This window comes from Streptomyces sp. NPDC001157, from assembly GCF_053598255.1.
Map to the genome: position 1 here is coordinate 115,344 of NZ_JBSFJW010000013.1, position 56,575 is coordinate 171,918.

Sequence of the window (56,575 nt, forward strand, 5' to 3'; positions counted from 1 at the left end):
GCCGCGGAAGAAGGTGATGTAGAGCTGGGCCAGCCCGGAGACGGGCCGCTGCTGCGACATGCGCATCACCGCAAGCACCAGCCCCAGCAGCGTGCCCAGACCCATGCTCGCCGCGGTCAGGAGCAGCGTGACCAGCAGGCCGTTGAGGATGGTCTGTGTGGTGAAGTAGCTGAACACCACGGGCCAGCGATAGTTCTCGTTCGTCACCGCGGTCCACACCAGACCGGCGACGATCGCGATGGCGACGGCCCAGGCGACATAGTCGCGCGGACGTTTCGGCGTGATCCGCTTCTTCTCTTCGGCCCGTAGCTGTGGCACCGGTCCGCTCCTGGTCGTCGTGGTCTCGATCACGTCCATCGGCGTCTCAGTCCTGCGGGACGGCCGTGGCCGCGGTCTTGATCCCCAGATCCTGGAGCCCCCAGCGGCCCAGCGCCTGGGCGTACTTGGGGCTGTCGATGATCGCCTGGAGGGCGGCCTGCACCGCGGGGGTCAGCGGGGAGTCCTTCTTCAGGGCGACGGTCACGGGCTTGGTGGTCACCAGGGGCTTGAGGACGTCGAACGTCTTGGGCTGCTGCGTGGCCGCCCACTCGAGCGCGACGAAGTCGTACATCACCGCGTCGATCCGCTTGGAGACCAGCTGGGTGAGAGCGTCGTTCACGCTGGGCAGGGTCACGGCCTTGATGGCCGGCTTGCCCTTGCTCGTACAGTCCTGCTTCGACAGCTGGGGCAGCCATTGCAGCTCCTGGGTGCTGCCGGACGTGACACCGACGTGATGCCCGCACAGCGTGTGGGTGCCCAGTTTCTGCGGGTTGCCGTAGGGGACGGACACTCCGGTCCCGGCCTTGAAGTAGTCGACCATGTCGAGCGCCTTCAGCCGGTCCGTCGTGGCGCCCATGGTGGAGGCGGTGAAGTCGTACCGGTTGGCCTGGAGTCCGGTGATGATGGTGTCGAACTTGACGTTGTTGATCTGGAGCTTCAGGCCGAGCTCGGCGGCGATCAGCCGGGCCATGTCCGGGTTGAATCCGATCGGGGTCTTGTTGTCCGACGCCATGAACGTGGTGGGCGGGTACGACAGGTCCATGGGCACCGAGAGCGTGCCCTTGGCCTTCACCGCCGCGGGCAGCAGCTTCACCGCGTTCTGGTCGGGTTTCACACCGACCGAGATGTCGTCGGTGTGCTCGGCGGACGGGCCGGATCCTCCGCCCTGTGCCGTGCTCTTCGCCCCCACGTTCTGCCCGGTGGCGCCCGCCCCGCACGCGGCGAGCGCGAGGGCCAGGGCGGTCGTGACGATCGGGATGCTCAACTGCCTGTTGACCTGCATGGCGGCAGCCACGGCGCCTGCGGTGCGGCGTACGTTTCTGCGGCCTGTCCGGTTGTTTTCCATGGCGGTGCCTCCTGGGGAACGCGGGGATACGGGGAGCCGATGATGCGAGGGACACGGGGGCTGTGATGCGGGGGATACGGGGAGCCCGTGACGCGGGGGGACGATGTGTGGGTCGGTGGGGGGTGGGACGGCGTCGTGGCGCGTCAGATGCCCAGCATCTGGTTGAGCTCGTCGAGGGACTTGACGGTCACGTAGTCGTAGCCGTGGGTGACCGGGTCGTAGCCGCGGTCCAGGAGGACGAGGTTGCGGAAACCCATGTCGTGCATCGGCAGCAGGTCGTAGCGGGTGTGCGAGGAGACGTGCACGAAGTCCTCGGGGGACGCGTCGAGCTGGTCGAGCATGTACTCGAACGCCGCGTAGCGTGGCTTGTAGTAGCCGGCCTGCTCCGCGGTGAAGACCGCGTGGAAGTCCGCGCCGAGCCGGGGCACGCTCTCCGCGAGGAAGGAGTCCTCGGCGTTGGAGAGGATCACCAGCTTGTAGTGCTCGCCCATCTTCTTCAGCGGTTCCGGCACGTCCGCGTGCGGGCCCCAGCTGCGCACGCCGTCGGCCAACCGCTTGCCGGCGTCCGGGGCGGCCTTCACGCCCCACTTGCGGCAGACCCGCTCGAACGCGTCCTGCAGCGTCTGCTCGTAGGGGCGGAACGCGTCGAGGATCGAGTCGTAGCGGTAGCCGCGGAACTCCTTGACGAACTGGTCCCAGTGCTCGGCCGGGATCTGGTCACCGACGAGTTCACGGGTGATGGGGGTCATCGGCCACTCGATCAACGTGCCGTAGCAGTCGAACGAGACGTACTTCGGGCGGAATTGGAACGAGGGGATGGGACGCATGGAAGTACTCCAGTCTCTTGTGCGTGGGTAACCGGTCATGGCCGACACGGATGGCTTGACATGCTCGCGACAGGCCTGTCGCTGTGCGGGGCGATGCGGTGGACGATCGCCGGCGATCAGGCGGCGCCGACACCCGCCGGAGCGAGGAAGCCGACCGGGTGCCGGGTGGTGCCGTCGAGCGCCAGGTCCGCGGCGATCTCTCCCATCGCGGGCGAGATCTTGAAGCCGCTGCCGGAGAACCCGGCCATGACGATGATGTCGTCCTCGCCGGGAAGATGACCGACGAGCGGGTTTCCGGACTGCGTGTAGCCCTCCATGTAGGCCGACATCCTGATGGGGTCGGGGTTCAGGTCGGGCATGAGTTCATCGATGAGCTCGCGGAAGGTGCCCAGTTCCTCGGGGCGGACCGTGCGGTCGAGCCGTTCGGGCTCGGGCACCGGCGCGTGGTACTTGAAGGAGAGACCGAGCTTGACGGAGATACCGTCGGGCGACGGGATTCCGAAGCAGTCGTGCGGTACGGCGCGCACGAACGGAGGAGCACCGCCCGCGAACCAGTCGTGACGGGTGGGCAGGTGCCAGGAGCAGACCACCCGCCGTACGTCGACGGCTTGGGGAAGGTCTGGGAGCAAGGTGTTGATCCAGGGGCCCACGGTCACCACGGCGACGTCCACGTGGTCCGTGCCCTGGTCGGTGACGACCCGCACCCCGCCGCCCGCCACGGGGACCAGCTCGCGCACCGTGGTGTAGCGGTGCAGCCGGGCGCCCAGGTACTCGGCACGGCCGGCGGCGGCCTGGATGGACGCCTCCGGCCTGATGACGGCGCCCAACCGGTCCAGGACGGCGATGTGTCCGTCCGGGAGCCGGTGCTGCGGGTAGCGGCGGGCAAGTTCCTCCCTCTCCAGGACCTCGTGATCCAGTCCCTGGGCGGTGCTGGTGGAGAGGAGGAGGCTCATGGACGGCGAGGAGGCCTCCCCCATCACCAGGCTGCCGCTGCGGCGTCGCAGCGACCGGCCGGTCTCCGCCTGGAGCTGCTCCCACATCCGGTCCGCCAGCCGCAGCAGAGGAATGTACGCGGGCTCCCCGAGGTGGACGGCCCGGTAGATGCGGCTCTCGCCCCCGGCCGCGCCGCGGTCGTGACCCGGTGCGTACCGGTCGTAGCCGATGACCTCGGCTCCGCGGGCGGCCAGCCGCCACATGGCCTGGCTGCCCATGCTGCCGGCACCGATCACGGCGACGCGCTTCGGGATGCGCATGAGGTCGCTCCTCTCGATGGTGTGGTCTGGGTGGCAGTCGGGCCCCAGCACGCTGCGGATACCGTGCGGACCTTTGCAGTTCGGATCCTGCCGGGGATGGCGTTCACTTTCCGCCCGGCGGAACCTGCAGGTCAACCCACACTGTGTTCCGGCCTGGGGCCTTCTCAAGACGGTCTGTCACGCCGGACGACCGGACTGCCCGAATGACGGGCCGCCTCTTGTCACGATGAGTGGCCGGTGCCATGGTGAGCCGGATTCCTTCAGAAGAAAGACCCCCTATGCCGCCCAGACACACCGCAACCGGGCACTTCCCCACTCTGAGGGAGGTACTGCTCCTGCCCGTGCTCGCCGAAGGGATGCCGCGCGTGCTGGCCGGGGAGTCACGGCTGGACATCGCGGTGCGCTGGGTGCACGTCACCGAGCTCCTCAACCCCGCGGACTTCCTGGAGGGCGGCGAGCTGATACTGACGACCGGCATGCCGCATCCCGAGGACGCCTCCAAGCTGCGCGGCTACGTCGACCAGCTCGCGGACGTCGGCGCGGCCGGTCTGATCGTGGAACTCGGTTACCGGTACCAGAAGGTGCCCCACGAGCTGGTGGCGGCCTGCCGCGCTCGCGACGTGCCGCTGGTCGAGCTGGCCCGTGGCGTCCGGTTCATCGACGTCACGCAGACGGTGCACGCGCTCATCCTCGACGCCCAGGGGGCCCTGCTGCGGCGCGGCAGGGACATCCAGAATATCTTCACCGCCCTGACATTGCGGGGCGCGGACCCCGAGGAACTGGTGCACACCACGGCGGAGCTCACCGGAGCCCCCGTGGTACTGGAGGACCTCACCCACCGGGTCCTCATGTGCGAGCTGCTCGGTCGGCCGTACGAACCGGTGGTCTCGGCCTGGTCGCGGCGCTCACGGGCCGCACCGACACCGGAGAGAATCACGCCGAGCGGCCCGGAGGGGTGGCTGATCGCACCGGTGCAGGACCACCACGGGCCCTGGGGGCGGCTTGTCCTGCTGGAGGGCCGGCTCAACGCCGAGCCCGACCCCGAACACATCCTCGTGCTGGAAAGCGCGGCGGTCGCGCTGACAATGGCGCGCCTGGCGGGGCATGCCTGGTGGGAGCGCCGGGCCCACCGCACCGTACTGCGAGACCTGTACGAACGGCGTTTCCGCTCCCCCGCCGACGCGCGTGCCCGCACCGAGGCACTGGGACTGCCCACCTCCGGACACCGGCTCTTCGCGCTGGTCATCCGCCACCCGTGCACCAGCGCCGAGGATGAGCACCTCGACGAACGGATCGCGAAGGCGCTGACGCACACGGGCGTGCGCGCCCTGGTCGGCGAGACGGCCCCGGGCCGGATCGGCGTCCTCATGGCACTGGCACAGGCGAGCGCCTGGCAGCCGGTCGCCGAGCGGATCGGCCGGCTGACCCGGGAAGAGCTCGGACCGCGGGCGGTCGTCGCAGTCGGCCCCGGGGTGACCGACCTCGGCGGGATCGCCCGGTCGTGGCAGGAGGCGGAGCAGACCGCCGAAGCCATCACCGCGGCCTCCCCGGAGCGGTGGTTCTACGTACCCGCCGACGTCCAGTTGCCTGACCTGCTGGGCGTCCTGCGGGCGGACACGCGTCTTCAGCGGTACGCGGAACGGCAACTGACCCGCCTCATAGAGCACGACGACCGCAACAACGGCGATCTGCTCCCGGCACTGCGCGCGTATCTCGCGGCGGCCGGAAACAAGTCGGTCGCGGCGAAACACGCGGGCATGTCCCGGCAGGCGTACTACCAGCGCCTGCACACCATCGAACGTCTCCTCGGCTGCGACCTGGAATCCGGCCTGCAGCGCACGTCCCTGCATGTCGCGGTACTGGTCCTGGACGCGGGCCAGGCGCCTGCTCCTGGCGCATGACCCCCGGCCGATGAGTTCACGCCGTCGGCGAGGATCGGCGCGCACACCCGGCGTCGCTCTGAAGAACGTCGATGAAGATCAGGCCCCCCGACCCCGCCTGGAAGCAGGCGGGGACCCCACCACGAGGCCGGGCAGTCGACATTGCCGATACCACAGAGCGCCCTGCACCGTTCGAACGACCCCTGCTACGGGTGCCGGTAGGGCGCGGATCGGAAAGAGGCGCAGCCGCCGGAGTGCCCGGCGAGCGGCGGGCGGAGTCGTCTCCGCCGCTCGCCGCGGAAGCGGACTGACTCAGAGGAGCTCGACCAGCTTGTCGGTGAACTCGGCGGTGGTCGCGGTTCCGCCCAGGTCACGGGTACGGGTATCGCTCTTGGCCAGGATCGACGCGATCGCATCCGTGATGTCCTTGGTCGCGGCGGCATGGCCGAGGTGGTCGAGCATCAGGGCCGCGGACCAAATCGCGCCCAGCGGGTTGGCGATGCCCTGGCCCGCGATGTCGGGCGCGGAACCGTGCACCGGCTCGAACATCGAGGGAAAGTCCCGCTCGGGGTTGAGGTTGGCCGATGGGGCGATGCCGATGGATCCGGCGACCGCGGCCGCGAGGTCGCTCAGGATGTCGCCGAAGAGGTTGGAGGCGACGACGACGTCGAAGCGGGCGGGGTCGAGGACGAACTTGGCCGCCAGCGCGTCGATGTGTTCCTGGCCCCAGGTGACGTCGGGGTGCCCGGCGGCCCGTTCGGCGATCAGCTCGTCCCAGAACGGCATGGTGTGGATGATGCCGTTGGACTTGGTGGCGGAGGTGAGCCTTCCTCGGCGGCGGGCGGCGAGCGAGAACGCGTAGTCGGCGATCCGGGTGACCCCGGCGCGGGTGAACACCGCTTCCTGGACGGCCAGTTCCTCGGACGTGCCCTGGTTCAGTCGTCCGCCGATCTCGCTGTACTCGCCCTCGGCGTTCTCCCGGACGATGACGATGTCGACCTCGCCCGGACGTGCACCGCGCACCGGACTGTCGATGCCTTCGAAGACACGGACGGGCCGGAGGTTGACGTACTGGCGGAAGCTGCGCCGAATCGGGATCAGCAGTCCCCACAGCGAGACGTGGTCGGGCACTCCCGGGTATCCCACGGCGCCCAGCAGAATCGCGTCCTTGTCGCGCAGCTGGTCGAGCCCGTCGGTGGGCATCATGGCGCCCTCCCGCAGGTACCGCTCGCACGACCAGTCGTACGACGTGTAGGACAGGCTGAAGCCGTGGCGGTGGCCGAGAACGTCAAGGACCTGCTGTGCTGGGGGCAGTACCTCGGCGCCTATGCCGTCGCCGGGGATCAGGGCAATGCGGTGGTTTGTCGTCATGCCGTCGATTGCAGCAAGGCGGTCCGTGGGGCGTCCAAGACGCAAAGCGGATATCCCATATAGGCGACGCCTATCAGCTCCAGTGGTGCCTGTCAGCTGCCGGTGGCTGTGGTGGCGGCCGTGACGAACGCGGCGGCTGCCGGCGACAGGCTGCCGCGGCGGCTGACGAGAGCGATGTCCAGGCTGGTCTCCGGCTCGATGTCCAGAACGCGGGCGCCCAGCCGCCGGGCGAGGTCCCGCCAGGAATCCATGATCACCGCGAGCCCCACCCCGGCCAACACCAGCGGCATGAGCGACACCCGGTGCTCCGTCTCGGCGGCGATGGTGAACTCGATGCCCTGTTCCCGCAGCGCGTCGACGTAGGCGCGCATCCCGGTACCCGGCTGTCCGACGATCAGCCTCTGTCCGGCAAGCTCGCGGCATTCCACCGCGGTCCGACCAGCGAACGGGCCGTCGGCCGGCACCATCAGCACGAAGCGCTGCCGCTCCAGCGCGTAGGCGACGACCCCCTTGTCGGAGAACGGCCCGGTGGACGCCAAGAGCCCCAGTTCCACGGCACCCGTGCGCACCATGTTGATGACATCACGTGCGGTGAACGCCGCTTTGATGGCCACGGAGACGCCGGGGTACCGGTGGCTGAAGGTACTCACCAGACTCGTCAGTGGTTCCACCGCCTGCGACGGCACGGATGCCACGTCCAGGCGTCCCTCACGTAGCTCGTGCACCGCCGCGACGCTCGCCCGTGCCGTCTGCAGACTCCGTACCGCCTCCCGGGCAGGTTCGATCAGGGCTCTTCCGGCCTCCGTCAGCACCGCCCTGCGTCCGATGCGATGGAAAAGCTCGGAACCGAGGTCACGCTCCAGTGCCCGCACCGCCTGCGACAGCGACGGCTGCGACACGTACAGGGCCGAGGCCGCACGGTTGAATCCACCGCGGTCGACAATCGCCAGGAAGTACTCCAGCTGTCGAACGTCCATACGTGCCCTCCGCCCTCAGGGAATCATCCGGCGACTCGATTGGCCGCGACCATGCTCGCGTGAAGGACCGCCTGGACGAAGCACGGACCACCGATGCATTGGCCGTAATCATCACGTGTCGGCGATGATCGGCGGCAACGGCAAATCTGCTGAGATTGTGGGAGGCGAGACATCTGCCGGAGAATCCGGCGGCGCTGGCCGACGAGCGGTACGACTCGTAACACACACCACACCCGTGACCTGCGAATTCACGATGCACACCACTCACTGGGCGACGTCGAGTTATCCAGCGTGTCGACCAGCTCAGGCGGGTGAACGAGGCGGCTTCCGGACGGCGCATCACGTTCGTCACGGAGGTCGACGAGCGGCTGGCCTCCGGCACCGTCATCGACATTGTGGAGATCAACGCAGAGATCACCGGTGTCGGTCTGGGAGTGACCGTACCGGCGGGGGGGGTGCCCCTATGTGTTTGGTCAAGGTGGTGGGTCAGGATGGCGGCATGACGATCTGGTTCCGCACCTACTACGAGGACGAAGATCTGTGGCTGTATTTCGAGGCCGATGACGAGGGCTGGGCGGCGCGACAGGTTGAGGTCCGGGGGAGGGACTCGCGGGCGGTGACGGCGGCCTCTTTGGAAGAGGTGCTGCACTTGCGTGATCACGCCGACCTCGCGGCGATGGGCCGCTATGAACGGCAGTACGGCGTCCTCGCCGAAGGTCTCTTGGACGGCTGGCAGGACCAGCCCGAGGCAGTCGAGATCTCCGCAGAGGAGTTCGAGCGACTGTGGACTGAAACAAGGCGGGTTCTCGGCGACTCAGCCTGACCTAAGCCGGGTGAGGATGGTCGGCATGACGGATCGGGATCGGTTGGGGCGGGCCGCGGTGCACTATGCGGCTGGTGGCGGGGACGTGGACGGCCTGAGGGCACTGTTGGCTGAGGGCGCCGACCCTGGGGCTGTCGATGCCGAGGGTTGGACTCCGCTGCATCTTGCTGCTCAGGCGCAGGCGCCCGCTGCCGTCGAAGTCTTGCTGGCCGCGGGTGCGGCGGTCGATGTCGTGGACCGTCATGGCAATACGCCGTTGTGGAGGGCGGTGTTCTGTTCGCGGGGCGAAGGCGGGACGATTCGGCTCCTTCTGGGAGCCGGTGCTGACCCTGACCGGGACAACGTTCATGGCGTCAGCCCGAGGGCGCTGGCGGGGCGGATCGCCAACTATGACGTGGCTGTTCACCTTCCGGCCGGGGACGACACTTCCTCCTAGACGCCTTCTGGCGTGGCTGGCTGGGGTTCGTAGAAGGTGCAGGCGCTTGTCGAACGCTTTCTTTCCGGCCGGGGTGACGGCGGTGGCGTGGTGTTCGCCTTTACCGACGTCCAGGCCGAGGAAGACGTCGATGTCGCCGGTGTCGATCACGTGCAGGCCCCTCCATCACGCTCTCGTCCGGCCTTGCCAGGGCACCGAGCTGCCACATCCACGTTACGGAGAGCTCTTCCGGCCTGTGAAGCCGGTGCTCAAGCCCCTCATCAGCGGTCCGTCGATGCCTCCGGATCCGGTGACACCACCCCCCGGATCATCAACAAGCAGGAGGGGGAAGTCATGCCGGACCCGAAGGCCGGAGGCCCCGTTGCGGAGCCACGAAGACGGTAACGGGGGGGGGATACGCCCAGGGCCCACATCGGGCGACCGTGTCGGCGGCCGGGTGCGGGCGTTGAGGCGGCGCATCGGTGTCACTATCTGTGATGTCTCGCAGGGGCAGTTGGATCGGCGGACCCTGGCGAACAGGGAGGATGGGGGGTTCGTTGCGCCGGGTGGAAGGTGGGAATGCCATGCGATTCTCCCCAGATTCTCCCCAGCGTTGAAAAATACTAAAACTGCCAGGTCAGAGGCTCGGTTACGGCAGGACGAGGAGATCACCCGCATCAATTCTCCCCAGGAGCTCCCCAGGGCCCGTCACGGCTCTTTCTCTGGAAGGTGCAAGAGCAATCAGTGCACACTGCTGGGGCGGCATCGGCCGCCCTACAGCCAGCCCCGACGCTTGAAAATAAGGTACAAACTCACGCAGATAACGCCCATCAAGCCGATCGCGAAGGGGTATCCGAGGCCCCAGTGCAGCTCGGGCATGTGGGAGAAGTTCATGCCGTAAATGGTTCCAACGAGCGTCGGAGCAAAGAGAATGGCCGCCCACGACGAGATCCGCTTGATCTCCTCGTTCTGCTCGAACCCCGCCTCCGCCAGGGCCCGCATCTCCGCGTTCTGCTGCTGGGTCACCAGCGTCGCGTTCACCGTGAGGATGTCGGTGAGGGCCTGGCGGAAGCCGTCGACGCGTTCGCTGGTGTGGGTGACATGGTCGGCGACATCCCGGAGATAGCGCTGGAGTTCGTCGTCCGTGCCGTATTTGGAGAACCCGGCGATCAGGCCGTGCAGCATGCCGACCAGGGGGCGGGTGGCGCGTTGGAACTCGACCATTTCGCGGGAGAGTTCGTAGATGCGGCGGGAGACCTCCGGGTCGCCGCGGAAGACCTCGGTCTCGATCTCGTCGATGTCGTTCTGGACGCCCGCCACCACCGGGGCGTAACCGTCGACGACCGCGTCGAGTATGGCGTAGAGGACAGCCTCCGGGCCCAGCTTCAGCAGCTCCGGCGACTCCTCCATACGGCGGCGGACCGCGGAGAGGTCGGGGGCGGCGCCGTGGCGGACCGTGATGACGAAGTCGGGTCCGACGAACACGTGCAACTCGCCGAAGTCGACCTCCTCCGGGGCGTCGAGATACCGGGCCGCCCGAAGGACGACGAACAGCGTGTCACCGTAGCGCTCCAGTTTTGGACGCTGATGCGCCTCCATCGCGTCCTCGACCGACAGCGGGTGCAGGTCGAACTCGGCGGCCAGGGAGAGGAGTTCGCCCTCGGTGGGGCGGGCGAGACCGATCCAGGCCATGCCGGACGGCTGGTCGCGCAGTTCGCGGAAGGTCTCGGCGAGGGTGGCCGGGGCGGACACGCGGACGCCGTCCCGGTACAGCGCCGCCTGGACGACGCTGGCCACCTCCGCCGGCTCCGGGGGCGCCGGATCGGCCGGCGCCGGTGTGTCGTCCGACGCCGGCGGCTGCGGTGGGGTCAGCGCGCGGCGCCAGACGGATTTCCTCGCGTCCTTGGAAACCGGACGGGCGCGTCGCTCGGACATGCGGCTGCCTCCCGGGTCGAAACCTGCGGCTGCGTGATCCCGGGCAGGATATACGGGGCAAATGGCGCCGGGGTGGCCTGGGCGTCCGGGATCGGGTGAGAATCGCGGACAGCAGGTGTCCGCAAGCGCGGCTAGCGTGCGGGGCATGACGAAGACGACAGCGACGGCTCCTGTGCTCGGTACCCGCGCGCTCAACCGCGCGACTCTCGAACGGCAGCTGCTCCTGCGCCGGTCCCCGCTCTCCGCCAAGGCCGCCGTCGAGCATCTCCTCGGGCTCCAGGCCCAGAACGTCAAGCCGCCGTACTACGCGCTCGCCGCCCGCCTCGACGGCTTCACACCCGAGGAGCTGTCGGGACTGATGGCGGACCGCGAGGTCGTCCGTATCGTCACGATGCGCTCAACCATCCACACCCACACCGCCGCCGACGCCCTCATCCTGCGTCCGCTCGTCCAGCCGGCCCGTGACCGTGAACTCACCAACTTCCGCAAGGGGCTTGCGGGCGTGGACCTCGACCGGCTGGCCGCTCTCGCCCGCGGTCTCGTCGAGGCCGAGCCGCGCACCATGAAACAGCTGCGCGAGGCCCTACAGACCGAGTGGCCCGACGCCGACCCACAAGCCCTCGCCATCGCAGCCCGCTGCAAGCTCCCCCTCGTCCAGGTCACCCCACGCGGCCTGTGGGGGAGAAGCGGCCAGGTCGCCCTGACCACCGCGGAGCACTGGCTGGGCCGCGGCCCAGCCGACCGCTCGATGGCATGGGCCGCGACTTCGCCGGGCGCGAATCCGTCGAGTGCGAGTGCGAGTGCGAGTGCGAGTGCGCAGGGCGCGGCTTTGCCTGTCGCGCTGGCTCAGGGCTCGACTCCGACGTCTGCGGCTGCGTCGGGTGCGGCTTTGCCTGCCACGCCGGCTCAGAGCTCCTCTTCGCCGTCTGCGACCGCGCCGGGCGCGGCTTCGCCCGCGGCCCATGCCCAGGGCTCGACCCCATCGAGCGCAACCGCACCTGCCGCCACTCCGCCGTCCGCCACCGCGCCGCTCGCATCCCCCGCCGCAACCGTCCCGTCCGCCGATGCCACCGTCCTGCGCTACCTCGCCGCCTTCGGTCCCGCCTCCGTCAAGGACATGCAGACCTGGGCCGGTCTGACGCGGCTGCGGGAGGTCTTCGAGCGGCTTCGGCCGCAGCTCGTGACCTTTCGGGACGAGGGTGGTGTCGAGCTCTTCGATCTGCCGGAGGCGCCGCGGCCCGACGCGGAGACGCCGGCCCCGCCGCGTTTCCTCCCGGAGTTCGACAACCTGCTCCTCTCCCACGCCGACCGCACCCGGGTCGTCCCGGCCGAGTACTGGGGCCGCAGCTGGGTCGGCAACCAGGCCTACTGCACGTTCCTCGTCGACGGCTTTCTGGCCGGGGTGTGGAGGCTGGCGGAGGGCGCGCTCGTCATCGAGCCGTTCGGCAAACTGACCAAGGCTCAGCGCGCGGAACTCGCGGAAGAAGGGGTGCGGATGCTCGACACCATGCACCCTGGCACGTCGTACGACATCCGGTTCGGGACCGTGATCCCGTAATCCTCAGTCCGCTCGGCCCGTCACCGCCACCGTCAGGCCCAGCCCGATCATCGCGAAGCCGCCCGCGCCGCCGATCAGCGACAGACGGCGGTCGGAGCGGGCGAACCAAGTTCGGGCGGCCGACGCGGTCAGGCCCCACAGGGTGTCCGTGACCAGGCCGATCGAGATCGGGATCAGGCCCAGCAGCAGCATCTGCAGCGGGACGTGGCCCGCCGCGTGGTCCACGAACTGGGGGAGTACGGCGGCGAAGAAGACCACGCCCTTCGGGTTGGTCACCCCGACGAGCACACCGTCGAGCACCGTGCGCAGATCGCCGCGCGCCGGCCCCGTCGGCTGCGTCCGGATCGCCGAAGCCCTCAGCTGCCTGCGGTGCCGGAAGGCCTGCACACCCAGGTAGACCAGGTAGGCCGCGCCTGCGAACTTCACCGCCAGATAGATCGCCACCGAACGCTCCACCAGCGAGCCGATCCCGATCGCAACCGCCACCACCAGCAGATACGAGCCGAACACATTGCCGACCGCCGTCGCCACCGCCGTACGGCGGCCGTGGGCGAGCGCGCGGCCGATGACGAACAGGACGCTGGGGCCCGGAATCACGATCACCAGCAGGGACATCGCGGCGAAGGCGAGGAAACGGTCCGTGGACACCATGTGCATCGCTCTCCTCCGGTCGCGTCCCTCGGGCGCTCATTCAAACAGCCGCCCGCCCGGCCCCTCTAGAGTCGGGCCCATGGAACTGCGGCAGCTCACCTATTTCGTGACCGTCGCCGAGGAGCTGCACTTCGGGCGGGCGGCCGAGCGGCTGCACATCGTGCAGTCCGCGGTGAGCATGCAGATACAGCGCCTGGAGCGGGAGCTGGGCGCCGAGCTGTTCGACCGGACGCCGCGCCGGGTGCGGCTCACGGCGGCGGGGGAGCGGCTGCTGCCCGAGGCTCGGGAGGTGCTGGCGGCGGCCGACCGGGCGCGTGCCGCCGTCGCCCCGCCGCCCGGCCTGAGGATCGGCACCAGTACGGGCCTGGGCGCGCATCTCGACCGTGTGCTCGCCGCGTTCGCGCGCCGTGCGCCGGAGGTGCCCGTCGAGCTGTTCTCGCTGCCGGTCGCCGAACGTCTGGCCCGGGTCGCGGGCGGCCAGTTGGACGCCGCCTTCGTACGGGCCGTCGAGCCGGTGCCGGGTGTACGGGTGCTGCCCCTGTGGCCCGATCCCCTGGTGGCCGCTCTCCCCGCCACACACCCCCTTGCCGACCGTGCGGAGATCGGCATCGAGGAGCTGGCCGAGCTGCCCCTCACCCTCACCCAGCGACGCAACAACCCCGCCCTGGTCGACCTGGTCGTCGGCGCCTGCCACGAGGCCGGGTTCGAGCCGCTGCCCGGACCGGCGGGCGGCTCCCTCCAGGACGCCCTCGCCACCATCGGCAGCCGCCCCCTGTGGACCGTCGTGTACGCGTCCCACGCGCGCGTCCTGCACAGCCCCCGCGTCGCCTTCGTGCCGTTCCGCGCGCCGGGACTCGCCCTGTCCACGGGCCTCGCCGTGCCCCTCAGTGCCCCGCCCCCGCACCTGGACACCCTGCTGCTGGCCTGCGGCGATCACGAGAACTGATCGCTGCGGTCGCGGTCTGCTCCTTGGTCGCGGGCGCCGATCGCGATGGACTGGTCCCACCGAAGAGGAACCGCTCACGGCGGGTCCGAACAGGCAACGCATTCAAGGGAGTTCAGCCATGCCGATCGTCACCGTCCAGCAGGGGCCCCGCGACACCGAGCTCAAGCGGGACCTCGTCAAGCGCATCACCGACGCCTTCGTCGACGCGTACCGGATCCCCGCTGAGACCGTTCAGGTGTGGATCCACGAGGTGCCGACGGACAGCTGGGGCGCGGCGGGGAAGCTCACCGCCGACAAGTAGTGCCACCTGCACGGCAAGTAGTGCATGGAAAGGGGGCGCTGCGAGCTGCTCGTGGTAGCCCGCAACGCCCCCTTGTCTCTCACCTGAGGGATGTGCTCAGGAGATCTTCTGGGGTACCCGTCCTACGAGTTGACCTGTGCGGTCACCAGGCTGGAGAAGGTGGTCAGCCGGGTGTAGACACCCGGGTACCCGGCCTCCGCACAGCCGTTGCCCCAAGAAGTGATCCCTGCCAGGACGCCCCCGATGAGCAGGGGACCGCCGCTGTCGCCCTGGCAGGTGTCTACGCCACCGGATGTGTATCCGGCGCAAACCATGTCGGTCTGGACGAACTCAGACCCGTACGAGCTCTTGCAGCTGGAGTCGGCCACGATCGGCACGGTCGCCGTCCGCAGCTGGTTGGAGGAGCTGCCGTTCTCCGAGGTGGTGCCCCACCCGAGGATGCGGGCGGTGGTGCCTGCCGCGTACACCGAGGTGTCCGAGGACTTCACGTACGACGCCGTCGTGTACGGCATCGACGTCGACAGCGTCAGCACGGCCACGTCGTCGCCGTTGGTGGCGTCCGTGTAGTCCGGGTTGATCCAGATCTTGCTGACCTTGCTGACCGTGCCGTTGGTGCCGTTCAGATAGGTGCGGCCGCCGACGACTCTGACGCTGCTGGTGGTCTCCCCGGCCATACAGTGAGCAGCGGTGATCACCTTGGTGGCCGAGACGAGGGTGCCGCCGCAGAACTGGTTCTGCGAGGCGTCCGTGATCTGCATGACGAACGGGTAGGCCGTGGTCGTGGTCGTGGTGCCGCCCACGATGGGCTGGGGCGCGGCTGCCGCGGAAGGTGCGCCGAGCAGTGCGGTGGCGGCCGCGGCTGCGGTCGCCGTGAGTACCGCGGCGGTCTTCCTGGCACGGTTGGACCCGAACATGAGTCTCCTCAGTGGGGGTTGCCGGTGGGGGGTCGCGCGGGTGTGGGGGGTTGTGCACGGGGGTCGCGGGACCGACCCCCGTATGCCCGGGCGAGCGGCACGTCCTCAAGCTAGGACGCGGAACCCCCGGCTCCCAATGAGGGAACCCCCTAGGGGGTTGTGTAAGGGAAAACCCTCGGTCGGCTTCAGTTAACCTGGCGCGCCGTCACTTCGCTCGCCGTGCCGCCGCCAAACGGACGATATCCACGCGCGAGCGGATCCCCAGCTTGCGGTAGACCCGGGTCAGTGTTGCCTCGACCGTCTTCACGCTGATGAACAGCCGCGCGGCGATCTCCCGGTTGGTCGCGCCCTCCATGACGAGCGCGGCGACCTGGCGTTCCATCGCGGCAAGCCCTTCCAGGCCCTCTGACGCGGCAGTGGGGGCGATCGGTTCCACCGGGCTCGCGACGGCGGCCGCCTCCACCTGACGCAACCAGGGCAGCGCCCGGCAGCGGCGGAACAGCCGGGCCGCCTCGTCGTAGGACGCGCGTCCCGACCGGCCGGGACGCAGCGACGCCAGCGCGAACGCGGCGCGTGCCTCCTCCAGGCCGTATCCCAGCTTGGCGAGGCGGTCCTGCGCCGACACCAGCTGGGCGAGCGCGGCCTCGTGCTCCCCGCGTGCGGCCCGCACCAGCGCCTCGGCCCGGTCCAGCACGGCGAGCACGCCCTCGCGTCCGAGCCGCAGGGCGTGTTCGCGTGCCACGTCGAGGAGCTGCTGCGCCTCGTCGGTCTCGCCGATGCGGACGAGGGCCTCGGCGAGGTCGCCGTGCCAGCGGCCGCGCGCGGGGTCGGTGATGCCGAGCCCGTTCTCCAGGTCCCGCACCCGGCGCAGGGAACGGACCGCACCCTCGGCGTCCCCGGCGACCAGCTGGGCGTGGCCGAGCGCGGTCAGCCCCCGGGAGATGTACATCTGGTCACCGGCTCGCTCGGCCAGCTCCACCGCCTCGCGGCCCAGCGTCAGCGCCCGCTCCACATCCCCGCCGGAGGCCTCCGCGAGGGAGGCGAGTACGGCGGAGGACGCCTCGCCGATCCCCGAGTCGCGAGCCAGCCGCATGCTCTCCCGGGCCAGATCGAGGGCCCGGCCGCAGTGCCCGGAGCGCAGTTCGGTCTCGGCGAGCAGACGCACGAAGTGCACCTCGCTCTCGACCATGCCGCGCCGGCGCGCCTCACGCAGCAGCGCGTTGACGGTGGAGCGGGCCTCGGGCAGCTGATCGCTCATGATCAGCCAGCGGTAGCGGGTGGCGCCCGCCCCGTTGTGGTGGCAGGCCACGTCGGGGAGTTGAGGTTCCTTCAGGGCGCGCTTGATGGTCGCGGGGGCGTCCGGGTGGCCCATCAGGGTCTCGGTCGTCGCCTGGAAGGCGAGCGCGAGGAGTTCGGTGCGCCGGTCGCCGGCCCGGGCCGCGAGCTCGGCGGCGTGCGCGGCTTCCTCCCGGCCGATGGCGAAGTCGCCCTCCACGACCAGTCCGCGCCAGGCCAGCTGGTAGTGGACCAGGGCGAGCAGCCCCGGGTCGTCACCGGCGTCGGCCAGCGCCTGCGGGTAGACGGTGTCGACCTCGCCGAGGGCCTGTCCGGCGGCCTCGATGACCACCATCCAGGCCCGCACCCGGTCCGCGGGCTCGGCGGCCCGGGTCAGTACGTCGCGGGCGATGTCCCGTGCGAGGTCCACCTCGCCGGCGGTGATCGCGTCCTCGGCGGCCCGCAGCCGGTGCTCGTCCGGGCCCGGCTCGCCGTCGGCCGGGGTGTGCCGGGCGGCGAGCAGCCCGAGCGACGCGGCGACCGAGGGTGCCCCGCGGTCCCTGGCCAGGGCGGCGGCCTCGGCGAGCCGGGCCGCGGCCTCCGGGTCGGTGCCGGTGGTCGCGAGGGCGAGATGGCGGGCGCGCTCGATCGGGTCGGAGGCCGCCGTGGACAGCGCGGCGTGCGCGGCCCGCCGCTCCTGCGCGGGCGCCTCCGCGTACAGGGCGGCCGAGATCAGCGGATGCGCGAAGCGTACGGCGGGGCCTTCCGGCTCGGTCGCCAGCAGCCCGAGTTCTGCCGCCTGCGCGGTCTCGGCCTCGGCGTTCTCCCGGCCGGCGTCGTGCAGCAGGGACAGGGTGGGGCGGGCGCCCACGCTGGCCACCAGGAGGGTGCGGCGGGCCTCGACGGAGAGCATGTCCAGCCGGTTCAGGACGAGGGCGCGCAGCGAGGTGGGCACCGGCAGCGGCTCGCCCGGCCGCGGCGGGGTCGGGCTCTCGGCCAGGGCGCGGCCCAGTTCGAGGGCGAAGAACGGGTTGCCGCCGCTGGTGCGGTGGATGTCCCGGACGGTGGACCGCGGCAGGCCGGTGTAGCCGCGGTGGTCGAGCAGCGACGACACCTGGGCGCGGGTGAGCGCGCCGAGCCGCACGGCCAGGGTGTCGGGCGGGGAGGCGCTCAGGTGGCGGTCGTACTCCTGGCCCTCGGTGCGGACCGCGCACAGCAGTTGCACCGGGGTGTCGCCCAGACGGCGGGCGGCGAAGCCGAGGAGTTCCGCGCTCGCCGGGTCCAGCCACTGCAGGTCGTCCGCCACGACGAGGACGGGGCCCTGCTCGGCGAGCGCGCGCAGCGCCGACAGGACGGCCAGGCGCAGGGCGAGGCCGTCGCGCTGGAGGGTGGACTCGCCGCGGCCGGTGAGCGCCGACTCCAGGGCGGTGCGCTGGGCGGCGGGCAGCTTGTCGTACACCTGGTCCACGACCAGGCCGAGCAGGTCGGCGAGGGCCAGGAAGGGGAGGTGGGATTCGGACTCGGTCGCCGAGCAGCGCAGCACGGTGCGGGCGGCTGTCCCGTATTCGGATGCCAATGCCCGCAGAGCGGTCGACTTTCCTATTCCGGCGGGGCCGTGGAGCAGCACGCTGCCGCCCCGCGCGAGCTGCTCGCGCGCCGCGCGTAGCAGCTCGTCCCGGCCGATGACCAGGTCGGGGTGGCGTCTGGCAGGCTCCCTCAAGTCCCCTCGCACGGTCGCCGCTCCCCTCCAAGTGTCGTGTTCGGGCCAAATTCTAGGCAATCTCGCTTTGAAATTCGGACGGACCACGTGGTGAGGGATATAACAACGGTCAGGCATGGCGAAATTCAAAGCACCGGTGAACGAATAGAGCGCTACGGCAGCAGCCCCGCCCGGCGGGCCGCGGCCACCGCCTCGCCACGCGTGTGAGCACCCAGTTTCCGCATCGCCGACCGCAGGTACCCCTTGACCGTCTCGGCCCGCAGCCCGAGCCGCTCGGCGGCCACCGCGTTCGTGGCGCCCGCCGCCACACAGGCCAGCACGTCCAGCTCGCGGGGGGCCAGATCGACCCCGTAAGCCTGCGTCTTCGGGGTGAGCAGCCCGCACACCCCGAGCAGTTCCGCCCGCAGCGCGGGATCGGTGATCCGCGGCGCCAGCGCCCGCAGGGCCGCATGGGCCTCCCGCACCTGCTCCCAGGCGGCACCCGCCGCCGGGTTCCGCTCCGGCTGGGCGCGGGCGGCCGCGGCCAGCAGTCCCCGCGCCTCGTCCCCCACGGCCAGCGCCTGCTCCACGTCCCGCGCGGCCTCCATCGCCGCGCCCAGTGTCCGGTCACCGAGCGGCTGCGCCGTGCGCAGGGCGCCGTAGAGCACACCCCGTACCCGGCGGCGTACGACCACCGGCACCGCGAGGATCGAACGCAGCCCCTCGGTGGCGACCGGGATGTCGTACTCGTGGCTGATCTGCCGCGACGAGGAGTAGTCCGTCACCGCGCACGGCCGGGCGAGCGCGACCGCCCGGCCGCCCAGACCGTTGCCGGAGGTCACCGGCAGCCCCCGCAGTGCGGGTGTCTCGGTGCCGCTGAGTTCGCTGATGCGCATGTGCCGGCGCCGCGGCTCCACCAGGCCGCCGAAGGCGACCGGAAGCCCGGTCGTGCGCCGCAGCCGTACCAGCGCATTGCGTATCTCGACCGCCCCGGCCGCGTCTGCTGTCACCTGCTTGCCCTTTCCCTGCAGCGCACACCCCCGTTCGGGGGTAGTGAGACCTGCATCACGGATTACACGATGGCAGAGAGCCGCCCGGCAATGGTCCGGTGATGAGGAGGAACGAGGATGACGACGGCGACGGAGCTCTTCCGCAGTGCGCGGGACTTCCTGCTGGAGCACCGCGAGGACTACGCGAAGGCGTACGAGGGGTTCAGCTGGCCCCGGCCCGAGCGTTTCAACTGGGCGCTCGACTGGTTCGACGTCATCGCCGACGGCAACGACCGGACCGCCCTGCACATCGTCGAGGAGGACGGGAGCGAGGTCCGGGTCTCGTTCGCGGAGATGTCCGACCGCTCCGACCGGGTGGCGAACTGGCTGCGCGAGCGCGGTGTGCGCGCCGAGGACCGGATCCTCGTCATGCTCGGCAACCAGGCCGAGCTGTGGGAGACGGCCCTCGCGGCGATGAAGCTGCGCGCCGTCGTCATCCCGGCGACCCCGCTGCTCGGCCCCGCCGACCTGCGCGACCGCGTCGAGCGGGGCCGAGTGAAGCACGTGATCGTACGGGCCGAGGACACCCCCAAGTTCGACGACGTCCCCGGCGCCTACACCCGCATCTCCGTCGGTGGTCTGCCGGAGGAGGGCTGGGAGCCGTATGAGGACGCGTACGTCCTCGCCCCCGCCGAGTTCCTCCCCGACGGCCCCACGCTCGCGGACGACCCGCTGATGCTGTACTTCACCTCGGGCACCACCGCCCGCCCCAAGCTGGTCGAGCACACCCACACCTCGTACCCGATCGGCCATCTGGCGACGATGTACTGGGTCGGCCTCAAGCCCGGTGACGTGCACCTGAACATCTCCTCGCCCGGCTGGGCCAAGCACGCCTGGTCCAACCTGTTCGCCCCGTGGAACGCGGAGGCGACCGTGTTCATCCACAACTACACCCGCTTCGACGCGGGCCGCCTGATGGCCGAGATGGACCGGGCAGGGGTGACCACCTTCTGCGCCCCGCCCACCGTGTGGCGCATGCTCATCCAGGCCGACCTGACCCAGCTGCGCACCCCGCCGCGCGAGGTCGTGGCGGCGGGCGAGCCCCTGAACCCCGAGGTCATCGAGCAGGTCCGGCGCGCCTGGGGCGTCACCATCCGGGACGGCTTCGGGCAGACCGAGACGGCCGTGCAGGTCGCCAACAGCCCGGGGCAGGAGCTCAAGACCGGCTCGATGGGGCGGCCCAGCCCGGGTTACAAGGTCGAACTCCTCGACCCGGTGACGGGCGCCCCCGGAGCCGACGAGGGAGAGATCGCCCTCGACCTGTCGGCGCGGCCCGTCGGCCTGATGACCGGCTACCACGGCGACCCGGACCGTACCGCGGAGGCGATGGCGGGCGGCTACTACCGCACCGGCGACATCGGCTCCCGCGACGCCGACGGCTACATCACCTACGTGGGCCGCGCCGACGATGTCTTCAAGGCCTCCGACTACAAGATCAGCCCCTTCGAGCTGGAGAGCGCGTTGCTGGAGCACGAGGCGGTGGCCGAGGCGGCCGTGGTGCCCGCCCCGGACGAGCTGCGCCTCGCCGTCCCCAAGGCGTACGTCGTCCTGGCCGAGGGCTGGCAGCCGGGCCCCGACACCGCGAAGGTGCTGTTCGAGCACTCCCGCGAGGTCCTCGCCCCGTACAAGCGCATCCGCCGCCTGGAGTTCGCGCCACTGCCCAAGACCGTCTCCGGCAAGATCCGCCGGATCGAGCTGCGCGAGGCGACCGCCGCGGGCTCGGCCGACGAGTACCGCGAGGAGGACTTCCGGTGACCGGACTGTCGTACACGCACGGGACGAGCCCGACCGTCCTGCTCGGGGACACCATCGGCGCCAACCTGGACCGGGCGGTGGCGACCTGGCCGGACCGCGAGGCGCTGGTGGACGTGCCGTCCGGGCGGCGCTGGACGTACGCCCAATTCGGCGCCGATGTCGACGAGTTGGCGCGGGCGCTGGTCGCGAGCGGGGTCGCCAAGGGAGATCGCGTGGGCATCTGGGCGGTCAACTGCCCGGAGTGGGTGCTGGTCCAGTACGCCACCGCCCGCATCGGCGCCATCATGGTGAACATCAACCCGGCCTACCGCACCCACGAGGTCGAGTACGTCCTCAAGCAGGCCGGGATCTCCCTGCTGTTCGCCTCGCTCAGCCACAAGACGAGCGACTACCGGGCGATGGTCCAGGAGGTGCGGGGCAGGTGTCCCGAGCTGCGTGAGGTCGTGTACATCGGCGACCCGAGCTGGCAGGCGCTGCTCGGCCGCGGGACCGCCGAGGCCTCGTACCAGGAGCTGTCCTGCGACGACCCCATCAACATCCAGTACACCTCGGGCACGACGGGCTTCCCCAAGGGGGCCACGCTTTCCCATCACAACATCCTCAACAACGGTTATTTCGTTGGTGAGTTGATCGCCTACACCGAGCAGGACCGGATCTGCATCCCCGTGCCCTTCTACCACTGCTTCGGCATGGTGATGGGCAACCTCGCGGCGACCTCGCACGGCGCGTGCATGGTGATCCCGGCCCCGTCCTTCGAACCGAAGGCCACCCTCGAAGCCGTCCAGCAGGAGCGCTGCACCTCCCTGTACGGCGTCCCGACGATGTTCATCGCGGAGCTGAACCTTCCCGACTTCGCGAGCTACGACCTCTCCACCCTCCGCACCGGCATCATGGCGGGCTCGCCCTGCCCGGTCGAGGTCATGAAGCGGGTGGTCGCCGAGATGCACATGGAGGAGGTCTCCATCTGCTACGGCATGACGGAGACGTCCCCGGTCTCCCTCCAGACCCGCAGGGACGACGACCTGGAACACCGCACCGGAACCGTCGGCCGGGTCCTCCCGCACATCGAGGTGAAGGTCGTCGACCCGGCGACCGGAGTGACCCAACCACGTGGTGTCCCGGGCGAGTTGTGCACCCGCGGCTACAGCGTGATGCTCGGCTACTGGAACGAGCCCGAGAAGACCGCCGAGGCCGTCGACCCCGGCCGCTGGATGCACACCGGGGACCTGGCGGTGATGCGCGAGGACGGCTACGTCGAGATCGTCGGCCGCATCAAGGACATGATCATCCGGGGCGGAGAGAACATCTACCCGCGCGAGATCGAGGAGTTCCTCTACGGCCACCCGAAGATCGCGGACGTCCAGGTCGTCGGCGTACCGCACGAGCGCTACGGGGAGGAGGTCCTCGCCTGCGTCATCCCGCGTGATCCGGCCCACCCGCCGACCCTGGAGGAAGTGCGCGCCTTCTGCGGGGGCCGGCTGGCCCACTACAAGGTGCCGAGCCGGCTGCAGATCCTGGAGGCCTTCCCGATGACGGTGTCCGGGAAGGTGCGGAAGGTGGAGCTGCGGGAGAAGTACGCCGCCCTGTAGCCGGACCGCCGGAGATCAGTCGGCCGGGTCAGGCGGCCGGCTGAAGCAGCACGCAACATCGCCCGCCCTGGGGCGCTGGACAGGCCTCGTAGCGAACTACCGCACCCCGGTGGCGTCCAACTCGTCGGCGAGGGCGTTGACCGGCTGTGGGGTGCCCGTGAGGTCCAGGACGAACAGGGGGACGCCCAGGGTGTCCGCGCGGGTGCGGGCGTCGGTGGCATAGCCCGCCAGGGAGAAGTAGACGCAGGCCGCCGACTCCGTCATGGCGGTCAGCCACAGGCACTCCACGTCCCGCAGCGAGGCCGGGTGCACGGTCGGGTCGACCTGCGCCAGCAGGCCGCGCGCGGCGATGCCGATGCCGGACGGGGGCCGCTGGTCGGCCCGGCGGATGTCCCGGTAGCCGAGCCAGCGCAGATACACGGCAGCGGCCGTCACCGCGTCCCGGGCGGTGCGGATGGTGACGGGCTGGAAGGGCCGGCGGCGCTTGGCCGGAGCGGGGGCGGTGGCCTCGGTGCCCGCCTCCGCGGTGGCGGTCTGTCCGGCCACCGGGATCCGCAGGACCGTCCCGCACTCACAGCCCAGCTCCGGGCGTGGCCACTGGTCCCGGCGGCCGCAGGAGCCGCAGCGCAGCGTGATCCAGTCCTCCGCCCAGGCCCGATGGGTGACAGCCACCGCCGTCCCGTGCCGGTCCAGCTCCGGGGCGACGAGCGCCCCGCACGTGCACGGATACGACGGCGCCGCATAGAGGTGCTCGCGCCGGCAGGCCGGACAGCGCACCGAGACGCTCTCTGACATGGCCCACATCGTCCTCCAGCGGGCCCCCGCTTGTCCTTCTCTTGACGGCCTTCCCTCGCCCACCTACATTGCTTCCAGATAGTAGAAAATAGTTTCCGCAATGTGGAAACTAGCTGGGGAAGTCGATTACGGAAGAGCTCACCGCGGGGCGCGACGGGAGGGCTGGTCCGACAGCCGAAGCAGGAGAACTCGATGGCACGTATGACCGCTGCCCGCGCGGCAGTTGAGATCCTCAAGCGCGAGGGCGTCACCAACGCGTTCGGTGTGCCCGGCGCGGCGATCAACCCGTTCTACGCGGCGCTCAAGGCCTCCGGCGGCATCAACCACACCCTCGCCCGCCATGTCGAGGGCGCCTCGCACATGGCCGAGGGCTACACCCGCACCCACCCGGGCAACATCGGTGTCTGCATCGGCACTTCGGGGCCCGCCGGGACCGACATGATCACCGGCCTGTACTCGGCGACCGGGGACTCCATCCCGATCCTGTGCATCACGGGCCAGGCCCCGACCGCCGTGATCCACAAAGAGGACTTCCAGGCCGTCGACATCGCCTCGATCGCCAAGCCGGTCGCGAAAATGGCGGTCACGGTCCTTGAGGCGGCACAGGTCCCCGGCGTCTTCCAGCAGGCCTTCCACCTGATGCGCTCGGGCCGTCCCGGCCCGGTCCTCGTCGACCTGCCGATCGATGTCCAGCTGACGGAGATCGAGTTCGACCCGGAGACGTACGAGCCGCTCCAGGCGTACAAGCCGGCCGCGACCCGCGCCCAGATCGAGAAGGCGATCGGGCTGCTGAACGAGTCCGCGCGGCCGCTGATCGTCGCGGGCGGCGGTGTCATCAACGCCGACGCGGCCGAACTCCTCGTCGAGTTCGCCGAGTTGACGGGCACCCCGGTCGTCCCGACCCTGATGGGCTGGGGCGTCCTGCCCGACGACCACGAGCTGAACGCCGGCATGGTCGGCCTGCAGACCTCGCACCGCTACGGCAACGCGACCTTCCTGGAGTCCGACTTCGTCCTCGGCATCGGCAACCGCTGGGCCAACCGCCACACCGGCAAGCTGGACGTCTACACGGCCGGCCGCACGTTCGTCCACGTCGACATCGAGCCCACCCAGATCGGCAAGATCTTCGCCCCGGACTACGGCATCGCGTCCGACGCGAAGGCGGCCCTGGAGCTCTTCGTCGAGGTGGCGAGGGAGCTGAAGGCTGCGGGCAGGCTGCCCGACCGCTCCGCCTGGGCGGCCTCGGCACAGGAGAAGAAGGCAACGCTCCAGCGCCGTACGCACTTCGACGACATCCCGATCAAGCCGCAGCGCGTGTACGAGGAGATGAACAAGGCGTTCGGCCCGGAGACCCGGTACGTCTCCACGATCGGCCTCTCGCAGATCGCCGGCGCCCAGATGCTGCACGTCTTCAAGCCGCGGCACTGGATCAACTGCGGCCAGGCGGGCCCCCTCGGCTGGACCATCCCGGCCGCGCTCGGCGTCGCGAAGGCGGACCCGGAGGCACAGGTCGTCGCCCTGTCCGGCGACTACGACTTCCAGTTCATGATCGAGGAACTGGCGGTCGGCGCGCAGCACAAGATCCCGTACGTCCATGTCCTGGTGAACAACTCCTACCTGGGCCTGATCCGGCAGGCGCAGCGGGCGTTCGACATCGACTTCCAGGTCAAGCTGGAGTTCGAGAACATCAACTCGCCCGAGCTGGGCGTCTACGGCGTCGACCACGTCAAGGTCGCCGAGGGCCTGGGCTGCAAGGCGATCCGGGTGACCGACCCGAACGAGCTGGGTGCGGCCCTGGAGCAGGCCAAGAAGCTCGCCGCCGAGTTCCAGGTGCCGGTCGTCGTCGAGGCGATCCTGGAGCGCGTCACCAACATCGCCATGTCGACCACCAACGACATCAGCAACGTCGTGGAGTTCGAGGAGCTCGCGACCGAGCTGGGGCACGCCCCGACGTCCATCAGGACGCTGAAGGTCTGACCCGGCCGACAGCTGAGGGGCGGTCCAACCTTCCGGTTGGACCGCCCCTTCCGCGTGCCCGGCTCCCAGGAGCCGTCCCCCGTTTCCCCCGTGAGATCCCCCGTTTCCCCCGTCATGGAGCCCGCCGCCCCCGTGTCGGCGGGCCCCATGTGACGTGACTATGCCCTCGGGCGGGTGCGGCTGAAGCTTCTTGAACCATGTTCAGAGCTGGATTTGAGGTTTGCGTAGACGTCCTACGTTCCCGGGCGTAGGCGTACGCACGTGCTCACGGCGCCTCGTGGTGTTCCGACAGCCCCGGCCAGTCGTCCGGGCCGCCGCCCTGCCACTCGATGAGGTCGCTCTCCTCGACGTCCGTGACGTACAGGTCGGCCAGGCGCAGGATCTCGCTGACGTCGTCGACGTGCGTGGCGATCCCCAGCGTCTCGTCGCCCTCCGTGACCCGCCGGGAGCCGTCCAGGGCCGGCGAGTGCACCACGATGTGCGGATGCTCCGTTGGATGTGCCATGCCTTCAGCGTCCTGCGGGAGCGGGGGATGCGCACCCGGGGTGTTGTCAGACCCGGCGGACACAATGCGCCGTATGGCAGTGAGAAGCGACATGGCCCTGGAGTGGCACCTTCGCGACGTCGTGGCGAAGGAGGCGGTCGGCGAGACCGTGAAGGAGGCCGTGCAGGCGGTTCTCAAGCACATGCACGGCGGCCGGAGTCCCAAGCGCCGGGGTGGTAGAGAGCTGGTACGGCTCCTGGAGGAGGCGCGGGGGACTGCGGCGGGAGTCGGCGAATGGCAGGTCGTGCGGCTCGTGCACGATGCCATCGAGTACACGGAGGGGCGCATCACGCGGTACGACTTCGAGGACCGGTACCGGCTGTTCGGGGAAGGGCGGCTGAGGGAGTCGCACTCGGGCTTCCTCGGCAACACGATGAAGGCGATGCACCAATGGATCTTCGACAGCGGGCGGGAGTTCTTGGCGGACCGTCCGGAGGCCGGGATCGAGGAGTTCCTGGAGCACTTCCGGGCGCAGGGTGAGGACGCGCAGTTCCTGGAGGCCCCCGAGGACCGGCCGGGACGCTACGTGATTCCGCGGGGCAGGGCCGAGACCATGCTGTGGTTGGAGCGGATCCTGCGCAGCCGCCGGATCGACCTCGTGGATGCGGCCGCCGAGGCCCGGAAGATCGTCACCTCGCCGGAAGCCCTGGCCCTGCTGGCCGCCGACGACCGGGGGCAAATCCTCCTGCGCGCCGCTGAACTGCGCCGACGTTCCGCCAGGCTCAAGGAACTGCGTACGGTCGTCGAGAATCGCACGGCGACGGAGTCGGATGTGCAGCGGGCGCTGGAAGGGCAGTACTGGATCTTCGGCGGGCGGTTCGTGGGTGAGGCGGCGCACCGGAGACTCGTGCCGGGGGACGAGGTCGACATTCCGTTGATACGCGGCGACGGGGCGCTCCACATCGTGGAACTCAAGCGCGCCATGAGCCTCAAAGGGCCCCTCGTCAAGCGGCACCGCAACGCCTGGGTGCCGGCGGCGCAGGTGCACGAGGCGGTCGGGCAGGCCGTCAACTACCTCACAGGACTGGACGAGAGCAGGGAGCGACTCCGTGCCGACTTCGGGATCGAGACCCGGCGTGCCTCCGCACTCGTCCTGGTCGGGCACCCCGCACTGCATCCGGAGGTGCCGGAGGAGGAGATCAACGAGGCGTTGCGGACGTTCAATTCGCATGTCACCAGGGTCGAAGTGCTGACATACAAGGAACTCCTGGACAACGCCGAGCGCTCCCTCGCCGGAGAGGATCCGGTGTAGGGAGCGCGCGGGACACTGGCCGTCCGGCGGTGCGAGGCTGGGCGCGACAGGACGTTCGCGCCGCCGGACGGAGTCTGCGGGTGGTACGGAGGACGGCTGGGACCGCGGCGGTGCGACGGAACCGCGGCGCTGCTCCCCTCAGGTCGAAGAAGCAGTGCCCGGGACCTTCACCACCGCACTGGCTCGCACGCCGCCGCGGTCCTTGCCTCGCCCGCTCCCGCCGGCCGGCCACCCCTCATCCGGGCCGTCCGGCGGTCGCGGGCCGCCTTGTGTTCTCAGTCCTCGCGCAGGGCGCGGACCGCCTCCTCCACGCGGCGGCCGTACTCCGGGTCGGCGGCGTGGAAGTGGGACAGGTTCTTCTCGATCACATCGTCGCGGGAGACCTGGGAGAGGCCGCCGGCGATGTTGGCGATCAGACGGGACTTCTCGTCCGTGGACATCAGGCGGTACAGCTCGCCCGCCTGGAAGAAGTCGTCGTCCTTGGTGTGCAGCGGGGCCTCGTGGGTGCCGGTGTGGCCGGTCACCGCCAGCGGGGCCGACAGGGGGCGGCCGGTCTCCACCGGGCCGTCGTACGAGTTCGGCTCGTAGTTCTTCGCCCCGCGGCCCTGCGCGTTGACCGCCATGAAGCCGTCACGGCCGTAGTTCTGCGCGGTCGTCGCCTTCGGCGCGTTCACCGCCAGCAGGGTGTGGTTGACGCCCAGCCGGTAGCGGTGGGCATCCGCGTAGGCGAACAGGCGGCCCTGGAGCATCTTGTCCGGCGAGGGGCCGATGCCCGGCACGAAGTTGTTCGGGGAGAACGCGGCCTGCTCGACCTCCGCGAAGACGTTGTCCGGGTTGCGGTCGAGGACCAGGCGGCCCACGCGCCGCAGCGGGTAGTCCTTGTGCGGCCACACCTTGGTGAGGTCGAAGGGGTTGAAGCGGTAGTCCGCCGCCTCGGCCGCCGGCATGATCTGGACATAGAGGGTCCAGGAGGGGTTCACCCCGCGCTCGATGGCCTGCAGCAGGTCCGTCTGGTGCGAGTTCGGGTCCTTGCCCGCGATCTCGGCGGCCTGCTCGGAGGAGAGGGAGCGGACGCCCTGGTTGGTCTTGAAGTGGTACTTGACGAAGAAGGCCTCGCCGTCGGCGTTCGTCCACTGGTAGGTGTGCGAGCCGTAGCCGTTCATGTGGCGGTACGAGGCGGGGATGCCGCGGTCGCCCATCAGCCAGGTCACCTGGTGCGTGGCCTCGGGTGCGTGCGCCCAGAAGTCCCAGACGTTGTCCGGCTCCTGGCGGCCGGTGAACGGGTCGCGCTTCTGCGAGTGGATGAAGTCCGGGAACTTGATCGGGTCCTTGATGAAGAACACCGGGGTGTTGTTCCCGACGAGGTCGTAATTGCCCTCTTCGGTATAGAACTTGACCGCGAAACCGCGGGGATCGCGGACCGCGTCCGCCCCGCCCAGCGAGTCCGCCACCGTCGAGAACCGCAGGAAGACCTCGGTGCGCTTGCCGACCGTGCTCAGGAAGTCGGCGTATGTGAACCCGGTGACGTCGTCGGTCACCTCGAAGTAGCCGTACGCGCCCGAGCCGCGGGCGTGCACCACGCGCTCCGGGATGCGCTCGCGGTTGAAGCGCGCCAGCTTCTCCACGAGGTGCTGGTCCTGGAGGAGGAGCGGTCCGCCGATGCCGGCGGAGGCGGAATGCTGGTTGTCTGCGACCGGGGCGCCGGACTCCGTAGTGAGAGTTCTCGCCGTGAGCACGCGCTTCGACATCGTGGACCTTCCGTGCGGGTGTCAGCGGAAACTTGTTTCCGCTTTGTGGAGCCTAAGAGTGGGCGAGTTGGGCGTCAACAGTTTGTTGAAGTTGATTCCGGGTCGCGGCGCCGCCTGGGCGCGACAGGACAGATGTCAGCGGCGCCGCGACCCGGAAGTCTCAGAGCTGAGCGCCCGAGAGGCGCTCGACCGCCCGCAGCAGGGCCGAGTGGTCCAGGCCGCCGTCGCCCTGCGCACGCAGGCTGGCGACCAGTTGCGCGACGACGGCACCGACGGGCAGGGCGGCACCGACGTTGCGGGCGGCGTCGGTGACGATGCCCATGTCCTTGTGGTGCAGGTCGATGCGGAAGCCCGGCTTGAAGTCGCGGGCGAGGAAGTTGTCCTTCTTCCGTGTCAACACGGTCGAGCCCGCGAGACCGCCGTTGAGGACGTCCAGGGCGGCCTTGAGGTCCACGCCGGACTTCTCAAGGAAGACCACGGCCTCGGCGCACGCCTGGATGTTCACGGCGACGATCAGCTGGTTGGCGGCCTTCACGGTCTGACCCGAGCCGTGCGGACCGCACAGCACGATGGTCTTGCCGAGCGCCTCGAGGATCGGCCTGGCGAGGTCGAAGTCGGCCTGCTCGCCGCCGACCATGATCGACAGTACGGCCTCGATGGCACCGGCCTCACCACCGGACACCGGCGCGTCCAGCACCCGGATGCCCTTGTCCTTGGCGGCCTTCGCCAGGTCGACGGAGGTCTGCGGCGTGATGGACGACATGTCGATCAGCAGCGCGCCGGACCTGGCGTTCTCCAGGATGCCGTCGGGGCCGTAGGAAATGGCCTCGACCTGCGGCGACGCGGGCACCATCGTGATGATCACGTCGGCGTCCCGCACGGCCTCGGCGATGGACCCGGCCGCGGCACCGCCGGCGGCCGCCAGCCGGTCCAGCTTGTCCTGCTCCAGGGTGAAGCCGGTGACGTCGTAACCGGCCTTGATCAGGTTCTCGGACATGGGGGAGCCCATGATGCCGAGGCCGATCCAGGCGATCTTGGGGAGGGTGCTCATGTTTGGGGTACCTCTCTGAACTGCGGTGCTACGTCTGTGAATTGGGCTGGCACTTCGCGGGTCCGGCACTTCTTGGCGTCGATCGGCAACCTTCAGCCCGTCCGGCGATTGAGGACGAGGCCGTTCAGGCCGAAAGCGGGGGCCTGGGGGCGGCAGCCCCCAGTCGACGGCGACGTCAGCGAGCGGCGCGGTACTCCACCGGCAGCCAGTCGAAGGCCTCCGCGCTGGGCCGGTCACCCGGCTTGTACTCCAGCCCGACCCAGCCCTCGTATCCGGCCTTCTGGAGCTGGTGAAGGAGCTCCTCCAGCGGGAGCGAGCCCGTCCCCGGCGCCCCGCGGCCCGGGTTGTCGGCGATCTGTACGTGGCCGGTCTTCGCCGCATACTGCTCGATCGCCGAAGGCAGGTCCTCACCGTTCATGGACAGGTGGTACAGGTCCATGAGGAACTTCGCGTTGCCGAGCCCCGTCGCGGCGTTGACCTTGTCGACGATGCCGATGCCGGCCGGGGCGGACACCAACGGGTACAGCGGCGACTCGGGCTGGTTGAGCGTCTCGATCAGCAGGATCGCGCCGATGCGGTCGGCCGCGCGGGCCGCGAGGACCAGGTTCTCCAGGGCGAGCGCGTCCTGCTCCGCGGGGTCCACGCCCTCGACGCGGTTGCCGTACAGCGCGTTGAGCGCCTTGGCGCCGAGCGACCGGGCGAACTCCGCAGCCACCTCGATGTTGGCGCGGAACTTCTCCGACTCCTCGCCCGGGATGGACAGGGCGCCACGGTCCGGGCCCGGGAGCTGTCCGGCGTAGAAGTTGAGGCCCGTGAGCTGGACGCCCGCGTCCTCGATCGCCTTTTTCAGAGCGTCGAGCTCGGACTGCTCGGGTGTGGGGGAGTCGACCCAGGGCCACCACAGCTCGACCGCGGTGAAGCCGGCCGCGGCGGCGGCCGCGGGGCGCTCCAGGAGCGGGAGTTCCGTGAAGAGGATCGACAGGTTGACGTTGAAGCGCTGCTCTGCAAATCCCATGGGGGTCGGCGCTCCCTTCCCTAGCGGCTTCATATATTTCGTATTGCGGAAGTTGGTTTCTGCTTAATGGAAGACTGCCTGTGGCTGGGGAGGCCTGTCAAGAGCGCAGACACAAAAATGCCCCCGCGCCACATGCGCGGGGGCAGGTCGAAGCGGCTGATCAGAGTGCGTCCACGGCGCTCACCTTCCAGCCCTCGGAGCTACGGCTCATGGTCATCCGTACTCGGTTCAGGTCCAGCCGGGAGCCGGAGACCTGGGTGCTCTGCGTGACCTGGTTGACGAAGAGCAGGACCGTGACCTTGTCCGGCGATGCCGAGGCCACGGAGGCCGTGGGGACCGTCGCCTTCACCACCCCGTGGTACTTCTTGGCCGTCGGCCCGACCACCGTCGTCGTGGTCTTCCCGTACTGGTCCTTGAAGTGCCCGGTCAGCAGCGTGCGGGCGCGGGCGAAGTCCCGGTCCAGATGCCGGTAGTCGTACGACAGCACGACCGGCGCCGCCTTCTTCGCGGCCGCAAGCGCCTGCGACCGCGCGCTCTCCGTCTGCCGTCCCTGCGTGTACTGCCATCCGAGCAGTGCCGCGGCGACCAGAGCCGCAACCAGCAGGACGCCGAGCACCGGGGTGAGCAGCCTCCGCCCGGGCCCGGGCGGAGGTGCGCTCCCTTCGGGCTCCGCCAAGGTGTCCGGGTCCTGTTCCATCGGCTCCGGCGACGGCTCCGGCGGGTCGTCCCAGCTGTCCGCGGCCGGCGGCTCGGGCAGCTTCAGGTGCTCCACCCGCTTGGCGCGCTTGGCCGCCGCACGGGCCGCCGCGCTCATCGTGCGGCTCCGGGTGGTCGGGTTCGCCATGGTCGTACTCCTCACTGGGGGCCCGTCAGCCCACGAACTCGACGTCGGAGGTCAGCCAGCGCCCGCCCCGGTACACCAGGTCGAGCTGCAGCCGGTAGGTGCGCGCCTGCCCCTGGGGCGCGGCGGTGTTGGTGACCTTGCTGTCGGCGACCACCAGGACACGGCCCGAGTGGGCGTCGGAGCGGACGATCCCGGCGTCCAGGACCTGCCCCTCGGACACCGACTTGTTCTCCGCGACGAGCTTGGTCAGCTGTGCCGTCTGCGCGGTGAACTGCTTCTTGAAGTCACCGGTGGCGCCGTTGAGGACGTTCGCGCTGTCCCGGTCGTAGTGCCGGTAGTCGAGCGAGGTGAAGTTCAGCGCGGACTGGCGGGCAGCGGCCAGGAGGTCCTGGCGTCGCTGCTGCGTCTCGTGCCGGTCGTGCAGGGCGAAGCCCAGCCAGCCGGCGACCGCGGCGGTGAGGACGGTCGCCGCGACCAGCCCCACCGTCAGGACCCTGTTCATGCCATCGGGCCGACGAGCAGCCATTGCCACGACTCCTTTCCGAACACCGTCTGCTGGCCGCCCGTCGAGCCGATCTCGACGGGCCTTCCGTCCGGGCCGGTCGCGGTGCCGGTGTCCGGGTCGTACGGGGTGATGTACGCCGCCTGGTTCGCGCCGCCGGACGTCGCGCCGGGCGCGTTCTGTGCGCCCCGCACCGACGTCTTGGCGCCGCGCGGGGCGGTGCAGTGCGCGCCGGTGTTGGCCGCACGGGTGCTGGTGTCCGAGGGGTCGCGCCAGGTGGTGCCGTATCCCTTGGTGCACGGCGGCGGGTCGCCCGCGTTCACCACCAGCCCGAAGTGGGTGGTGCCGTCGCCGGGGACCACCGTGTAGCTGCCCGCGACCGCCGCCGGGAAGGTGACGAGGGCCTGCTCCACGCCGGGCAGATGCGCCAGCGTGACGCGGCCGCCGCTGATCAGGTTGGCCAGCAGGACCGACAGGCCCGGGCCGGTCGACTTCAGCAGCGAGTCGACCTGCTGCGCGGTCGGTGTCGCGTTGCCGATCACCTTGCGCAGGTCCCCGTCGCTCGCCTTCAACTGCGTGCTGAGCGCCGCCAGATCGTGCGCGAACGACTTGATGGACGAGCCCTGGTCGGCCTGTGTCTTGAGGACCTTCCGCGAGTTCTCGATCAGCGAGATCGTCTCGGGCAGGGACCGGGACGCCGACTCCACGAGCGCGTTGCCCGAGTCGACCAGGCGGCTCAGGTTGGGGCCGGTGCCGTCGAAGGCCTTGCCCAGCTCGTCGACGGTGACCCGCAGGTCGTTCTTGCCGACCGAGTTCACCAGCCGGTCCAGGCTGAGGACCAGGTCCGTGGTGGGCAGCGGCACGCGCGTGCTGCCACGTGGGATGGCGCCGCCGTCGAGGAGGTACGGGCCGTGGGAGGTGCGCGGCTGCAGATCGACGTACTGCTCGCCCACCGCCGAGCGGTCCGCCACCACGGCCAGGGTGTCCGCCGGGATGCGCGGCGCCCCGTCCTTGATGTCGAGAGCGACCGACACACCTCCGGAGCCGCTCAGCCGCAGCGCGCCGACCTTGCCCACGGGCACTCCGCGGTAGGTGACCTCGGCGCCGGGGAAGATGCCCCCGGAGTCGGCGAAGTCGGCCCGCACGGTGTAGCCGCGGCCCAGGACGTCGTCGACCAGGCCGGTGTACCGGGCGCCGACGTACGACACCCCGACCGCGGTGACGGCGGCGAAGGCCACCAACTGGGCCTTGACCGTACGAGTGATCACGGCCGAACCCCCTTCAACATCAGCTCGGCGAGCGCGAGGTCGATGCCCTCGGGCGGCCTTGCTCCGGTGGTGTAGCTGCCGGTGGTGTAGCTGCTCGTGCACACCGGCGGGCACAGCGGCCCGCCGCCGCCCGAGGGCGACGAAGGCACGGAGGGCGACGACGGCAGGCTCGGGGTGCTGGGCAGCGGGGTCGGCGTCGGGACGCCCGGCACATGTGGGAGGCCCGGCGGGGCGGAGCCGCCGGGCGTCGGCGAACTGCCCTTGCCGTGCCCCGAGTTGCCGCCCGCCACGTTCCCGTACAGGTCCGCCAGATCGAGATCCGCGGTGATGTGCAGATTGACGTAGTCGCCCTTGACGGCGTCCACGGCGTTGCGCGGGAACGGGTAAGTGGTCAGCAGTTCAAGGGAGTTGGGCAGGTCATTGCCCGACTTGTTCAGCTGTTGCAGGATCGGCCGGAGCTTCTTCAGGTTGGCGACCGTGTCGTCGTGCGAGGCGTTGACGACCTTGGTGCCCGCCGTGCCGAGCTTCGACAGGGCGGTGAGCATCTTCGTCAGGTTGCGCCGCTGGTCGGCCAGGACCTTCAGCGCGGGCGGCATCGTGTCGACGGCCTGGGCGATGGCCTTCTTCTCCTTGCCGAGCCGCCCCGCGAGCCGGTCGACGGCCTTGATCGCGCGGATGATGTCCGCCTTCTGCCGGTCCAGCCCGCCGACGAACGTGTTCAGCTCCGTCAGCAGCGACCTGACCCGGTTCTCCCGGCCGTCCAGGGCCTTGTTCAGCTCCACGGTGATCGTCTTCAGCTGGGCGACCCCACCGCCGTTGAGCAGGGCGGACAGGGCGGAGAGCACCTCCTCGACCTCCGGGTTGCGGCCGCTGCGGGAGAGCGGGATGAGGTCGCCGTCGCGGAGCCGGCCCATGGGGGCGGTGCCGGTCGGGGGTGCGAGCGCCACGTACTTCTCGCCCAGCAGGCTGGTCTGCCGCAGCTCGGCGACCGCGTTCGCGGGCAGCTTCACCGAGTCGGCGACCCGCAGCCGTACGCGCGCGTGCCAGCCGTCCAGCTCCACCTTCTCCACCGCGCCGACGGTGACGTCGTCGACCTTCACCGCCGACTGCGGCACCAGGTCGAGGACGTCACGGAAGTCGACGGTGACGTGGTAGGCGTGTCCGTCGTCGGCCGCGCCGCCGGGCAGCGGGACGTCGTACCAGCCGTTGAACTCGCAGCCGGACAGCAGCAGCGAACCGACCGCCGCCCAGGCGAGTGTCCCGGCCTTGCGTCGTGTGCTCATGCGCTCGCCCCCAGGATCCCGCCGAGGGTCCTGTCGACCGTGCCGGTCACCGCCGTGCCCTGCGTGGGCAGTTCGGGCAGCGAGTCGAAGAGCTTCTTCAGCTGTTTGCAGTCGGGGTTCCTGCCGCCGTCGTCGCCGGTCGTCCGCAGGATCGAGCACAGCAACGAGGCAGGATCCTGTGCCTGCTGGGCGTTGTTACGGGTGTCGAGGGTGCCGGAGGACGGGTTGTAGGCGTTGTTGAGGTTCGACAGGCCCGTGGGCGCGACCCTCAACAGTTCGTCCAGGGCGGCCCGTTGGGTGACGAGCACCTTGGTCACCTTGCTGAGGCCCTTCACGTCCGAGGTCAGCGACTTCTTGTTGTTCTTCACGAACGCGGACACGTCGGCGAGCGCCGTCCCCAGGTTCGTCAGCGCGTCCGCCAGGTCCTGACGCTCGCCCGAGAGCTGCCGCGCGACGTCGGTGAGACTGGTGTTGAAGGACCGCACGCTCTTGTCGTCGGCCGCGAGTGCCGCCGTGAACACCTGGAGGTTCCGCACCGTCCCGAACAGGTCCTTGCGGCCGTCGGACAGGGTGGTGACCGCCTGCGACAGGTCCTGGACGCTCCGGTTGAGGTTCGCGCCCTGCCCGTCGAGGTTGTCCGCGCTCACCCCGAGCAGCCGGGAGAGGGAGCCGTCCTTGTTGGCGCCCTTGGGGCCCAGGGCCTCGGCCGTGGTGTGCAGGCTGTCGAAGATCCGGTCCAGTTCCACGGGTACGGCGGTGCGGTTCTCGGGGATGACGGCGCCGCTGTGCATGACCGGGCCCTTCCGGTACACGGGCAGCAGTTGCACATAACGGTCGCTGACCACCGAGGAGTTGATGATCGCGGCCCGGGCGCCGGCGGGGACCTTGCGTCCGTGGTCGTACTCCAGCTCCACCCGCACCCGCTCCCCCTCGGGCGTGATCTTCTTGACCTCGCCGATGCGGACACCCAGGACGCGGACGTCCGAGCCGGGGTAGATGCCGACGGCGCGCGGGAAGTACGCGGTGACGCGCACCGGCTCGGGCCGCGGCCACAGCACACAGGTGAGGGCGGCGACCAGGGCGAGTGCGGTGAGCACCGCCAGGCGTGTCTTCAGGCGCCTCACTGTGAACCTCCCGTCCGCGGTGTCACCGGAGCGGCGACCAGGTTCTGGACGTAGGAGTCGAACCAACGGCCGTTGCCCAGGGCGTTGGTGAAGACCCGCACATAGGGCGCGAGCAGCTGCACGCTGCGGTCGAGGCTTGCCTGGTTGCGTTCGAGCATCTGCACCACACGCTTCAGGCCCTGGAGCGCGGGCCCGATCTCCTTCTCGTTGTCCTGGACCAGGCCGGAGAGCTCGATGCCGAGCGCGGCGGAGGTCTTCAGCAGCTTGTGGATCGCCTCCCGCCGCCTGCTGATCTCCCGAAACAGCTGGTCGCCGTCCTTGACCAGGGCGGTGAAGTCCTTGGAGCGGTCGGCGAGCACACCGGTCGTGCCGTTCGCGTGGTCGAGGAGTTCACCGAGGGCCTGGTCGCGGGAGGCGACCGTGCGGGAGATCTCCGACAGGCCCTTGATGGACGCGCGCACCTCGGCGGGCGAGTCCTGGAAGGTGGCGGAGATGGTGTCCAGGGCCTTCGCCAGCCGCCCGGTGTCGACCTTCTCCGTGGTGGTGGTCAGGTCGCTGAACGCCTGCACGACGTCGTACGCCGGCACGGTGTGCCTGAGCGGGATCTCGCTGCCCGGCTTCAACTGGCCCGGCCCCTTGGGCTGCAGCGCGAGGTACTTCGCTCCGAGGATCGTCTTGATCCGGATCGACGCGCCGGTGTCGGCGCCGAGGCCGGGATCGCCCTTGACCTTGAAGGTGACCTTGACGTGGTCGCCGTCCAGGTCGACGGTCTCCACCTTGCCGACCTTCACCCCGGCGATCCGCACCTCGTCACCGGGCTTGAGCCCGCCGGCCTCCGAGAAGGCCGCGCTGTACGTGTCGCCGCCGCCGATGAACGGCAGGCTGTCGGCGTTGAACGCGGCCACGGTCAGCAGGGCGAGGACGGTGAGGCCGACCGCCCCGATGACGACGGGGTTGCGTTCGCGGAACGGGATCAGGCGGGGCCGCCGTATCCGTATGCGCGGCAGCCTGGGCGGGTCGATGCGCACCTTCATCATGGGCTGCGGGCGCGGTGCCGCCGGGCGCGGCTGCGGCTGCGGCCGTGGCTTCGGGCGCCGTAGGCGAGGCGGGTCGATCCGCACCTTCATCAGCGGTTCCGGCCTGCGCGGGCGGGGCGCACGCCGGGGCAGCCGTGGCTTCGGCAGCTTCGGCGGGTCGATGCGGACCTTCACCAGCGGTTCCGGGCGGGTCTTTCGGCTCATGATCCGCACCTCGCCCTCGCCACGTGCAGATCGGGGGTGAGCGCCTGCTTCGTCTTCGGCAGCACGATGCGGCCGTCGAAGTCGCAGAGGTAGAAGTTGAACCAGGAGCCGTAGGACGCGGTCCCCGTCAGTGCGTTGAGCTTGTTCGGCAGCCGCTGCAGGACGCCCTCCACGGTCTTCTCGTTGTCGTTCAGCGTGCCGGTGAGATCGGTCAGCCGGGCGATGTCGTCCTTCAGCGGCGGCCGTGCGTCCTTCAGCAGCCCCGAGGTGGCGTCCGTCAGATCGCCGATGCTCACCAGCGACTGGCCGATGGGCTTGCGGTCCGCGGACAGACCGGAGATCACCCGCCGCAGCTGCCCGATCAGCTCGGAGAAGCGGGTTCCGCGCTTGTCCAGCGTCGCCAGCACGGTGTTGAGGTTGTCGATCACCGAACCGATCAGCTTGTCCCGCCCCGCCAGGGTCGTGGTCAGGGAAGCGGTGTGCGCCAGCAGGCTGTTGACGGTGCCGCCCTCGCCCTGCAGCGTCTTGATGATCTCGGTGGCGAGCTGGTTGACGTCCTGCGGGCTGAGCGCGGCGAACAGCGGCTTGAAGCCGTTCAGCAGGGCGTTCAGGTCCAGCGCGGGCTGTGTCCGCCGCAGCGGGATGGTGCCGCCGGGCTTCAGCGGGGTGCCGTCGCCCGCGCCCTCCGTCAGGGCGACGTAACGCTGTCCGACCAGGTTGCGGTAGCGGATGACGGCATGGGTGCTGGTGAGCAGCGGCCGGTCGGCGCCGACGGTGAAGGTGATCTCCGCAAGCGTACGGTCCTTGATCCGGACACCCTGGACCTGGCCGACCCGCACTCCGGCGACCCGGATGTCGTCGCCCTTCTCCAGACCGGTGACATCGCTGAAGACGGCACGGTACGTGCGGTCGGGAGTGAAGGAGAGGTTGACGATGGTGGCGGCGAGCAGCGCTGTCGCCACGATCGTCACCAGCGCGAAGAGGCTGAACTTGATGAGGGGAGCGGCGGTCTGCCGCGCTGCCGAGGTCCTCATACGACGCTCACCGCCGTCCCGCGCGCCATCGGCCCGAACAGCAGCGTCGCGACCGGCGGCACCTCGTCGGCGGGCAGGCCCATCACTGGCGACACCAGCGAGCCGACCGCCTGCTGTTCTGCCCGGGTGGCGGAGACACCGAGCGGACCGGACGAACCACCCTTCCTGGAACCGTCGTTGAGGTGGACCCCCGGCGCGGGCACCGAAGGATGCGGCAGATCCCGGCAGTCGGGCCCGGACCGGTCGGCGTAGCGCGGCTCCTCGCCGGGCCGGTACGCCCCCTGCTGCCGTACGACCTCCAGCGTGATGTGCATCTTGCCGCCCCGGAACGCCTGCTCGGACGCCTGCTCCTCGTGGACCAGGCCTGCGAAGAGGCACGGGTACTCGGGGGAGTAGCGGGCGAAGAGTGCGAGGGTCGGGCGGGAGACCTGCCCCAGGGTGATCAACCGGTCGCCGTTCTCGTCGAGGAAGTCCTGTGCGGTGCCGGCGGCTCCCGCCGTCGTGGTGAGGGCCGACGCGAGCCGGTCCTGCTCCGCGACCAGCGTGCGGCTGGTGGTCACGGTGTTGCGCAGGATCTCCATCAGGTCCGGCGCCGCGTCGCCGTACACCTGGGCGACGTCGGCCAGCCGGGCGAAGTCCTCGGTGAGGGACGGCAGATGAGGGTTGAGGCGGTGCAGATAGTCCTCCACACGCGTGAGGTTCTCGCCGATCCGGTCGCCGCGCCCTTCGAGGGCGGTGGCGAACGCGGACAGCGTGGCGTTGAGCTTGCCGGGCTGCACGGTCCGCAGCAGCGGCAGCAGGTCGTTCATCACCTGCTGGAGCTCGATGCCGACGCGGGTGCGGTCCTGGGTGATCACGTCGCCGGCGCGAATGGGCCGGGCCGAGGAGCGCGCGGGCGGGACCAGGTCGACGTACTTCTCGCCGAACAGCGTCTTGGGCAGCAGCCGGGCGCGCACGTCGGACGGGATGTCGGCGGCGTACTCCGGCTTGAGCGCGATGTCGAGCGTCGCCTTCGTCCCGTCGGCGTGCACCGAGCGCACCTCGCCGACCAGCAGGCCGCGCAGTTTGACGTCGGCGCGCGGGTCGAGCTGGTTGCCGAGGTGGTCGGCCTCCAGCCTGATCCGTACGACCGGCGTGAACGCCTGCCGGTACACGGCCACGGACAACGACAGCAACAGGGCGAGTACGGCGAGGAACACCACGCCGTACAACCGCAGTCTCCACACCCTCATACGGTTCACCCCGCAATCCGTACGGTCGTGTTGGCGCCCCAGATGGCCAACGAGAGGAAGAAATCAAGGACGTTGATCGCCACGATCGAGGTCCGCACGGCCCGGCCCACCGCGACGCCGACCCCTGCCGGGCCGCCGCTCGCGTAGTAGCCGTAGAAGCAGTGCACGAGGATGATCAGGACGGCGAAGACCAGCACCTTCCCGAAGGACCACAGCACATCGACCGGTGGCAGGTACTGCTGGAAGTAGTGGTCGTAGGTGCCCGCCGACTGCCCGTAGTAGCCGGTGGTGATGGTGCGGGCGGCGAGGTAGGAGGACAGCAGCCCGATCACGTACAGCGGGATCACGGCCACGAACCCCGCGATCATCCGCGTGGTCACCAGGAACGGCAGCGAGGGCACGCCCATGACCTCCAGGGCGTCGGTCTCCTCGCTGATCCGCATCGCGCCGAGCTGGGCGGTGAAGCCCGCGCCGACCGTCGCCGACAGCGCGAGTCCGGCGACCAGCGGGGCGATCTCCCGGGTGTTGAAGTACGCCGAGAGGAACGCCACGAAGTTGGAGGTGCCGAGCTGGTTGAGCGCCGCGTACCCCTGGAGTCCCACCTCGGTGCCGGTGAAGAAGGACAGGAAGGCGATGACCCCGACCGTGCCGCCCACGACGGCGAGGGCGCCGCGGCCGAAGCTCACCTCGGCGAGCAGCCGCAGGATCTCCTTCTTGTACCGGCGCAGGGTACGGCCCGTCCACGCCAACGACCGTCCGTAGAAGGAGAGTTGACGGCCGAGCTCCTCCAGACTGCTGAACAGCGCCATGCCTCAACCCCTCTGCGGGACGACCTGGAAATACACCGCGGTCATCACGAAGTTCGTCACGAACAGCAACATGAAGGTGATCACCACCGACTGGTTCACGGCGTCGCCCACACCCTTCGGGCCGCCCTTCGCGGTCAGCCCCTTGTACGAGGCGACGATCGCCGCGATCGCCCCGAAGACCAGCGCCTTGATCTCGGCCGCCCACAGGTCGGAGAGCTGGGCGAGGGTGGTGAAGGAGGCGAGGTAGGCGCCCGGGGTGCCGTTCTGCAGGACGACGTTGAAGAAGTAGCCGCCGGCGACGCCGACCACCGACACCAGTCCGTTGAGCAGCACCGCCACCACCATCGAGGCCAGCACCCGCGGCACCACCAGCCGGTGGATGGGATCGATCCCGAGGACCTGCATCGCGTCGATCTCCTCGCGGATCTTCCGGGCCCCGAGGTCCGCGCAGATGGCGGTGCCGCCGGCGCCCGCGATCAGCAGCGCGGTGACGATCGGCGAGGCCTCGCGCAGCACGGCGAGGACGGAGGCGGCCCCGGAGAAGGACTGCGCGCCGAGCTGCCGGGTCAGGCTGCCGATCTGCAGCGCGATGACCGCCCCGAAGGGAATGGACACAAGAGCCGTCGGAAGGATGGTGACACTCGCGATGAACCAGGCCTGCTGGATGAACTCCCTTGCCTGGAAGGGGCGTCGGGGCATCGTCCGGACGACGTCCAGCGCCATCGCGAACAGGTTCCCCGACTGCCGCAGCGCTCCGGTCGGCGACAGTCTCATACGTCCGCCACCGCCTTCCGGCGCCGCAGCTCCGCTTCCCGGTCGGCGATCGCGTCCCACCGGGGCGGGCGGAGGATGCCCGGCCCCGGCAGCAGGCGGGGAGTCAGAGCCTGGCTGCCGGGAGTCTGTGTGCCGCCGCCCAGTTGTGCCAGCTCCTGCTCGACCTGGGCGGCGTCCTTCTCCTCCGCCATGCCGATCGGACCCTGCATCCGCCCGTTCAGGAACTGCCTGACGACCGGCTCGTCGCTGGTGAGCAGCTCCTCCCGGGGCCCGAACATGACCAGCTCGCGGCGGAACAACAACCCGATGTTGTCCGGGACCTGGCGGGCGGAGGCGATGTCGTGGGTGACGATCAGGAAGGTCGCGTCGATCTGGGCGTTGAGGTCGACGATGAGCTGGTTGAGATAGGCGACGCGGACGGGGTCCAGCCCGGAGTCGGGCTCGTCGAAAAGAATGATCTCGGGATCGAGAACCAGCGCCCGTGCCAGCCCCGCCCGCTTCCGCATCCCGCCGGATATCTCCCCGGGCAGCTTCGGCTCCGAGCCGATGAGTCCGACCATGTCCATCTTCTCCAGCACGATGCGCCGGATCTCGCTCTCGGACTTACGGGTGTGCTCGCGCAGCGGGAACGCGATGTTGTCGTACAGATTCATCGAACCGAACAGCGCACCGTCCTGGAACAGCACCCCGAACAGCTTCCGCACCTCGTACAGCTCGTGCTCGCGCAGCCGTGTGATGTCCCGCCCCGCGATCTTCACGCTGCCCCGGTCCGGCTTCAGCAGGCCGACGAGCGTCTTGAGGAACACCGACTTGCCGGTGCCGGAGGGGCCGAGCATGACGGACACCTCCCCGGCGGGCAGCGTCAGCGAGACGTCCTGCCAGATGACCTGGTGACCGAAGGACTTGGTCAGCCCTTCCACACAGATCTCGACACCCATCCGATCCACCTCTCGGCCCGTGGAGCAGCTCCGACATCTGCTCTACGGGGAGGGGCGGGGCGTCCGTCGCGGGGAGGTGGATTTTTTTCTCAGGGGTGCGCGGGGTGCCTGCGGTGGCTTGGGGGGCGGGGGCGGTCCGAGGTGCTCGGGGGCTGGGGGGAGGAGGACCGGCGGTTGCGTGTTGCGGGCGCCGGGGTGGGGGCCCGCGTGGGACGGTGCCGCTTTCAGTGGGACGGGTGCCGCCCCAGCGGCACGCCTGCCCGCAGCTGCGGCGGGATGGGCGGCGACGGCCGCCCGACTGGCCGCAGCTACGGCGGCATGGACTGGCACCGGCAGCACGCGTGCTCGCAGCCAGGGCGGGAGGGTGGGCAGTGGCGGCGCGACCGGCCGTAGCTACGGCGGCATGGACGGCGACGGCTGTGCGATTGGCCGCAGCTACGGTGGCACGGACGGATCCGGCGGTACGACCGCAGTTACGTCGACGCCGCCGGCGGCGCGACTTCAGCTACCGCGGCGCGGCTGACCGCAGTTACCTCGGCGCCGGCGGCGCGGCTGCCGCCTTTACGGCAGTCCGGTCGGCGTCGGTGCCGGGAGCGAGGTCGGTGCGGACGGGATGGCGGGTGTTTTCGGGAGGCTGGGCAGTGTTGCGGTCGGGGTGGGGACGTCCGGCAGGGCCGAGAGGTGGGGGGTGCTCGGCAGGTTCGGGACCTCGGGGACTTCCGGGACCGGGGACAGTGATGCCTTCGGGAGGGGCGGGACGGAGAGGGGAAGCAGGGAGCCCTTGCGGGTGGCGGTCGACGGTGTCGATGCCGCCGTCGACAGTTTGCGGGCGTTTGCGGTGGGCGTGCGGCCGGCGCTTTCCGGGCGTACCGTCTCGGCGGCTTTCCCGGGGGCGGGGGACGCGGCCGGCGGGGGAGTCGTGGCCGGATGGCCGCCGTCCAGGGCGTACGGCAGGACGAAACCCGCCACCGCCAGCGTGGCCGCCGTCGACGCGGCCGCCACCGCCTGCGCCTTGCCGCCCGCCCGCAGCCGCCCCCGCCCGAACAGGAACAGCACGAACCCGAGCGTCCCGGCGAGCGAGGCGCGCAGCGTGCGCCGGGCCCGGGCCAGCAGCGACTCGACGGTCCGGTAGCTGAGCCCCATCCGCACGGCGACCTGGCTCACGTCCAGGTCCTCGGACTTCAGCCGCAGCGCCTCCGCCTGCCGCGCAGGCAGCTCACCGCTGCGCACCGCCAGCCACCTGGCCTCCGCACGGTCGCACACGGCCTCCTCCACCGGCACCGGCCCGGGCGCGATCAGCGTCGGGCTGGTGCGGACCTCGGCCTCACGGTTGACCTGCCGGTACCGGTCCACGCACAACCGCATGGTCACCGTCGTCAGCCACGCGCCGAGCCGATCGTCGTCCAGATCCGGCCGCTCGGCCGCGCGCAGCATCGCCTCGTGCACCGCGTCCTCGGCGTCCTCCTGGCTCATCGACCTGCGCCGGGCCACCCTGAGCAACTGCTCACGGTGGCTCCACATGCGCTGCCAGCGTTCGTCGGCGGCTCTTGCCTCCGCAGGCATCTCCGTCGCCATGAGGGCCCCTTTGCGCTCATCCGCCGGTCTCGTCCCAGCCCGGCGGATGGCGACATTACCGTCCGGTAGCGGCGGTTGTGGAGGGGGGAGCGGTCATCGAGTCCGCGCCGTTACTGGTCAGTCACCGGTCAGCGGGAGGCCGCTGGGCAGCACGTTGTCGGTCGGCAGGGCGATGGACGGGGTGGGCATCGGGGTGCGGGGTTCGGGTGAAGTGCCGACTGCCGGGCGGGAGTTGGACGGGGTCGGAGAGGCGGGCGCGGAGGGGGTGATGCTCGGGCGAGCGGACGGCTTCGGCGTCGGATGAGGGGTCGGGGTCGGTTTCGCGGAGTGCGAGGATCCGGGACGCGTCGAGGGCCGCACCGACGAACCCGCTGAGCCGTCCGGCACCACCGTGTGCCCCTCCAGGAAGTACGCGTACCAGGCCTTCACCGTGCGCAGATACGCCTCCGAGTGGTTGTAGCCGAGGATCGCCCGGTCCAGCCCCGCCGGCTCGGACAGGTCCCCTCCGGCCGCGCACAGATACCGCCCGGCAGCGAGCGCCGCGTCGAAGATGTTGCCCGGGTCGGACCGCCCGTCGCCGTTGCCGTCCGCTCCCCAGCGGGCCCAGGTGGACGGAATGAACTGCATCGGGCCCACCGCACGGTCGTACACCGCGTCCCCGTCGTACGCACCACCGTCCGTGTCCGGTACGACGGCGAACGCACCGCCGTCCAGACGCGGGCCCAGGATCGGCGTCACGGTCGTGCCGTCCGCGCTCACCCGGCCGCCGTCCGCCTGCCCCGACTCCACCTGCCCGATCGCGGCCAGCAGCTGCCAGCGCAGCCCGCAGCCGGGCGCCGTACGCGCGAGCTCCGCCTCGGCACGACGGTACGCGGCGAAGACCGTCGCGGGCACCGCGCCGCCCACGGCCGCCGGTGCCCGGCCTTCGTGGCCTTCGTGGCCCTCGTGGCCCTCGTGGCCCTCGTGCTTCCGTGCGAGCGGCGGCAGCTCCGTGCGGTACGGGGCGTCGCCGGACACGCTCGGTCCGTGCTCCGCGGGCTGCGCCACCGGCGCCTGTGCCCGTGCCGGCGTCGCCCCCGGCGCCTGCGACCCGGTCAGCGCCGCCATCGCCGCCGCTGCCACCGCCGTACCCCTGACCCGTCCGACCCTGCGCCCTGTCACCTTGCCGTCCCCTCCCTGCGAACTCCTGTCACCTGCTCTACGGGGGAGGACGGCACGTCCGTCGCGGCATGCCTACCCTGAAGGTGTGGCCCGGTCCAACGACGAGGTCGCCGCGCTGCTGCAGGAGTACGCGGACCTGATCTCGATCACCGGCGGAGACGCGTTCAAGGCACGCGTCTACGAGAAGGCTGCCCGGTCGGTCGGCGGCCACCACGCCGACGTCGCCACGCTCGACCTCAAGGGCCTCCAACAGATCCCGAACGTCGGGAAGTCGATCGCCCAGAAGGTCCTGGAGTACTTCGACAACGGAAGCGTCTCGGCCGTCGAGGAACTGCGCGCGAAGATCCCCGCCGGGGTCCGACGGCTGACCGCCATCCCCACGCTCGGCCCGAAGAAGGCCCTGACGGTCTACGAGGAGCTGGGCATCTCCTCGGTCGAGGAACTGGCCGACGCCATCCATGAGGAGCGGCTGCGCGATCTGAAGGGCTTCGGACCGAAGACGGAGGAGAACATCCTCCACGGCATCTCGCTCCTGCAGTCCGCGGGGGGCCGCGTCCAGATCGACCTGGCCATGGACCTCGCCGACGACATCGTGACCGGCCTGTCCGCGGTGCCGGGCTGTCTGCGCTGCGCCTACGCGGGGTCACTGCGCCGGATGCGCGAGACGGTCGGCGACATCGACATCCTCGCCGCGGCCACGAAACCGGCCCCGATCATGCGGGCGTTCACCGAGCTGCCGTACGTCACCGAGGTGATCGGCACGGGCGAGAAGAAGACGTCCGTGGGCACCAGCAAGGGCCTCAACGTCGATCTGCGGGTCGTACCGCCGGACTCGTGGGGCGCGGCACTGCAGTACTTCACCGGCTCCAAGGCGCACAACATCCGCACCCGCGAACTGGCCGTGCACCAGAAGCTGAAGCTCTCCGAGTACGGGCTCTTCGACGTCGAGAGCAGCAAGAAGATCGTCTCCGAGACCGAGGAGGAGGTGTACGCCCGGCTCGGGCTGCCCTGGATCCCGCCGACGCTGCGCGAGGACCGCGGGGAGATCGAGGACGGGCTGCACGGCGAACTGCCCGACCTGGTGACGGAGACGGACCTGCGCGGCGATCTGCACACCCACACCGACCTCACCGACGGCCTCGCCCCGCTGGAGGAGATGGCCGAGGCCGCCGCAGGGCGCGGCTACGCCTACTACGCGATCACCGACCACGGCCCGGACATGGCCATGCAGCGCATGACCGACGAGCGGATGCTGGCTCAGCGCGAGCGGGTGCGCGAGCTCGACGGGACGTACGCCACCCGGGGCAGGCGCGGCGGTCTGCGGCTGCTGCACGGCGTCGAGCTGAACATCGGGCCGGACGGCGAGGTGGACTGGCCCGGGGAGTTCCTCGCCGGCTTCGACCTGTGCGTGGCCTCCGTGCACTCGCACTTCAACCAGGAGCGCGAGGCCCTGACCCGGCGGATCGTACGAGCCTGCGAGAACCCGTACGTCAACATCATCGGCCACCCCACCACCCGCATCATCGGCAAGCGGCCCGGCATCGACGCCGACCTCGACGCGATCTTCGCCGCCTGCGCCCGCACCAACACCGCCCTGGAGATCAACGCCCATCCGGACCGCCTCGACCTGCGCGACGAGGACATCCTGCGGGCCGGGCGGCACGGCGTGAAGTTCGCCGTCGACAGCGACGCCCACGCCGTCCCCCACCTGGCGAACATGCGCTACGGCATCGGCACCGCCCAGCGCGGTCGGCTCACCCGGGAGGACGTGATCAACACCTGGCCGGAGCGCCGGCTGCGGAGCTTCCTGAAGAAGGGGAGGCCGTGACCGGGAGGGCTGCCCGGAAGGCCGGGAGCGTCATCGGTCCCCGTCCCCCTCGACCGGGCCCCGGTCGGGGCGGACGATGGCGTGGCGGGCGGCGCGGTCCATCATCACCAGGCCACGGGAGTGGCCCAGCGGGTGCAGCGCTCGGTGTGCGGCAGGCCCGCCCGGTCGCGCTCGGCCCGCTCGCCGTCCTTTCGGCCGGTCTCCGTCCTTGTGGCGGAGGGCATACGTCCTGGCCCACCGTGTGGTCGGCCAGGCGACGGCGGTGCTGTGCCGGCTGGAGTGCGAGATCCCCTTCCGCGGCGAGGCGTCCCGCCGGCTCCGGCTTCTCCGAGGAGCCGCCGACCGGGCCCTGACCGGGTGTGCGGACGGCTTGGTCATCTGCTGGGCCGTGGGGGCCGTGGGTCGGTTAGGGTCGCCTCGTGGCGGACGTACCGGTTCCGTCGCGGTGAATGTGATCGGCCTGCGGTGCAGCGCGGCAGTCGAGCAGTCGATTGAGGCGTCCCCGTTCTGCCCCGGTGTGCCCTCGCTGCGGGATACCAGGGTGAAAGAGCAGGTCAGAAGGGTGTCTGGGGGCACAGTGCGATTGAGAGTGGAGTTCACGACCGAGCCCTTCGATCTCGACGAGGCGCCCGCGCACGCGGTGGTCGCCCGCCAGGTCATCGAGGCTGCCGAGCTGGACGCGGTGGACGTCGGTCCCTTCGGCAACACGGCGGAGGGCGCCGCCGACGCCGTGCTCACCGCCGTGGACGCGCTGCTCCGCCGGACGCTCCAGGCCGGTGCCACCCGGGTCTCGCTGCAGGTCAACGTGGTCGACACGGCAGGGGAGGGCGAGTGACCGGCACCGGGGACGAGCCGTTCATCACGGCCGTGAAACCACTGGTCGACGCCATGGGCGGCGAGCTGCTCCCGCCCGACGAGGCCGGCCCCGACGACGTCGTGCTCGCCTGGGAGGGCGCCGACGTGGTCGCCGTACGCCTGCCCCAGCTCGCCGACTCCCTCGACCACATCCTCGCCGCCATGGAGCGCAAGCAGGGCAAGCCCCTGGCCGACCTGGACCGCAAGGCCAAGCAGGAGGTCGTACGGATACTCGAGGCGCGCGGCGCCTTCTCCGTACGGCACGGCGTGGAGACCGTCGCGGGCGCGCTCGGCGTCAGCCGGTTCACGGTCTACAACTACCTGAACCGCGAGAAGGAGGGCTGAGGGCCCCGGGGGTCGCCGGCCGGCCGGGTTTGTTACCCCGAATTTTCAACAAAGTGTTGACGTGGTGTTGCGTGGGGGCGTTAGCTAACGGCAGCCCGTTCAGCACGACGGCCGCTCTCGCGGCCACGGAGGCACCCGTGACGTCGACTTCCACGCCCCCGGGCCTGGCCCGGTTCAACGTACTGGAGGAGCACGCGGCCCTCGCCGCCCTCCACGAGGCGTGTGCCTCCACCACCTGGGCGCGGCGGCTGCTCGCCGCCCGCCCGTACGCAACCGAGGAGGACCTCTTCGTCGCCAGTGACGCCGCCATGGCCGAGCTGAGCGCCGAGGACCTGGCCGAGGCGATGGCCGGGCACCCGCCGATCGGCCGCCCCAAGCCGGGAGACCCCACCTCGGCCCGGGAACAGCGCGGCATGGCCGGCGCCTCCGAGGAACTCAAGTCGGAGATGCTCGCACTGAACCTGGCCTACCAGGACCGGTTCGGCCATGTCTTCCTCATCTGCGCCACCGGCCGGACCGGCGAGCAGATGCGGGACGCGGTCAAGGAGCGGATCGGCAACTCGCCGGAGCAGGAGCGGGAGATCGTCCGCACCGAGCTGGGCAAGATCAACCGCATCCGACTGGCCCGACTCGTCGAAGAGGAAGCCTGACACCATGAGCACCAGCACCACCGCCTCCGTGTCCACGCACATCCTGGACACCAGCATCGGCCGCCCCGCCGAGGGCGTCGCCATCGAGCTCTCCGCCCGTAGCGGCCGGGATGCCGCATGGCAGGCGCTCGGCGGCTCCGCGACCGACGCGGACGGACGGTGCAAGGACCTGCCGGCCCTGCCGGAAGGGACGACCCATGTACGGCTCGACTTCGCCGTGGAGCCGTACTTCGAGAAGAAGCAAGCCGATGCGCAGCAGGACGCCCCCGCGAATCGGGACAGCGGTGCCGTGTTCTTTCCCGAGGTGGCGATCACCTTCGCCGTGAAGCCCGGGGAGCATTACCACGTGCCGCTGCTGCTCAACCCGTTCGGCTACTCCGTTTACCGAGGGAGCTAGCTAGATGCCGACCATCCTGGGACAGAACCAGTACGGCAAGGCCGAGAACCGAGTCGTAAAGATCACGCGGGACGGCGCCACCCACCACATCAAGGACCTGAACGTGTCCGTCGCGCTGAGCGGCGACATGGACGAGGTCCACTACTCCGGCTCCAACGCCAACGTCCTGCCGACCGACACCACCAAGAACACGGTGTACGCGTTCGCCAAGGAGCACGGCATCGAGTCGGCCGAGCAGTTCGGCATCCACCTGGCGAGGCACTTCGTGACCAGCCAGGAGCCGATCAAGACGGCCCGCATTCGTATCGAGGAGTACGCCTGGGAGCGGATCGCCGCGTCCGACGCCAACTCCCGGTTCATCGGCGCGGACGAGGTCAAGCACTCCTTCGTCCGCAAGGGCCAGGAGACCCGGCTGACCCAGATCACCTACGACGGCTCGTCGTGGGAGGTCGTCTCCGGTCTCAAGGACCTGACGGTGATGAACTCGACGAACTCCGAGTTCTGGGGCTACGTCAAGGACAAGTACACGACGCTCCAGGAGGCGTACGACCGCATCCTGGCCACGTCGGTGTCAGCCCGCTGGCGGTTCAACTGGACCGACGACGAGCAGCGGATGCCCAACTGGGAGAAGTCCTACGAGCAGACCAAGAAGCACATGCTCCAGGCCTTCGCCGAGACGTACTCGCTCTCCCTCCAGCAGACCCTGTACCAAATGGGTTCGCGGATCATCAACAACCGCAGCGAGATCGACGAGGTCCGCTTCTCGCTGCCGAACAAGCACCACTTCCTCGTCGACCTGGAGCCCTTCGGGCTGAAGAACGACAACGAGGTGTACTTCGCCGCCGACCGCCCCTACGGCCTGATCGAGGCGACGATCCTGCGGGACGGCTGCGAGCCGAAGATCCCCGTGGACCTCACCAACCTCTGAGCACCTTCCGGGCAGCTCGATATTCGGCACCCGTGACCGGGGGAACCCGCCTCCCCGCGTCCCCGGTCACGGCACTCAAAACTCCTAGGGTCCTGCCGTGCCCTCTCCGCAAAAGTCCACTGAGCGAAAAGGACGAATCATGGCAGCAGCCCAGCGCATCGTCATCGAGAACTGTTCGATCGCGACGGTCGACGCCGACGACACCGAGTACGCCGACGGACACGTCGTCATCGCCGGCAACCGCATCGAGGCGCTCGGCGCGGGCAGGGCCCCCGAGGGCCTGGAGAACGTCGTACGCCGTATCGACGCCTCCGGCCACCTGGTGACCCCCGGCCTGGTCAACACCCACCACCACTTCTACCAGTGGATCACCCGCGGCCTGGCCACCGACCACAACCTGTTCAACTGGCTGGTCGCGCTGTATCCGACCTGGGCGCGCATCGACGAGCCGATGGTGTACGCGGCCGCCCAGGGATCCCTCGCGATGATGGCCCGCGGTGGCGTGACCACCGCGATGGACCACCACTACGTCTTCCCGAAGGACTCCGGCGACCTGTCCGGCGCCATCATCCGCGCCGCCCGCGAGATGGGCGTCCGCTTCACCCTCGCCCGCGGCTCCATGGACCGCAGCGAGAAGGACGGCGGCCTGCCCCCGGACTTCGCCGTCGAGACCCTCGAAGGCGCCCTCGCCGCGACCGAGGCGACCGTCAAGGAGCACCACGACGCCTCCTTCGACGCGATGACCCAGGTGGCCGTCGCGCCCTGCTCGCCCTTCTCCGTCTCCACCGAACTCCTGTGTGAGGGCGCCCAGTTGGCCCGCCGCCTCGGCGTGCGCCTGCACACCCACGGCTCGGAGACCGTCGAGGAGGAGCAGTTCTGCAAGGAACTGTTCGGCATGGGCCCGACCGACTACTTCGAGTCCACCGGCTGGCTCGGCGAGGACGTGTGGATGGCGCACTGCGTCCACATGAACGACTCCGACATCGCCGCCTTCGCCCGTACGAAGACCGGTGTCGCCCACTGCCCGTCCTCCAACGCCCGTCTCGCGGCCGGTATCGCCCGGGTCCCCGACATGCTGGCGGCCGGCGTCCCGGTCGGCCTCGGTGTCGACGGCACGGCGTCCAACGAGTCCGGCGAACTCCACACCGAGCTGCGCAACGCCCTGCTCATCAACCGTCTCGGCGCCCACCGCGAGGCCGCCCTGAACGCCCGCCAGGCACTGCGTCTCGGCACCTACGGCGGTGCCCAGGTGCTCGGCCGCAGCGCCGAGATCGGCTCCCTGGAGGCGGGCAAGCTCGCCGACCTGGTGCTGTGGAAGCTGGACACCCTCGCCCACGCCTCCATCGCCGACCCGGTCGCCGCGCTGGTCTTCGGCGCGGCCGCCCCGGTCACCGCCTCCTTCGTGAACGGCCGGCAGATCGTCGAGGCGGGCCGCCTGCTGCACGTCGACGAGGACGCCATCGCCCGCTCCACGCGGGCCGAGGCCCAGCGCCTGGCGCGGATCACCGCGCAGGGCTGAGCGGTCGAAGATCTCCGGTCGAGGGGGACGGCCCTCGACCGGTAGCCGTGGACCCGAGCGGGTTCCATGGCGGCCGTATCCGGGGCGCGCATGGACGTGCGCGTCCCGGCACGGTCACCGTCACTTCCTTACAGGCATCCCCGGTCCCGCACGACCGTGCACCACCTCCAAGAAACCCACGTCAGAGCCGACGTGTTAGCTGACCCGGAGGAACCGCCGTGACCGCCCACCCCGTCGACGAAAAACTCCCCGCGCTCAAAATGGCCACCACCGGCCTGCAACACGTGGCCGCCATGTACGCGGGGGTCGTAGCCCCGCCCCTGATCGTCGGCGCGGCCATCGGCCTGACCGGCACCGAACTCACCTTCCTCACCGGCGCCTGCCTCTTCACCGCGGGCCTCGCCACCTTCCTGCAGACGCTCGGCATCTGGAAGATCGGCGCCCGGCTGCCGTTCGTCAACGGCGTCACCTTCGCCGGCGTCGCCCCCATGACCGCGGTGGTCGCCTCCACCAAGGACAAGTCCGACGCCCTGCCGATCATCTTCGGCGCGGTCATCGTCGCGGGCCTGCTCGGCTTCATCGCCGCCCCGTTCTTCAGCAAGGCGGTCCGCTTCTTCCCACCGGTCGTCACCGGCACCGTCATCACCCTCATAGGCGTGTCCCTGCTGCCGGTCGCCTTCGGCTGGGCGCAGGGACCCAGTCCCACCGCCGGTGACTACGGCTCCACGACCAACCTCGGCCTGGCAGCCGCAACGCTCCTGATCGTGCTGGTCCTTCGCCGCTTCACCCGCGGCTTCGTCAAACAGATCGCCGTGCTGCTCGGCCTGGTCGCCGGCACACTCCTCGCGATCCCCTTCGGCGCGACGGACTTCGGACCCGTCACGGACGCGGCCGTCATCGGCTTCCCCACCCCGTTCCACTTCGGGGCGCCCCGGTTCCAGCTCGCCGCGATCCTCTCCCTGTGCGTGGTGATGGTGGTCTCGATGACCGAATCCACCGCGGACATGCTGGCGCTCGGCGAGATCGTCGAACGCCCGGCGGACGAGAGGACCATCGCCGCGGGCCTGCGCGCCGACACCCTCGGCTCGGCGCTGAGCCCCCTGTTCAACGGCTTCATGTGCAGCGCCTTCGCCCAGAACATCGGCCTGGTCGCGATGACGAGGATCCGCAGCCGCTACGTCGTCGCCACCGGCGGCGGCTTCCTGGTCCTGATGGGCCTGTGCCCGATGGCCGCCTCACTCATCGCCGTCGTACCGCGCCCGGTGCTCGGCGGCGCGGGCGTGGTCCTGTTCGGCTCGGTCGCAGCCAGCGGTATCCAGACCCTCGTCAAGGCCGGCCTGGACAAGGACAACAACGTCCTGATCGTCGCCGTGTCGCTGGCCGTCGGCATGATCCCGATCACCGCGCCGGACTTCTACCACGCCTTCCCGCAGACCGCGAGGATCGTCCTCGACTCGGGCATCTCCACGGGCTGTGTGGCGGCGGTACTGCTGAACCTGGTCTTCAACCACCTCGGCAGGAACCGTGACGACCAGGACGTCACCCACCCCATGGAGGCCGGCGAGCAGATCGCCGCCGCCCACTGAACCGCCGGAGCGGGGCACGGTTGCCGCCGTGCCCCGCACCGGCGATGGGGCGGGCCGATGGGGCAGGCTGTCTCCCATGAATGAGTCCGGTCGCGTCGAGGCCTTCAGCGACGGCGTGTTCGCCATCGCCATCACCCTGCTCATCCTGGAGATCAAGGTCCCCGAGGTGGGTGAACACGGCGGCCTGTGGCACGCGCTGGGCGCCCAGTGGCCCTCGTACGCCGCCTACGTCGTGAGTTTCCTGGTCATCGGCATCATGTGGATCAACCACCACCAGCTGTTCAGCTACGTCGCCCGCGTCGACCGCACGCTGATGTTCCTGAACCTGCTGGTGCTGATGGTGGTGGCCGCGGTGCCGTGGCCGACCGCGATGCTCGCGGAGTATCTGCGCGAGGACGCGGCCTCGCATGTGGCGGCGGCCGTCTACAGCCTGGTCATGGTCCTGATGGCGCTCACCTTCCAGGCCCTGTGGTGGCATCTGACCCGCACCGGTCACCTCTTCGACTCCCGCGTCGACGTCCCGGCGGCACGGGCGACCCGCGCACGCTTCGCGCTGGGCTCCCTGGCCTACCCGGTGACGGTGGGCCTCGCCTTCGTCTCGGCCCCGCTGACCCTGGCCGCCCACGGCCTGATCGCCCTGTACTACGCGTTCAATCAGGTACCGGTGCCGACGCGTGAGGCCCCGGCCAGTTCATGAGGTTGGCCAGCAGCTCGGCCTGCTCGATCGCGTCATCCAGTGCATGGTGCGTATGCCGTCGCCGGGACAGCAGATGGCGCGGCATCATGCCCTTGGCCACCGCCCGCAGCGGCAGCCCCGCCTTCGTCGCGTACAGCGTCTTCATGTCGAGGCAGCCCGAGTGCCCGAACGGGCTCGCCCCGGTGAAGCGGATCAGGTACCAGTACAGGAACGTCCAGTCGTACGAGGCCGGGTAGCCGCACATCACGGGCTGCGCGCCCGCGCTCACCTCGCGCACCCAGGCGGCGAACTCGGCGAGCGCGACGGCAGGTTCGGCGCCCTCGGCCCTCAGCCGCTCCCGGTCGAGCCCGCTGACCGCGAGCGCCTCGGGCACGAACTCCTCGCCGATCGGGCGCAGTTCGCGGTAGAAGGTCTGCTGCTCGGGGTCGGCGGCGGTGAACCCGTCGGCGTCCTGCGTCCCGGCGACCGCGGCACCGAAGCTCAGCATCGAGTACGGACCCGGGATGGGGCCGTCGGCCTCGATGTCGACGGAGATGTAGCGGCTGGGTTTCAGGCGTCGTGCGGACATGAGTGTGGAGCATTGCAGGTGGGCGGGGTCGCCCGCATCAGAGATTCAGCTCCGGCGGATCGCCTGGCAGGGCGTGGCGTCCGGCAGGCGGCCCGTGAAGTACGAGCGGGGCGGGACACCCATCAGGGTGCGGAAGTCGGACGTCATGTGGGACTGGTCGTAGTAGCCGGTGGCGGCGGCCAGTTCCGCCCAGGAGTGCGTGGTGGCCCGGTCGAGCACCGTGCGCACCCGGTTGATACGGGCGAAGTGCTTGGGGGAGAGGCCGACGCCTTCGGCGAACAGATTGCGCAACTGCCGCTCGCTGACCGCGAGTTCGCGGGCCACCTCGCCCACCGGCCCGGGCACGTGCCCCGTCCGGACCGACATCGCGGCGACACCGGCCCGCACCAGCTCGGTGCGGGAACGGTCCGCGGCGGCGAGCCGCTCGGGGAGCACCTCGGCGAGGTGGCTCACCGCCTCCTCCGGCTCCAACCGCTGCAGGGCGTCGGCCAGTCGGCGGGCGTACGGGCCGGGAAGCTCGCCCAGCCGCACCGCACGGCCGACGAGGTCGACGGCCGGAATGCCGAGCAGGGGGCGGACGGTGCCGGGCGCGAGCCGCAGCTCCACGCAGGACGCGCGACGCTTGCCCCGGTGGTAGGAGGCACGGGCGCGCGGGCCCACGACCAGGGCGCTGCGGGTGCCGTGTTCCCCGGTGCGGACGACCACCTTGGTGGCGGCCTCGGGGAGATGGATGAAGGGCTCCGTCGGCACATCGCCGACCGTCACGGATCCGATGCCCGCGATCCACGGGCGCAGCACCTCGGGCGTGGGCAGGACCTCTCGGGACACGATGTTCGTCACCCCTCCACGGTAGGCGCGCCGCACGGCCGCCCGGGCTGCGGAACCGTGCCGGAATTTCCAAGAGTTCCGGGCCGTCCGCCGCCCACTGTGGTGGACATGATCCTTGTGACGGGTGCCACGGGCACCATCGGCAGTGACGTCGTACGACGACTTGCGGCACGCGGCGAGAAGGTCCGCGCTCTCAGTCGGGAGCCGGCGCAGGCGCGGGTTCCGGCCGGCGTGGAGACCGTGCCGGGCCACCACCGTGACCGGGCCTCGGTCGAGGCCGCGATGGCGGGCGCGGAAGCCGCCTTCCTGGTGGGCGTGTTCGGGCCGGACGACGCCGAGCACGACCGCGGACTGGTGGAGGCGGCACGGGCCGCGGGCGTACGGCGGATCGTGAAGCTCTCCTCGATCGGCACCGGCGACCCCGACCTGGGCGTGTTCGCGACCTGGCACATGCCCGGCGAGCAGGCCGTGCGGGACAGCGGCCTGGAGTGGACGGTCCTGCGCCCCTCCTCCTTCGCCTCCAACACCCTGACCTGGGCCGCGGCGGTACGCGAGGGCACACCCGCGCCGAACATGATGGGCCACGGCAGGCAGGGGGTCGTGGACCCGCGGGACGTGGCCGAGATCGCCGTGGCCGCACTTCTCGGCCCCGGGCACGCGGGACGCACGTACACCCTGACCGGTCCCGAGACCCTCAGCGCCCCTGAGCAGGCCGCCGTCCTCGGTGAGGTGCTCGGCCGCCCGGTGCCGCTCCACGACCTCTCGCCCGCCGAACGTCGCGAACAGGTGCTCGCGGCCGGCCTGGGCGAGACGTACGCGGACAGCCTCATGGCTGCCGCCCGGTTCATCCAGGAGGGCGGCAACGAGGTCGTCACCGAGGACGTGCCGGAGGTCCTGGGCAGGCCGGCGCGGACGTACCGGCAGTGGGCCGAGGACCACCGGGACGCCTTCGCCCCGGTCGGCTGAGAGCCGGCGGCACCGAGGCCGTCACAGCCCGAACAGCGCCGGGTCCGCGGAGAGTTCCTTGAAGAACTCCCGCGGGTTGGGCACCAGCCGTCGCTGCTTCAGGTCCATCAGGCCGCCGACCGCGGTGATCTCGGCCGCCACCGTGCCGTCGGCCTTGCGTATCGTCTGCTCGACGTGGAAGGTCTTGCCGCTGCCCCACTCGAAGGCGCACGTCACCTGTACCTCGTCGCCGGCGACGAGTTCACGCTTGTAGCGAAGGGTGGTCTCCAGGACCGCCGGGCCCACGCCCTTGGCCACGAGGGTCGCCTGGGTCATGCCGGCCGCGAGCAGTAACGACCAGCGGGCGTGCTCTGCGTAGTTGAGGTACACGGCTTGGTTGAGGTGCCCCAGCACATCGGTCTCGTACCCGCGCACGGTCACCGGGACGGAAAACGGTTCGGTCACTGCTTTGTCTCCTCGTACAGCTCGCAGTACAGCTCGCACTGATGGACGATGTGACCGACCGATCTTGACATGCCTCGCTATGCGCGGCGCGGTGACGCCAGTACATAACGCTCCCTGGAACGTGGGTCGTTGTGCTCGCCGACCTGCCATCCCGCCGCCTCCAGCGTGGCGGCGCAGGCCCGCAGCGCCGCCGGA

Annotated in this window: 53 protein-coding genes (2 of these 53 only partly in view); 20 read left to right on the top strand and 33 right to left on the bottom strand. The window is 70.2% G+C overall.

Features of this window, described 5'->3' with window-relative positions; translation table 11 throughout:
* The 4 genes from ACWDAG_RS23585 to solA form a co-directional block, all read right to left on the bottom strand.
* Positions 1-357, bottom strand: the 5' end (the start) of a protein-coding gene (locus tag ACWDAG_RS23585; protein WP_450697526.1) for an amino acid ABC transporter permease. 600 nt of this gene lie to the left of the window's left edge; 357 of the gene's 957 nt are visible here — the first part of the coding sequence; its start codon is at positions 355-357; the stop codon falls past the left edge of the window.
* Between the two features lie 7 nt (positions 358-364).
* On the bottom strand, positions 365-1,384 hold the full coding sequence (locus ACWDAG_RS23590; protein WP_450697527.1) for an ABC transporter substrate-binding protein: 1,020 nt from the start codon (positions 1,382-1,384) through the stop codon (positions 365-367).
* 143 nt (positions 1,385-1,527) lie between these two features.
* A complete protein-coding gene (locus tag ACWDAG_RS23595) occupies positions 1,528-2,211 on the bottom strand; it encodes a haloacid dehalogenase type II (RefSeq protein WP_450697528.1) in 684 nt (227 codons plus the stop codon).
* A gap of 116 nt (positions 2,212-2,327) precedes the next feature.
* Positions 2,328-3,464, bottom strand: a complete 1,137-nt coding sequence (gene solA / locus ACWDAG_RS23600) for an N-methyl-L-tryptophan oxidase (RefSeq protein ID WP_450697529.1) — start codon at positions 3,462-3,464, stop codon at positions 2,328-2,330.
* Positions 3,465-3,742: 278 nt separating this feature from the next.
* Between solA and ACWDAG_RS23605 the strand changes: the two genes are divergently transcribed.
* Positions 3,743-5,365, top strand: coding sequence for a PucR family transcriptional regulator (locus ACWDAG_RS23605; protein WP_450697530.1), 1,623 nt, complete (start codon positions 3,743-3,745; stop codon positions 5,363-5,365).
* A 291-nt stretch (positions 5,366-5,656) separates the two neighbouring features.
* Here ACWDAG_RS23605 and ACWDAG_RS23610 read toward each other — a convergent pair whose 3' ends face one another.
* Both ACWDAG_RS23610 and ACWDAG_RS23615 read right to left on the bottom strand, forming a co-directional pair.
* Positions 5,657-6,715, bottom strand: a complete 1,059-nt coding sequence (locus tag ACWDAG_RS23610; protein WP_450697531.1) for a tartrate dehydrogenase — start codon at positions 6,713-6,715, stop codon at positions 5,657-5,659.
* A 92-nt stretch (positions 6,716-6,807) separates the two neighbouring features.
* Entirely contained in the window at positions 6,808-7,692 is an 885-nt protein-coding gene (locus tag ACWDAG_RS23615) for a LysR family transcriptional regulator (RefSeq protein ID WP_450697532.1), read from the bottom strand.
* 499 nt (positions 7,693-8,191) lie between these two features.
* Between ACWDAG_RS23615 and ACWDAG_RS23620 the strand changes: the two genes are divergently transcribed.
* The gene (locus tag ACWDAG_RS23620; protein ID WP_450697533.1) at positions 8,192-8,515 is read left to right on the top strand and encodes a hypothetical protein; all 324 of its coding nucleotides are present in this window, start codon (positions 8,192-8,194) and stop codon (positions 8,513-8,515) included.
* A gap of 25 nt (positions 8,516-8,540) precedes the next feature.
* Positions 8,541-8,951, top strand: a complete 411-nt coding sequence (locus ACWDAG_RS23625) for an ankyrin repeat domain-containing protein (RefSeq protein WP_450697612.1) — start codon at positions 8,541-8,543, stop codon at positions 8,949-8,951.
* A gap of 753 nt (positions 8,952-9,704) precedes the next feature.
* Here ACWDAG_RS23625 and ACWDAG_RS23630 read toward each other — a convergent pair.
* Positions 9,705-10,865, bottom strand: coding sequence for a magnesium and cobalt transport protein CorA (locus tag ACWDAG_RS23630; RefSeq protein ID WP_450697534.1), 1,161 nt, complete (start codon positions 10,863-10,865; stop codon positions 9,705-9,707).
* A gap of 145 nt (positions 10,866-11,010) precedes the next feature.
* On the opposite strand from ACWDAG_RS23630, the gene ACWDAG_RS23635 reads away from it, so the two are divergent.
* On the top strand, positions 11,011-12,423 hold the full coding sequence (locus ACWDAG_RS23635) for a DNA glycosylase AlkZ-like family protein (RefSeq protein ID WP_450697535.1): 1,413 nt from the start codon (positions 11,011-11,013) through the stop codon (positions 12,421-12,423).
* A 3-nt stretch (positions 12,424-12,426) separates the two neighbouring features.
* Here ACWDAG_RS23635 and ACWDAG_RS23640 read toward each other — a convergent pair whose 3' ends face one another.
* The gene (locus tag ACWDAG_RS23640) at positions 12,427-13,074 is read right to left on the bottom strand and encodes a LysE family translocator (protein ID WP_450697536.1); all 648 of its coding nucleotides are present in this window, start codon (positions 13,072-13,074) and stop codon (positions 12,427-12,429) included.
* Positions 13,075-13,153: 79 nt separating this feature from the next.
* Here ACWDAG_RS23640 and ACWDAG_RS23645 point away from each other — a divergent pair, with 79 nt between their 5' ends.
* Positions 13,154-14,020 (top strand): LysR substrate-binding domain-containing protein, encoded by an 867-nt coding sequence (locus ACWDAG_RS23645; RefSeq protein WP_450697537.1) that lies wholly within the window; start codon positions 13,154-13,156, stop codon positions 14,018-14,020.
* Between the two features lie 118 nt (positions 14,021-14,138).
* The gene (gene dmpI, locus ACWDAG_RS23650; protein ID WP_030940445.1) at positions 14,139-14,321 is read left to right on the top strand and encodes a 4-oxalocrotonate tautomerase DmpI; all 183 of its coding nucleotides are present in this window, start codon (positions 14,139-14,141) and stop codon (positions 14,319-14,321) included.
* Positions 14,322-14,443: 122 nt separating this feature from the next.
* Here the strand turns inward: dmpI and ACWDAG_RS23655 are convergent, their stop codons facing one another.
* The 3 genes from ACWDAG_RS23655 to ACWDAG_RS23665 form a co-directional block, all read right to left on the bottom strand.
* Positions 14,444-15,235 carry a S1 family peptidase gene (locus ACWDAG_RS23655; protein WP_450697538.1) on the bottom strand — a complete coding sequence of 264 codons (792 nt, stop codon included), beginning with the start codon at positions 15,233-15,235 and terminating at the stop codon, positions 14,444-14,446.
* A gap of 205 nt (positions 15,236-15,440) precedes the next feature.
* Positions 15,441-18,242 carry an ATP-binding protein gene (locus ACWDAG_RS23660; RefSeq protein ID WP_450697539.1) on the bottom strand — a complete coding sequence of 934 codons (2,802 nt, stop codon included), beginning with the start codon at positions 18,240-18,242 and terminating at the stop codon, positions 15,441-15,443.
* A gap of 140 nt (positions 18,243-18,382) precedes the next feature.
* A complete protein-coding gene (locus ACWDAG_RS23665; RefSeq protein ID WP_450697540.1) occupies positions 18,383-19,219 on the bottom strand; it encodes a response regulator transcription factor in 837 nt (278 codons plus the stop codon).
* A 117-nt stretch (positions 19,220-19,336) separates the two neighbouring features.
* Here ACWDAG_RS23665 and ACWDAG_RS23670 point away from each other — a divergent pair, with 117 nt between their 5' ends.
* Positions 19,337-21,013: an AMP-binding protein gene (locus ACWDAG_RS23670; RefSeq protein WP_450697541.1), complete on the top strand. Its 1,677-nt coding sequence runs from the start codon at positions 19,337-19,339 to the stop codon at positions 21,011-21,013.
* Complete coding sequence (locus ACWDAG_RS23675) at positions 21,010-22,602, top strand: AMP-binding protein (protein ID WP_450697542.1); 1,593 nt, start codon at positions 21,010-21,012, stop codon at positions 22,600-22,602. Before ACWDAG_RS23670 ends, ACWDAG_RS23675 begins: the two co-directional genes overlap by 4 nt.
* 96 nt (positions 22,603-22,698) lie before the next feature.
* On the opposite strand, the gene ACWDAG_RS23680 is transcribed toward ACWDAG_RS23675, so the two are convergent.
* On the bottom strand, positions 22,699-23,406 hold the full coding sequence (locus ACWDAG_RS23680) for a hypothetical protein (RefSeq protein ID WP_450697543.1): 708 nt from the start codon (positions 23,404-23,406) through the stop codon (positions 22,699-22,701).
* 183 nt (positions 23,407-23,589) lie between these two features.
* Here ACWDAG_RS23680 and gcl point away from each other — a divergent pair, with 183 nt between their 5' ends.
* Positions 23,590-25,374 (top strand): glyoxylate carboligase, encoded by a 1,785-nt coding sequence (gcl, locus tag ACWDAG_RS23685; protein WP_450697544.1) that lies wholly within the window; start codon positions 23,590-23,592, stop codon positions 25,372-25,374.
* Positions 25,375-25,639: 265 nt separating this feature from the next.
* Here gcl and ACWDAG_RS23690 read toward each other — a convergent pair whose 3' ends face one another.
* Positions 25,640-25,879, bottom strand: a complete 240-nt coding sequence (locus ACWDAG_RS23690) for a hypothetical protein (protein WP_389077709.1) — start codon at positions 25,877-25,879, stop codon at positions 25,640-25,642.
* Between the two features lie 73 nt (positions 25,880-25,952).
* Here ACWDAG_RS23690 and ACWDAG_RS23695 point away from each other — a divergent pair, with 73 nt between their 5' ends.
* Positions 25,953-27,170: a Shedu anti-phage system protein SduA domain-containing protein gene (locus ACWDAG_RS23695; RefSeq protein ID WP_450697545.1), complete on the top strand. Its 1,218-nt coding sequence runs from the start codon at positions 25,953-25,955 to the stop codon at positions 27,168-27,170.
* A 275-nt stretch (positions 27,171-27,445) separates the two neighbouring features.
* On the opposite strand, the gene ACWDAG_RS23700 is transcribed toward ACWDAG_RS23695, so the two are convergent.
* The 16 genes from ACWDAG_RS23700 to ACWDAG_RS23775 all read right to left on the bottom strand — a co-directional run bounded on the left by ACWDAG_RS23700 (position 27,446) and on the right by ACWDAG_RS23775 (position 44,769).
* Positions 27,446-28,918 (bottom strand): catalase, encoded by a 1,473-nt coding sequence (locus tag ACWDAG_RS23700; RefSeq protein ID WP_450697546.1) that lies wholly within the window; start codon positions 28,916-28,918, stop codon positions 27,446-27,448.
* Positions 28,919-29,078: 160 nt separating this feature from the next.
* The gene (locus tag ACWDAG_RS23705; RefSeq protein WP_450697547.1) at positions 29,079-29,969 is read right to left on the bottom strand and encodes a 2-hydroxy-3-oxopropionate reductase; all 891 of its coding nucleotides are present in this window, start codon (positions 29,967-29,969) and stop codon (positions 29,079-29,081) included.
* A gap of 175 nt (positions 29,970-30,144) precedes the next feature.
* Entirely contained in the window at positions 30,145-30,984 is an 840-nt protein-coding gene (locus ACWDAG_RS23710; protein ID WP_450697548.1) for a TIM barrel protein, read from the bottom strand.
* A gap of 160 nt (positions 30,985-31,144) precedes the next feature.
* The gene (locus ACWDAG_RS23715) at positions 31,145-31,828 is read right to left on the bottom strand and encodes a hypothetical protein (protein ID WP_450697549.1); all 684 of its coding nucleotides are present in this window, start codon (positions 31,826-31,828) and stop codon (positions 31,145-31,147) included.
* 25 nt (positions 31,829-31,853) lie between these two features.
* Positions 31,854-32,354: a hypothetical protein gene (locus tag ACWDAG_RS23720; protein ID WP_450697550.1), complete on the bottom strand. Its 501-nt coding sequence runs from the start codon at positions 32,352-32,354 to the stop codon at positions 31,854-31,856.
* Positions 32,327-33,598 carry an MCE family protein gene (locus tag ACWDAG_RS23725; RefSeq protein ID WP_450697551.1) on the bottom strand — a complete coding sequence of 424 codons (1,272 nt, stop codon included), beginning with the start codon at positions 33,596-33,598 and terminating at the stop codon, positions 32,327-32,329. Before ACWDAG_RS23725 ends, ACWDAG_RS23720 begins: the two co-directional genes overlap by 28 nt.
* A complete protein-coding gene (locus ACWDAG_RS23730) occupies positions 33,595-34,881 on the bottom strand; it encodes an MCE family protein (protein WP_450697552.1) in 1,287 nt (428 codons plus the stop codon). Before ACWDAG_RS23730 ends, ACWDAG_RS23725 begins: the two co-directional genes overlap by 4 nt.
* The gene (locus tag ACWDAG_RS23735) at positions 34,878-36,005 is read right to left on the bottom strand and encodes an MCE family protein (RefSeq protein WP_450697553.1); all 1,128 of its coding nucleotides are present in this window, start codon (positions 36,003-36,005) and stop codon (positions 34,878-34,880) included. Before ACWDAG_RS23735 ends, ACWDAG_RS23730 begins: the two co-directional genes overlap by 4 nt.
* Positions 36,002-36,982 carry an MCE family protein gene (locus ACWDAG_RS23740; RefSeq protein WP_450697613.1) on the bottom strand — a complete coding sequence of 327 codons (981 nt, stop codon included), beginning with the start codon at positions 36,980-36,982 and terminating at the stop codon, positions 36,002-36,004. Before ACWDAG_RS23740 ends, ACWDAG_RS23735 begins: the two co-directional genes overlap by 4 nt.
* Positions 36,983-37,242: 260 nt before the next feature.
* A complete protein-coding gene (locus ACWDAG_RS23745) occupies positions 37,243-38,280 on the bottom strand; it encodes an MCE family protein (protein WP_450697554.1) in 1,038 nt (345 codons plus the stop codon).
* Positions 38,277-39,512, bottom strand: a complete 1,236-nt coding sequence (locus ACWDAG_RS23750; RefSeq protein ID WP_450697555.1) for an MCE family protein — start codon at positions 39,510-39,512, stop codon at positions 38,277-38,279. The genes ACWDAG_RS23745 and ACWDAG_RS23750 overlap by 4 nt, the downstream gene beginning before the upstream one ends.
* A gap of 5 nt (positions 39,513-39,517) precedes the next feature.
* Positions 39,518-40,321 carry an ABC transporter permease gene (locus ACWDAG_RS23755; protein ID WP_099932181.1) on the bottom strand — a complete coding sequence of 268 codons (804 nt, stop codon included), beginning with the start codon at positions 40,319-40,321 and terminating at the stop codon, positions 39,518-39,520.
* A gap of 3 nt (positions 40,322-40,324) precedes the next feature.
* A complete protein-coding gene (locus tag ACWDAG_RS23760) occupies positions 40,325-41,095 on the bottom strand; it encodes an MlaE family ABC transporter permease (protein ID WP_450697556.1) in 771 nt (256 codons plus the stop codon).
* Positions 41,092-42,033, bottom strand: a complete 942-nt coding sequence (locus ACWDAG_RS23765) for an ABC transporter ATP-binding protein (protein WP_450697557.1) — start codon at positions 42,031-42,033, stop codon at positions 41,092-41,094. The genes ACWDAG_RS23760 and ACWDAG_RS23765 overlap by 4 nt, the downstream gene beginning before the upstream one ends.
* A gap of 561 nt (positions 42,034-42,594) precedes the next feature.
* On the bottom strand, positions 42,595-43,608 hold the full coding sequence (locus ACWDAG_RS23770) for a sigma-70 family RNA polymerase sigma factor (protein WP_450697558.1): 1,014 nt from the start codon (positions 43,606-43,608) through the stop codon (positions 42,595-42,597).
* 117 nt (positions 43,609-43,725) lie between these two features.
* Entirely contained in the window at positions 43,726-44,769 is a 1,044-nt protein-coding gene (locus ACWDAG_RS23775) for a lytic murein transglycosylase (RefSeq protein WP_450697559.1), read from the bottom strand.
* 85 nt (positions 44,770-44,854) lie between these two features.
* Between ACWDAG_RS23775 and polX the strand changes: the two genes are divergently transcribed.
* The 9 genes from polX to ACWDAG_RS23820 all read left to right on the top strand — a co-directional run bounded on the left by polX (position 44,855) and on the right by ACWDAG_RS23820 (position 53,574).
* On the top strand, positions 44,855-46,597 hold the full coding sequence (gene polX, locus ACWDAG_RS23780; RefSeq protein ID WP_450697560.1) for a DNA polymerase/3'-5' exonuclease PolX: 1,743 nt from the start codon (positions 44,855-44,857) through the stop codon (positions 46,595-46,597).
* Positions 46,598-47,174: 577 nt separating this feature from the next.
* Positions 47,175-47,432 (top strand): thiamine-binding protein, encoded by a 258-nt coding sequence (locus tag ACWDAG_RS23785; RefSeq protein ID WP_450697561.1) that lies wholly within the window; start codon positions 47,175-47,177, stop codon positions 47,430-47,432.
* Complete coding sequence (locus ACWDAG_RS23790; RefSeq protein ID WP_030940519.1) at positions 47,429-47,797, top strand: helix-turn-helix domain-containing protein; 369 nt, start codon at positions 47,429-47,431, stop codon at positions 47,795-47,797. The genes ACWDAG_RS23785 and ACWDAG_RS23790 overlap by 4 nt, the downstream gene beginning before the upstream one ends.
* Before the next feature lie 137 nt (positions 47,798-47,934).
* Positions 47,935-48,447, top strand: coding sequence for a 2-oxo-4-hydroxy-4-carboxy-5-ureidoimidazoline decarboxylase (uraD, locus tag ACWDAG_RS23795; protein ID WP_450697562.1), 513 nt, complete (start codon positions 47,935-47,937; stop codon positions 48,445-48,447).
* A gap of 4 nt (positions 48,448-48,451) precedes the next feature.
* Positions 48,452-48,844, top strand: a complete 393-nt coding sequence (gene uraH / locus ACWDAG_RS23800) for a hydroxyisourate hydrolase (protein WP_450697563.1) — start codon at positions 48,452-48,454, stop codon at positions 48,842-48,844.
* Positions 48,845-48,848: 4 nt separating this feature from the next.
* Positions 48,849-49,772, top strand: a complete 924-nt coding sequence (gene pucL, locus ACWDAG_RS23805; protein ID WP_450697564.1) for a factor-independent urate hydroxylase — start codon at positions 48,849-48,851, stop codon at positions 49,770-49,772.
* Between the two features lie 139 nt (positions 49,773-49,911).
* Entirely contained in the window at positions 49,912-51,291 is a 1,380-nt protein-coding gene (locus ACWDAG_RS23810; protein ID WP_450697565.1) for an 8-oxoguanine deaminase, read from the top strand.
* 218 nt (positions 51,292-51,509) lie between these two features.
* Positions 51,510-52,877 carry a nucleobase:cation symporter-2 family protein gene (locus tag ACWDAG_RS23815; RefSeq protein WP_450697566.1) on the top strand — a complete coding sequence of 456 codons (1,368 nt, stop codon included), beginning with the start codon at positions 51,510-51,512 and terminating at the stop codon, positions 52,875-52,877.
* A gap of 76 nt (positions 52,878-52,953) precedes the next feature.
* The gene (locus tag ACWDAG_RS23820; RefSeq protein ID WP_450697567.1) at positions 52,954-53,574 is read left to right on the top strand and encodes a TMEM175 family protein; all 621 of its coding nucleotides are present in this window, start codon (positions 52,954-52,956) and stop codon (positions 53,572-53,574) included.
* Here ACWDAG_RS23820 and ACWDAG_RS23825 read toward each other — a convergent pair.
* Positions 53,528-54,142, bottom strand: coding sequence for a 3'-5' exonuclease (locus ACWDAG_RS23825; RefSeq protein WP_450697568.1), 615 nt, complete (start codon positions 54,140-54,142; stop codon positions 53,528-53,530). The genes ACWDAG_RS23820 and ACWDAG_RS23825 overlap by 47 nt on opposite strands.
* A 45-nt stretch (positions 54,143-54,187) precedes the next feature.
* Positions 54,188-54,982 (bottom strand): helix-turn-helix domain-containing protein, encoded by a 795-nt coding sequence (locus ACWDAG_RS23830; RefSeq protein ID WP_450697569.1) that lies wholly within the window; start codon positions 54,980-54,982, stop codon positions 54,188-54,190.
* Positions 54,983-55,078: 96 nt separating this feature from the next.
* Here ACWDAG_RS23830 and ACWDAG_RS23835 point away from each other — a divergent pair, with 96 nt between their 5' ends.
* On the top strand, positions 55,079-55,936 hold the full coding sequence (locus ACWDAG_RS23835; RefSeq protein ID WP_450697570.1) for an NAD(P)H-binding protein: 858 nt from the start codon (positions 55,079-55,081) through the stop codon (positions 55,934-55,936).
* Between the two features lie 21 nt (positions 55,937-55,957).
* Here the strand turns inward: ACWDAG_RS23835 and ACWDAG_RS23840 are convergent, their stop codons facing one another.
* Positions 55,958-56,380, bottom strand: a complete 423-nt coding sequence (locus ACWDAG_RS23840; RefSeq protein ID WP_450697571.1) for an acyl-CoA thioesterase — start codon at positions 56,378-56,380, stop codon at positions 55,958-55,960.
* Positions 56,381-56,457: 77 nt separating this feature from the next.
* On the bottom strand, positions 56,458-56,575 hold the 3' portion of the coding sequence (locus ACWDAG_RS23845; protein ID WP_450697572.1) for a hypothetical protein. The gene runs 521 nt beyond the window's last position; only the last 118 of its 639 coding nucleotides appear in the window; its start codon lies off the right edge, out of view; it ends in the stop codon at positions 56,458-56,460.

Coding starts and splice junctions, on each gene's coding strand:
- ACWDAG_RS23590 (WP_450697527.1), bottom strand. CDS start 1,384: ATGGAAAACAACCGGACAGGCCGCAGAAACGTACGCCGCACCGCAGGC.
- ACWDAG_RS23595 (WP_450697528.1), bottom strand. CDS start 2,211: ATGCGTCCCATCCCCTCGTTCCAATTCCGCCCGAAGTACGTCTCGTTC.
- solA (WP_450697529.1), bottom strand. CDS start 3,464: ATGCGCATCCCGAAGCGCGTCGCCGTGATCGGTGCCGGCAGCATGGGC.
- ACWDAG_RS23605 (WP_450697530.1), top strand. CDS start 3,743: ATGCCGCCCAGACACACCGCAACCGGGCACTTCCCCACTCTGAGGGAG.
- ACWDAG_RS23610 (WP_450697531.1), bottom strand. CDS start 6,715: ATGACGACAAACCACCGCATTGCCCTGATCCCCGGCGACGGCATAGGC.
- ACWDAG_RS23615 (WP_450697532.1), bottom strand. CDS start 7,692: ATGGACGTTCGACAGCTGGAGTACTTCCTGGCGATTGTCGACCGCGGT.
- ACWDAG_RS23620 (WP_450697533.1), top strand. CDS start 8,192: ATGACGATCTGGTTCCGCACCTACTACGAGGACGAAGATCTGTGGCTG.
- ACWDAG_RS23625 (WP_450697612.1), top strand. CDS start 8,541: ATGACGGATCGGGATCGGTTGGGGCGGGCCGCGGTGCACTATGCGGCT.
- ACWDAG_RS23630 (WP_450697534.1), bottom strand. CDS start 10,865: ATGTCCGAGCGACGCGCCCGTCCGGTTTCCAAGGACGCGAGGAAATCC.
- ACWDAG_RS23635 (WP_450697535.1), top strand. CDS start 11,011: ATGACGAAGACGACAGCGACGGCTCCTGTGCTCGGTACCCGCGCGCTC.
- ACWDAG_RS23640 (WP_450697536.1), bottom strand. CDS start 13,074: ATGGTGTCCACGGACCGTTTCCTCGCCTTCGCCGCGATGTCCCTGCTG.
- ACWDAG_RS23645 (WP_450697537.1), top strand. CDS start 13,154: ATGGAACTGCGGCAGCTCACCTATTTCGTGACCGTCGCCGAGGAGCTG.
- dmpI (WP_030940445.1), top strand. CDS start 14,139: ATGCCGATCGTCACCGTCCAGCAGGGGCCCCGCGACACCGAGCTCAAG.
- ACWDAG_RS23655 (WP_450697538.1), bottom strand. CDS start 15,235: ATGTTCGGGTCCAACCGTGCCAGGAAGACCGCCGCGGTACTCACGGCG.
- ACWDAG_RS23670 (WP_450697541.1), top strand. CDS start 19,337: ATGACGACGGCGACGGAGCTCTTCCGCAGTGCGCGGGACTTCCTGCTG.
- ACWDAG_RS23680 (WP_450697543.1), bottom strand. CDS start 23,406: ATGTGGGCCATGTCAGAGAGCGTCTCGGTGCGCTGTCCGGCCTGCCGG.
- gcl (WP_450697544.1), top strand. CDS start 23,590: ATGGCACGTATGACCGCTGCCCGCGCGGCAGTTGAGATCCTCAAGCGC.
- ACWDAG_RS23690 (WP_389077709.1), bottom strand. CDS start 25,879: ATGGCACATCCAACGGAGCATCCGCACATCGTGGTGCACTCGCCGGCC.
- ACWDAG_RS23695 (WP_450697545.1), top strand. CDS start 25,953: ATGGCAGTGAGAAGCGACATGGCCCTGGAGTGGCACCTTCGCGACGTC.
- ACWDAG_RS23700 (WP_450697546.1), bottom strand. CDS start 28,918: ATGTCGAAGCGCGTGCTCACGGCGAGAACTCTCACTACGGAGTCCGGC.
- ACWDAG_RS23705 (WP_450697547.1), bottom strand. CDS start 29,969: ATGAGCACCCTCCCCAAGATCGCCTGGATCGGCCTCGGCATCATGGGC.
- ACWDAG_RS23710 (WP_450697548.1), bottom strand. CDS start 30,984: ATGGGATTTGCAGAGCAGCGCTTCAACGTCAACCTGTCGATCCTCTTC.
- ACWDAG_RS23715 (WP_450697549.1), bottom strand. CDS start 31,828: ATGGCGAACCCGACCACCCGGAGCCGCACGATGAGCGCGGCGGCCCGT.
- ACWDAG_RS23720 (WP_450697550.1), bottom strand. CDS start 32,354: ATGGCTGCTCGTCGGCCCGATGGCATGAACAGGGTCCTGACGGTGGGG.
- ACWDAG_RS23730 (WP_450697552.1), bottom strand. CDS start 34,881: ATGAGCACACGACGCAAGGCCGGGACACTCGCCTGGGCGGCGGTCGGT.
- ACWDAG_RS23745 (WP_450697554.1), bottom strand. CDS start 38,280: ATGAGGACCTCGGCAGCGCGGCAGACCGCCGCTCCCCTCATCAAGTTC.
- ACWDAG_RS23750 (WP_450697555.1), bottom strand. CDS start 39,512: ATGAGGGTGTGGAGACTGCGGTTGTACGGCGTGGTGTTCCTCGCCGTA.
- ACWDAG_RS23755 (WP_099932181.1), bottom strand. CDS start 40,321: ATGGCGCTGTTCAGCAGTCTGGAGGAGCTCGGCCGTCAACTCTCCTTC.
- ACWDAG_RS23760 (WP_450697556.1), bottom strand. CDS start 41,095: ATGAGACTGTCGCCGACCGGAGCGCTGCGGCAGTCGGGGAACCTGTTC.
- ACWDAG_RS23765 (WP_450697557.1), bottom strand. CDS start 42,033: ATGGGTGTCGAGATCTGTGTGGAAGGGCTGACCAAGTCCTTCGGTCAC.
- ACWDAG_RS23770 (WP_450697558.1), bottom strand. CDS start 43,608: ATGGCGACGGAGATGCCTGCGGAGGCAAGAGCCGCCGACGAACGCTGG.
- uraH (WP_450697563.1), top strand. CDS start 48,452: ATGAGCACCAGCACCACCGCCTCCGTGTCCACGCACATCCTGGACACC.
- pucL (WP_450697564.1), top strand. CDS start 48,849: ATGCCGACCATCCTGGGACAGAACCAGTACGGCAAGGCCGAGAACCGA.
- ACWDAG_RS23810 (WP_450697565.1), top strand. CDS start 49,912: ATGGCAGCAGCCCAGCGCATCGTCATCGAGAACTGTTCGATCGCGACG.
- ACWDAG_RS23820 (WP_450697567.1), top strand. CDS start 52,954: ATGAATGAGTCCGGTCGCGTCGAGGCCTTCAGCGACGGCGTGTTCGCC.
- ACWDAG_RS23825 (WP_450697568.1), bottom strand. CDS start 54,142: ATGTCCGCACGACGCCTGAAACCCAGCCGCTACATCTCCGTCGACATC.
- ACWDAG_RS23835 (WP_450697570.1), top strand. CDS start 55,079: ATGATCCTTGTGACGGGTGCCACGGGCACCATCGGCAGTGACGTCGTA.